The 56,279-nt window shown below is 45.1% G+C and carries 64 protein-coding genes (2 of these 64 running past the window's edge); 45 read left to right on the top strand and 19 right to left on the bottom strand.

What is annotated here, in order from left to right:
- Together JQX68_RS16615 and JQX68_RS16610 are read right to left on the bottom strand one after the other, a co-directional pair.
- Nucleotides 1-761, bottom strand: the 5' portion of a protein-coding gene (locus JQX68_RS16615) for an ABC transporter ATP-binding protein (protein ID WP_237711709.1). 241 nt of this gene lie to the left of the window's left edge; the window shows 761 of its 1,002 coding nt (coding positions 1-761); it begins with the start codon at nt 759-761; its stop codon lies off the left edge, out of view.
- Nucleotides 719-979, bottom strand: coding sequence for a winged helix-turn-helix domain-containing protein (locus tag JQX68_RS16610; protein ID WP_231560771.1), 261 nt, complete (start codon nt 977-979; stop codon nt 719-721). The genes JQX68_RS16615 and JQX68_RS16610 overlap by 43 nt, the downstream gene beginning before the upstream one ends.
- 294 nt (nt 980-1,273) lie before the next feature.
- Between JQX68_RS16610 and JQX68_RS16605 the strand changes: the two genes are divergently transcribed.
- The 12 genes from JQX68_RS16605 to JQX68_RS16550 all read left to right on the top strand — a co-directional run bounded on the left by JQX68_RS16605 (nt 1,274) and on the right by JQX68_RS16550 (nt 11,382).
- Nucleotides 1,274-2,584 carry a YcaO-like family protein gene (locus tag JQX68_RS16605; RefSeq protein WP_014665275.1) on the top strand — a complete coding sequence of 437 codons (1,311 nt, stop codon included), beginning with the start codon at nt 1,274-1,276 and terminating at the stop codon, nt 2,582-2,584.
- 20 nt (nt 2,585-2,604) lie between these two features.
- Nucleotides 2,605-3,270, top strand: a complete 666-nt coding sequence (locus tag JQX68_RS16600; protein WP_069150252.1) for a TOMM precursor leader peptide-binding protein — start codon at nt 2,605-2,607, stop codon at nt 3,268-3,270.
- Nucleotides 3,267-4,991: a nitroreductase family protein gene (locus tag JQX68_RS16595; RefSeq protein WP_147772496.1), complete on the top strand. Its 1,725-nt coding sequence runs from the start codon at nt 3,267-3,269 to the stop codon at nt 4,989-4,991. Before JQX68_RS16600 ends, JQX68_RS16595 begins: the two co-directional genes overlap by 4 nt.
- Before the next feature lie 5 nt (nt 4,992-4,996).
- The gene (locus JQX68_RS16590; RefSeq protein ID WP_237711708.1) at nt 4,997-5,722 is read left to right on the top strand and encodes a nitroreductase family protein; all 726 of its coding nucleotides are present in this window, start codon (nt 4,997-4,999) and stop codon (nt 5,720-5,722) included.
- 40 nt (nt 5,723-5,762) lie between these two features.
- The gene (locus JQX68_RS16585; protein WP_014665271.1) at nt 5,763-5,933 is read left to right on the top strand and encodes a thiocillin family RiPP; all 171 of its coding nucleotides are present in this window, start codon (nt 5,763-5,765) and stop codon (nt 5,931-5,933) included.
- 42 nt (nt 5,934-5,975) lie between these two features.
- Nucleotides 5,976-6,134: a thiocillin family RiPP gene (locus JQX68_RS16580; RefSeq protein WP_014665270.1), complete on the top strand. Its 159-nt coding sequence runs from the start codon at nt 5,976-5,978 to the stop codon at nt 6,132-6,134.
- A gap of 16 nt (nt 6,135-6,150) precedes the next feature.
- Nucleotides 6,151-6,318, top strand: a complete 168-nt coding sequence (locus tag JQX68_RS16575; RefSeq protein ID WP_014665269.1) for a thiocillin family RiPP — start codon at nt 6,151-6,153, stop codon at nt 6,316-6,318.
- A gap of 18 nt (nt 6,319-6,336) precedes the next feature.
- A complete protein-coding gene (locus tag JQX68_RS16570) occupies nt 6,337-6,504 on the top strand; it encodes a thiocillin family RiPP (RefSeq protein ID WP_014665268.1) in 168 nt (55 codons plus the stop codon).
- Between the two features lie 37 nt (nt 6,505-6,541).
- The gene (locus JQX68_RS16565) at nt 6,542-6,715 is read left to right on the top strand and encodes a thiocillin family RiPP (protein ID WP_014665267.1); all 174 of its coding nucleotides are present in this window, start codon (nt 6,542-6,544) and stop codon (nt 6,713-6,715) included.
- A 114-nt stretch (nt 6,716-6,829) separates the two neighbouring features.
- Nucleotides 6,830-7,954, top strand: coding sequence for a PqqD family peptide modification chaperone (locus JQX68_RS16560; protein ID WP_103030955.1), 1,125 nt, complete (start codon nt 6,830-6,832; stop codon nt 7,952-7,954).
- 6 nt (nt 7,955-7,960) lie between these two features.
- Entirely contained in the window at nt 7,961-10,501 is a 2,541-nt protein-coding gene (locus JQX68_RS16555; protein WP_147772495.1) for a lantibiotic dehydratase, read from the top strand.
- A complete protein-coding gene (locus tag JQX68_RS16550; protein ID WP_103030953.1) occupies nt 10,498-11,382 on the top strand; it encodes a thiopeptide-type bacteriocin biosynthesis protein in 885 nt (294 codons plus the stop codon). Before JQX68_RS16555 ends, JQX68_RS16550 begins: the two co-directional genes overlap by 4 nt.
- Nucleotides 11,383-11,416: 34 nt before the next feature.
- On the opposite strand, the gene JQX68_RS16545 is transcribed toward JQX68_RS16550, so the two are convergent.
- From JQX68_RS16545 to pucR, 8 genes are all read right to left on the bottom strand, one after another.
- Entirely contained in the window at nt 11,417-12,052 is a 636-nt protein-coding gene (locus JQX68_RS16545) for a hypothetical protein (protein WP_014665263.1), read from the bottom strand.
- A gap of 4 nt (nt 12,053-12,056) precedes the next feature.
- Nucleotides 12,057-12,347, bottom strand: a complete 291-nt coding sequence (locus JQX68_RS16540) for a hypothetical protein (RefSeq protein ID WP_014665262.1) — start codon at nt 12,345-12,347, stop codon at nt 12,057-12,059.
- Nucleotides 12,344-12,892 carry an RNA polymerase sigma factor gene (locus tag JQX68_RS16535; RefSeq protein WP_040081921.1) on the bottom strand — a complete coding sequence of 183 codons (549 nt, stop codon included), beginning with the start codon at nt 12,890-12,892 and terminating at the stop codon, nt 12,344-12,346. The genes JQX68_RS16540 and JQX68_RS16535 overlap by 4 nt, the downstream gene beginning before the upstream one ends.
- Nucleotides 12,893-13,067: 175 nt before the next feature.
- Complete coding sequence (gene uraH, locus JQX68_RS16530) at nt 13,068-13,412, bottom strand: hydroxyisourate hydrolase (protein WP_014665259.1); 345 nt, start codon at nt 13,410-13,412, stop codon at nt 13,068-13,070.
- Nucleotides 13,412-14,896 carry a factor-independent urate hydroxylase gene (gene pucL, locus JQX68_RS16525; RefSeq protein WP_147772494.1) on the bottom strand — a complete coding sequence of 495 codons (1,485 nt, stop codon included), beginning with the start codon at nt 14,894-14,896 and terminating at the stop codon, nt 13,412-13,414. The genes uraH and pucL overlap by 1 nt, the downstream gene beginning before the upstream one ends.
- A 12-nt stretch (nt 14,897-14,908) precedes the next feature.
- On the bottom strand, nt 14,909-16,201 hold the full coding sequence (pucK, locus tag JQX68_RS16520) for a uric acid permease PucK (protein WP_147772493.1): 1,293 nt from the start codon (nt 16,199-16,201) through the stop codon (nt 14,909-14,911).
- Nucleotides 16,202-16,206: 5 nt separating this feature from the next.
- Nucleotides 16,207-17,556, bottom strand: a complete 1,350-nt coding sequence (gene pucJ, locus JQX68_RS16515) for a uric acid permease PucJ (protein WP_147772799.1) — start codon at nt 17,554-17,556, stop codon at nt 16,207-16,209.
- A 144-nt stretch (nt 17,557-17,700) separates the two neighbouring features.
- Entirely contained in the window at nt 17,701-19,296 is a 1,596-nt protein-coding gene (pucR, locus tag JQX68_RS16510; RefSeq protein ID WP_014665255.1) for a purine catabolism transcriptional regulator PucR, read from the bottom strand.
- Nucleotides 19,297-19,470: 174 nt separating this feature from the next.
- Between pucR and JQX68_RS16505 the strand changes: the two genes are divergently transcribed.
- From JQX68_RS16505 to yunB, 7 genes are all read left to right on the top strand, one after another.
- A complete protein-coding gene (locus JQX68_RS16505) occupies nt 19,471-20,811 on the top strand; it encodes an allantoinase (RefSeq protein ID WP_205440347.1) in 1,341 nt (446 codons plus the stop codon).
- 96 nt (nt 20,812-20,907) lie between these two features.
- The gene (locus tag JQX68_RS16500) at nt 20,908-21,255 is read left to right on the top strand and encodes a YunG family protein (RefSeq protein ID WP_040081928.1); all 348 of its coding nucleotides are present in this window, start codon (nt 20,908-20,910) and stop codon (nt 21,253-21,255) included.
- Nucleotides 21,256-21,292: 37 nt separating this feature from the next.
- Complete coding sequence (locus JQX68_RS16495; protein WP_205440649.1) at nt 21,293-22,159, top strand: DUF72 domain-containing protein; 867 nt, start codon at nt 21,293-21,295, stop codon at nt 22,157-22,159.
- Nucleotides 22,159-22,980, top strand: a complete 822-nt coding sequence (locus JQX68_RS16490) for a sulfite exporter TauE/SafE family protein (RefSeq protein WP_014665251.1) — start codon at nt 22,159-22,161, stop codon at nt 22,978-22,980. Before JQX68_RS16495 ends, JQX68_RS16490 begins: the two co-directional genes overlap by 1 nt.
- Nucleotides 22,981-22,999: 19 nt before the next feature.
- Nucleotides 23,000-24,388, top strand: coding sequence for a bifunctional metallophosphatase/5'-nucleotidase (locus JQX68_RS16485; RefSeq protein WP_014665250.1), 1,389 nt, complete (start codon nt 23,000-23,002; stop codon nt 24,386-24,388).
- A gap of 64 nt (nt 24,389-24,452) precedes the next feature.
- Nucleotides 24,453-24,758: a YunC family protein gene (locus JQX68_RS16480; RefSeq protein WP_014665249.1), complete on the top strand. Its 306-nt coding sequence runs from the start codon at nt 24,453-24,455 to the stop codon at nt 24,756-24,758.
- A gap of 72 nt (nt 24,759-24,830) precedes the next feature.
- A complete protein-coding gene (gene yunB / locus JQX68_RS16475; RefSeq protein WP_147772491.1) occupies nt 24,831-25,598 on the top strand; it encodes a sporulation protein YunB in 768 nt (255 codons plus the stop codon).
- Nucleotides 25,599-25,625: 27 nt separating this feature from the next.
- On the opposite strand, the gene lytH is transcribed toward yunB, so the two are convergent.
- Nucleotides 25,626-26,606, bottom strand: coding sequence for an L-Ala--D-Glu endopeptidase (gene lytH, locus JQX68_RS16470; protein ID WP_134975161.1), 981 nt, complete (start codon nt 26,604-26,606; stop codon nt 25,626-25,628).
- A gap of 234 nt (nt 26,607-26,840) precedes the next feature.
- On the opposite strand from lytH, the gene lipA reads away from it, so the two are divergent.
- Entirely contained in the window at nt 26,841-27,737 is an 897-nt protein-coding gene (gene lipA / locus JQX68_RS16465; protein WP_003222888.1) for a lipoyl synthase, read from the top strand.
- Between the two features lie 15 nt (nt 27,738-27,752).
- Here lipA and JQX68_RS16460 read toward each other — a convergent pair whose 3' ends face one another.
- A complete protein-coding gene (locus JQX68_RS16460; RefSeq protein WP_040081931.1) occupies nt 27,753-28,385 on the bottom strand; it encodes a YhcN/YlaJ family sporulation lipoprotein in 633 nt (210 codons plus the stop codon).
- Between the two features lie 113 nt (nt 28,386-28,498).
- Between JQX68_RS16460 and JQX68_RS16455 the strand changes: the two genes are divergently transcribed.
- From JQX68_RS16455 to nucF, 3 genes are read left to right on the top strand one after another with little or no spacing between them, the layout of a single operon-like run.
- Nucleotides 28,499-28,774: a YutD family protein gene (locus tag JQX68_RS16455; RefSeq protein ID WP_003228682.1), complete on the top strand. Its 276-nt coding sequence runs from the start codon at nt 28,499-28,501 to the stop codon at nt 28,772-28,774.
- A gap of 23 nt (nt 28,775-28,797) precedes the next feature.
- The gene (locus JQX68_RS16450) at nt 28,798-29,232 is read left to right on the top strand and encodes a DUF86 domain-containing protein (RefSeq protein WP_014665245.1); all 435 of its coding nucleotides are present in this window, start codon (nt 28,798-28,800) and stop codon (nt 29,230-29,232) included.
- A 28-nt stretch (nt 29,233-29,260) separates the two neighbouring features.
- Nucleotides 29,261-30,031 (top strand): 5' nucleotidase NucF, encoded by a 771-nt coding sequence (gene nucF / locus JQX68_RS16445; protein ID WP_205440346.1) that lies wholly within the window; start codon nt 29,261-29,263, stop codon nt 30,029-30,031.
- 26 nt (nt 30,032-30,057) lie between these two features.
- On the opposite strand, the gene JQX68_RS16440 is transcribed toward nucF, so the two are convergent.
- Nucleotides 30,058-30,558, bottom strand: coding sequence for a phosphatidylglycerophosphatase A family protein (locus tag JQX68_RS16440; RefSeq protein WP_003243814.1), 501 nt, complete (start codon nt 30,556-30,558; stop codon nt 30,058-30,060).
- 152 nt (nt 30,559-30,710) lie between these two features.
- Between JQX68_RS16440 and cotNH the strand changes: the two genes are divergently transcribed.
- The 5 genes from cotNH (at nt 30,711) to JQX68_RS16415 (ending at nt 37,298) form a co-directional block, all read left to right on the top strand.
- Nucleotides 30,711-31,730 (top strand): spore coat-associated protein CotNH, encoded by a 1,020-nt coding sequence (gene cotNH / locus JQX68_RS16435; protein WP_147772489.1) that lies wholly within the window; start codon nt 30,711-30,713, stop codon nt 31,728-31,730.
- Nucleotides 31,731-31,930: 200 nt separating this feature from the next.
- Nucleotides 31,931-33,232 (top strand): homoserine dehydrogenase, encoded by a 1,302-nt coding sequence (locus JQX68_RS16430; RefSeq protein ID WP_069840266.1) that lies wholly within the window; start codon nt 31,931-31,933, stop codon nt 33,230-33,232.
- Nucleotides 33,232-34,290 (top strand): threonine synthase, encoded by a 1,059-nt coding sequence (thrC, locus tag JQX68_RS16425; protein WP_103032348.1) that lies wholly within the window; start codon nt 33,232-33,234, stop codon nt 34,288-34,290. The genes JQX68_RS16430 and thrC overlap by 1 nt, the downstream gene beginning before the upstream one ends.
- Nucleotides 34,287-35,216, top strand: a complete 930-nt coding sequence (gene thrB / locus JQX68_RS16420) for a homoserine kinase (RefSeq protein ID WP_014665240.1) — start codon at nt 34,287-34,289, stop codon at nt 35,214-35,216. The genes thrC and thrB overlap by 4 nt, the downstream gene beginning before the upstream one ends.
- Before the next feature lie 108 nt (nt 35,217-35,324).
- Nucleotides 35,325-37,298: a S9 family peptidase gene (locus JQX68_RS16415; RefSeq protein ID WP_147772488.1), complete on the top strand. Its 1,974-nt coding sequence runs from the start codon at nt 35,325-35,327 to the stop codon at nt 37,296-37,298.
- A 42-nt stretch (nt 37,299-37,340) separates the two neighbouring features.
- On the opposite strand, the gene JQX68_RS16410 is transcribed toward JQX68_RS16415, so the two are convergent.
- The gene (locus JQX68_RS16410; protein ID WP_172640843.1) at nt 37,341-37,676 is read right to left on the bottom strand and encodes a NifU family protein; all 336 of its coding nucleotides are present in this window, start codon (nt 37,674-37,676) and stop codon (nt 37,341-37,343) included.
- A gap of 97 nt (nt 37,677-37,773) precedes the next feature.
- Between JQX68_RS16410 and JQX68_RS16405 the strand changes: the two genes are divergently transcribed.
- On the top strand, nt 37,774-38,100 hold the full coding sequence (locus JQX68_RS16405; RefSeq protein WP_040081940.1) for a YuzD family protein: 327 nt from the start codon (nt 37,774-37,776) through the stop codon (nt 38,098-38,100).
- Between the two features lie 223 nt (nt 38,101-38,323).
- Here JQX68_RS16405 and JQX68_RS16400 read toward each other — a convergent pair whose 3' ends face one another.
- Complete coding sequence (locus tag JQX68_RS16400) at nt 38,324-39,391, bottom strand: NAD(P)/FAD-dependent oxidoreductase (protein WP_014665237.1); 1,068 nt, start codon at nt 39,389-39,391, stop codon at nt 38,324-38,326.
- A gap of 262 nt (nt 39,392-39,653) precedes the next feature.
- Between JQX68_RS16400 and JQX68_RS16395 the strand changes: the two genes are divergently transcribed.
- The 6 genes from JQX68_RS16395 to JQX68_RS16370 all read left to right on the top strand — a co-directional run bounded on the left by JQX68_RS16395 (nt 39,654) and on the right by JQX68_RS16370 (nt 44,140).
- Nucleotides 39,654-39,890 (top strand): YuzB family protein, encoded by a 237-nt coding sequence (locus tag JQX68_RS16395; protein ID WP_003222913.1) that lies wholly within the window; start codon nt 39,654-39,656, stop codon nt 39,888-39,890.
- A 136-nt stretch (nt 39,891-40,026) separates the two neighbouring features.
- The gene (locus JQX68_RS16390) at nt 40,027-41,241 is read left to right on the top strand and encodes a NupC/NupG family nucleoside CNT transporter (protein WP_147772487.1); all 1,215 of its coding nucleotides are present in this window, start codon (nt 40,027-40,029) and stop codon (nt 41,239-41,241) included.
- A 121-nt stretch (nt 41,242-41,362) separates the two neighbouring features.
- On the top strand, nt 41,363-42,217 hold the full coding sequence (gene dapF / locus JQX68_RS16385) for a diaminopimelate epimerase (protein ID WP_014665235.1): 855 nt from the start codon (nt 41,363-41,365) through the stop codon (nt 42,215-42,217).
- A 77-nt stretch (nt 42,218-42,294) separates the two neighbouring features.
- Nucleotides 42,295-42,657, top strand: coding sequence for a HesB/IscA family protein (locus JQX68_RS16380; protein WP_003244166.1), 363 nt, complete (start codon nt 42,295-42,297; stop codon nt 42,655-42,657).
- A gap of 317 nt (nt 42,658-42,974) precedes the next feature.
- Nucleotides 42,975-43,517 carry a spermidine/spermine N(1)-acetyltransferase gene (gene paiA, locus JQX68_RS16375; protein ID WP_069150236.1) on the top strand — a complete coding sequence of 181 codons (543 nt, stop codon included), beginning with the start codon at nt 42,975-42,977 and terminating at the stop codon, nt 43,515-43,517.
- A complete protein-coding gene (locus JQX68_RS16370) occupies nt 43,517-44,140 on the top strand; it encodes an FMN-binding negative transcriptional regulator (protein WP_147772486.1) in 624 nt (207 codons plus the stop codon). Before paiA ends, JQX68_RS16370 begins: the two co-directional genes overlap by 1 nt.
- Nucleotides 44,141-44,211: 71 nt before the next feature.
- Here JQX68_RS16370 and guaC read toward each other — a convergent pair whose 3' ends face one another.
- Nucleotides 44,212-45,192 carry a GMP reductase gene (gene guaC, locus JQX68_RS16365; protein WP_069840260.1) on the bottom strand — a complete coding sequence of 327 codons (981 nt, stop codon included), beginning with the start codon at nt 45,190-45,192 and terminating at the stop codon, nt 44,212-44,214.
- A gap of 278 nt (nt 45,193-45,470) precedes the next feature.
- Between guaC and JQX68_RS16360 the strand changes: the two genes are divergently transcribed.
- Nucleotides 45,471-45,611 carry a hypothetical protein gene (locus JQX68_RS16360; protein WP_003228723.1) on the top strand — a complete coding sequence of 47 codons (141 nt, stop codon included), beginning with the start codon at nt 45,471-45,473 and terminating at the stop codon, nt 45,609-45,611.
- Nucleotides 45,612-45,650: 39 nt separating this feature from the next.
- Here the strand turns inward: JQX68_RS16360 and yumC are convergent, their stop codons facing one another.
- Nucleotides 45,651-46,649 (bottom strand): ferredoxin--NADP reductase 2, encoded by a 999-nt coding sequence (gene yumC, locus JQX68_RS16355; protein WP_003220618.1) that lies wholly within the window; start codon nt 46,647-46,649, stop codon nt 45,651-45,653.
- A gap of 330 nt (nt 46,650-46,979) precedes the next feature.
- On the opposite strand from yumC, the gene JQX68_RS16350 reads away from it, so the two are divergent.
- The 4 genes from JQX68_RS16350 (at nt 46,980) to spsC (ending at nt 49,649) form a co-directional block, all read left to right on the top strand.
- Nucleotides 46,980-48,200: an NAD(P)/FAD-dependent oxidoreductase gene (locus JQX68_RS16350; RefSeq protein ID WP_147772485.1), complete on the top strand. Its 1,221-nt coding sequence runs from the start codon at nt 46,980-46,982 to the stop codon at nt 48,198-48,200.
- Nucleotides 48,201-48,372: 172 nt separating this feature from the next.
- Nucleotides 48,373-48,516, top strand: coding sequence for a YuiA family protein (locus JQX68_RS16345; RefSeq protein WP_015714640.1), 144 nt, complete (start codon nt 48,373-48,375; stop codon nt 48,514-48,516).
- Between the two features lie 53 nt (nt 48,517-48,569).
- The gene (locus tag JQX68_RS16340; RefSeq protein WP_014665226.1) at nt 48,570-48,890 is read left to right on the top strand and encodes a YuiB family protein; all 321 of its coding nucleotides are present in this window, start codon (nt 48,570-48,572) and stop codon (nt 48,888-48,890) included.
- A gap of 102 nt (nt 48,891-48,992) precedes the next feature.
- The gene (gene spsC, locus JQX68_RS16335; RefSeq protein ID WP_080488032.1) at nt 48,993-49,649 is read left to right on the top strand and encodes a stationary phase survival protein SpsC; all 657 of its coding nucleotides are present in this window, start codon (nt 48,993-48,995) and stop codon (nt 49,647-49,649) included.
- Nucleotides 49,650-49,678: 29 nt separating this feature from the next.
- On the opposite strand, the gene JQX68_RS16330 is transcribed toward spsC, so the two are convergent.
- Complete coding sequence (locus JQX68_RS16330) at nt 49,679-50,155, bottom strand: divergent PAP2 family protein (protein ID WP_014665224.1); 477 nt, start codon at nt 50,153-50,155, stop codon at nt 49,679-49,681.
- A gap of 157 nt (nt 50,156-50,312) precedes the next feature.
- Between JQX68_RS16330 and JQX68_RS16325 the strand changes: the two genes are divergently transcribed.
- Nucleotides 50,313-51,815, top strand: coding sequence for a leucyl aminopeptidase (locus tag JQX68_RS16325; protein ID WP_014665223.1), 1,503 nt, complete (start codon nt 50,313-50,315; stop codon nt 51,813-51,815).
- A 143-nt stretch (nt 51,816-51,958) separates the two neighbouring features.
- A complete protein-coding gene (locus JQX68_RS16320) occupies nt 51,959-53,287 on the top strand; it encodes a Na+/H+ antiporter family protein (protein WP_136653705.1) in 1,329 nt (442 codons plus the stop codon).
- A gap of 71 nt (nt 53,288-53,358) precedes the next feature.
- Here JQX68_RS16320 and JQX68_RS16315 read toward each other — a convergent pair whose 3' ends face one another.
- Nucleotides 53,359-53,961, bottom strand: coding sequence for a biotin transporter BioY (locus tag JQX68_RS16315; protein WP_040081953.1), 603 nt, complete (start codon nt 53,959-53,961; stop codon nt 53,359-53,361).
- Between the two features lie 100 nt (nt 53,962-54,061).
- Between JQX68_RS16315 and JQX68_RS16310 the strand changes: the two genes are divergently transcribed.
- From JQX68_RS16310 to JQX68_RS16300, 3 genes are all read left to right on the top strand, one after another.
- Nucleotides 54,062-54,658 (top strand): sulfite oxidase-like oxidoreductase, encoded by a 597-nt coding sequence (locus JQX68_RS16310; RefSeq protein ID WP_014665221.1) that lies wholly within the window; start codon nt 54,062-54,064, stop codon nt 54,656-54,658.
- 212 nt (nt 54,659-54,870) lie between these two features.
- Nucleotides 54,871-55,740 carry a ferri-bacillibactin esterase BesA gene (gene besA / locus JQX68_RS16305; protein WP_147772484.1) on the top strand — a complete coding sequence of 290 codons (870 nt, stop codon included), beginning with the start codon at nt 54,871-54,873 and terminating at the stop codon, nt 55,738-55,740.
- Between the two features lie 192 nt (nt 55,741-55,932).
- Nucleotides 55,933-56,279, top strand: the start of a protein-coding gene (locus JQX68_RS16300; protein WP_147772483.1) for a 2,3-dihydro-2,3-dihydroxybenzoate dehydrogenase. The gene runs 439 nt beyond the window's last position; the window shows 347 of its 786 coding nt (coding positions 1-347); it begins with the start codon at nt 55,933-55,935; its stop codon lies off the right edge, out of view.

Raw genomic sequence — 56,279 nt, 5'->3', positions numbered from 1 at the left:
GTGTACTTTAGGAACAAGCGCTGCTGAGGACAATGGGTTTGTATTAAATCTACCGGCGTTCCGAGGGCGGCAAACTTCCCGTTATTTAAAATAGCAGTACGGTCGCATTGTGTATAGGCCTCTTCCATTGAGTGTGTTGTTAAGAAAACACTTTTCCCATTTTCCTTAAGGGATTGGATAATATCCCAGATTTGCCGGCGTGAATGAGGATCTAAAGAGGCGGTCGGTTCATCTAAAAACAAAATATCAGGATCAGATATAAGTGCAATGCTGATCAGCAGCCTTTTCCTTTGCCCCCCTGATAGTTTGCGAGTGGGTTTGTTCATCATGTCTTCTAAACCTACCAGCTTTAATATTTCTTCAGGAGATCTTGATTTATTATATAAGGAAGAAAATAATTTCAAAGTTTCTCCTACTTTCAAATAAGGAAATAGAGTGGTTTCTTGAGGCTGAACCCCAATAAATGGACGGATTTTTTCAGGCTGTTTCAATGGGTTGTAACCCATCACTGAAACTTCGCCGCCGCTTGGTTTGCGCAATCCGATGATAGATTCTAAGATTGTTGTTTTCCCCGCTCCGTTCGGACCTAAAAGCCCAAAAACTTCCCCTTTTCTCAAATCAAAAGAAATTCCCTTTATGACTTGATGATCCTCGTAAGACTTATTTAGATTTTGCACGGTGATAGGTAAGCTGGACTTCATGTAACTGTCACACTCCTTTAATGTTTTGGATAGAGAATGTAGCCTTCTTTTCTCAGGCATAAGATATGCCTGGGACGTTTTACATCTTTCTCGATTAGTCGCCTCAGCCGATTAATATATACATACAATGCATTCTTTGTAGCGAACCCTTCCTCTCCCCACGCATATTTTATGAGTTTGGCTTTGGATACTGGTCTGCCGTTATTGACAGCTAAACAATGAAGCAAACGAAATTGAATTCTGGAAAGGGGAATAGTGGAATTTTCATTCACCAGCATTTCACGTTCAGAGTCTAATAACCAATCGCCAATTAGAAGCATTTCTCTTTTTGTGTAATTAATCTGAATCTCCTCCTTTAGATAAGACAACTGAGACGTATGATTTCATTAGCATATACGGGAACAAAGACAATTCAGTTCAGATGAAAATGACAAAACTTATAAAATTAGGAAAAAAGTATTATTAATCTTAACGTATATTAAGGTTTTCGACATAGATCCAGATTGATATATCTAATATAATAAATTCATAGCATAGAATTTACGTTTTTTTGAAAAAATGGAGGTGCGTGAATGGCTCATTCGTTGGAAAAACTAGTACAGCCTTTAGGAGGATTTATAAACAGAGTATCTTCCCTCCCGACCTATCCTGGTGAACCTGATTTCCCAATTCAAGTTGCATCTACGGGAGATATTTCTCAGTCTCTGTCCCATATATCAAGCTTAAATCCGGGGAAGTCGTTGACGGGAGATATGGATGGTGCAGGAGGATCACTTCACGAAAAAGATAGTCGAATTAAAGCGATTGCTGAAGCATTAGAACGATATTCCAGCTGTGTGTATAGTGAGGAACAGTTTATTTGGGCAACAGCTGAGGAATTAGGGTCGAAAGCTTTAGATTTAAAAAAAATTCCCATCTGCTCAGAAACTGAACGATCTCATCCCCGCTGCCCGGTAAATAAACCATTATTAGATTCTCCGTTGAGGTGGGTAAAGGGCATGTCTCTTCACACACAAGAAGAGACATGGATTCCAGCCATCATGACCTATTTGCATTTGCCGGCTATGAGCCAAGGTGAGCGCTTTTGGCTTCCGATTTCGACCGGCTGTGCTGCACATACCTCTTATGAACAAGCTCTTGTAAATGCGATATGTGAAGTCATTGAAAGGGACGCGATCTCTTTAACTTGGTATCAAGAACTTCCTCTTCCTCACATCATCTTTGATAAAAAGCCAGATCAAGAAATGACTGAATTTTTAAATAAAACATTCGAGAATGGAAATATCAAGCAATATCTGTTCGATGGTACAACGGACTTAGGCATTCCAACCATTTATTCCTTGCAGCTGACACCCGATAATAAAAAACTGGCTGCCTTGATTATGTGTGCGACTGATTTAAATCCTCATAAAGCAATAAACAAAGTTATGAGGGAAGCCGCTTCTTCACGCATCGCCATGATGGCAGAGCGCCCTGCGCCGCAAGATATAGATGATTTCTACAATGTGTTCCACGGCGCGACCTATATGGGGAAAGCTGAAAGGCTGCATGCCTATGATTTTCTAGTACATTCGCCGAATCAATCCAATCTTTCAGAATTACCAAACCTTGAGCAAGAAAATGCGGGAGAAAATTTAAAATTTCTTTTAAATCGTCTTGAGGAAAAGGGACTTGAGGCATTTGCAGTTGATCTGACAACCGATGAAGCCATTCATGCTGATATGCGCGTGGTTCGTGTCATTATACCCGGCCTTCAGCCTTTGTCCTTCAGTTACCGCTGCCGTTTTTTAGGGCACCAGCGTCTTTATGAAGCAACAAAAGCGATGGGTTATCCGGTGAAAACGGAGAGCGAAATTAATGCTTGGCCTCAGCCGTTTGCTTAATAAGGAAGGAGATTTTATAAATGAAACCCATTCATATCATGACAACAGGAGACTTTGGCAGGGAAGTCGCACAGCAGCTTTCTAAAAAAATCGATCATATTGTGATTACGCCATTAAACGAGCCGCTCTACTTATTGCCGTCAGACCGTTTTCCATCTGCTCGATTGCATATCTTTGCCTCTTGGAAATCATCTTCTTTTATTTCAAAACAGCTCGACCAGCTTTGTTTTAAATGGAATGAACCGTGGCTTCCCATTACTATGGATCATCCGTATATCAGAATAGGCCCGCTTGTTATACCTGGTGAAGGGACATGCTACCATTGTTTTGAATCTCGTTATTTACAGCATTCACCGGTTCCTCAGTATGTCAAAAAAATAGATGCATATTATCATAGCCATCCAGACGCGGGACCAAAGGGATTTTTACGCAGCTTTGCCGGCTGGTCAGCCGTTTTCGCTTCGACAATTATAAAATCAATTGACGAGAATGAGCAATCACAATCTGGGCGAGTTTGGCAATTAAACATGCTGACAAGAGAATCCTTCAGTTCACAAACCATGTCAGTGCATGGCTGCCCGAGATGTGGATTAAAACGCTCTGAAGAAAACCGCAGCGTGGCACAGTTATCTGAAGACCTTCAATCATTGTTAAGTCATAGAAGAGGGGAAGTGCTTACGAAATGAAACCTGCATCAGTCATGTCAGCTGAGCAAGTTGGCCATGCGGCTTACTTTGACCCGAATTTTCGATTGCCTAAAAAGCCGCGCTTAATCGCAAGTCTTCAAATGATTCCGGATCAAGATTCTATGTTATTTCATGGAACAGAACATTTGCAGGTGCTGAAAGGAAATGCTGTTACGCGCTTTTTGCCAAATCTAATACCATTTCTCAATGGTTCGTATACCATTAAAGATATTATGGCGGAGTTTGACCAATATTCTCCAAGAGACATCAGCAACATTCTTTCTTTATTGTTCATGCGCGGTTTGCTTGATGATGCGGAAGGTGATGAAGGGATAGATACAAGCTGTTTTGAGCCTGATGTTTACCAATTTTTTCAGCGAAGTACTGATTCGACAAGAGTAAACAGAAGTGCGGCAGAAGGATTACATAAATTGAAAACTGCTGAGATTCTGCTATTGACTGATTCAGAGCATGGCAAGATCCTTCATGAGGAACTTGTATATATGGGAGGAGAAAATGTTGTAACAGCACGGCTCTCAGATGAAGTGAACATCGATCATGCCGACCTTGTGATTGTCTTCTGCACCAATCCTTTGAACCACAAACAATTAAGGTCATTGGATCATATCTGCCATGAAAAGAATATTCCATGGATACTCACACGAGCAGCAGGAAATGTCGGTGTTCTGGGGCCATATTTTGAAAAAAATGAAACAGCCACTTATCGAGACTATCAAATAACAGTTGAATCAGAAGATGGCCAAGGCAAACCAAGCCTTGAACATATTGAAATGTGGGAATATTATTCTGCGGTTGAAATTGTTTATTTCATTACGAGGCTTGCTCCTTCTGCAACCGGAACAGAGTATCTCACATTCCGATTCGATAATTGGACGTGCACCAGCAAAAAGGTCCATCCAAGACCGGACGGCAGTTGCTGCACCGGCGACTCCGAGAATGAGCTTCATCCTGTATTGCAGTTTGAAAATGCAATCGCCTTTCCATCAAAACATTTGATTAACCCTAAAAGTCATCAAGTCCATTACAACCCAAAAAACTTGTTACTAACAAATGAAGCAAAAAGCTATCCGAGTGCTGCCTTATATGAGCTGCCGACCGAAGAGCTTTTGCCGCAGCCAAAAGGCGGTTTCCTGAAAAACAGAATACAGCCTATGTCTGGAAGAGAGGAATTGAATCTGGAAGCGTTAACTCGCTTATGTTTGACTAGCGGTGGGTTAAGAGACGCAGACAGCGGCCAGGCAACTGGAAAAGTGCAGAGGTGGGCGCCAACCGGGGGCAACTTGGGATCTTGCCAGATTTACATTCTTGCCCTGTCAGTAAACGGACTAGCTCCTAACTGCTACTTTTACCAGTACTTGGATCACTCATTGGCAAAAGTCGGTCCATCATTAACAATAGGAGAAATCAAGAAGAAAATAACTGATATAACAGGACTAAAAGAAGACAATCTTCCAAAGGCGCTTGTTCTCTTGACAGGGGCTTATGAAAGAGTTGCCAGCAAATACAATGGTTTTGCTTATAAAGTCATTCATTTAGATGGAGGGGTCGCTCTATCACAAATGCAAGCTGTATCTGCAGGTCTCGGGATAAAAGTAAATATGATTGATCAGTGGAATGAGCAAGCGCTTTTATCCTGTTTTGGAATCGATCCTAAAAAAGAACCGGTAATAGCTTTAGCCGGATTAGATGACGGATGGTGATGACAATGGCTTCTTTTGAACCATTTCAGCTGATAGACAAATTAATCGAAGAAACGAAAACCTTTCATCTTGACTGCGAAATCGATCGTGCCGTAGAGGGACAGCAACAAGAGAACTTGAATACAAGGGAATCATGTCTGTTGCCGGAAAAACAATATGAAGGCAAAGAACTTTTTCACATATTGAAAGAGCGTACCGCCACTCGATTTTATGATCAGCATGCAATTGATTTGAGTGATTTGGGGACTATTTTAGCGACGGTCAAAGAAGAAGATAACAGAAATTGGGCGCGCCAGATCGGCCAGGGAATTGATATTACGGTTTCTGTTATCGCGTGGCGTGTCCAAAATCTGCGGTGTCCATTCTTCTATGATTATTGTGCCGAAACGCATTCTTTAAAGCCTATGGGCGAGATACCGGAACAAGAAAAAGCGGATGATTGGTTTCTCCAAAAAGAATTTGTGTATGCTCCTGCCATTATTATTATTAATGGGACAATGAATCAGGCGGTAAAGCAGTACGGCGGACACGGCTACAGGCATTTGATGGTGCGCGGCGGCGCAGCGGCTCAAAATGCTTGGCTTTCTGCGTTAACACTTGGACTTCAGGGAACGATTTTTGCTGGCGCCCTTCCTAGACCGCTAAGGGAATACACGCCTATTGACGGCCGGCATCGGACTCAACTGTGCGCGTTCTCATTTGGAAAACCGCTATCTTTTTCTGAAAAATAAACCTTCTTCAAAGCACATAACTTGAAAGGAGGTGATAAAGATGGAAGAGAAAAAAGTTGAATTGGAATTATTTGCAGAAGAGCTTGAAACGCAAATGGATTTTACAATGGGGCCATTGTCGACTTGGGCTTCAGCCACAACTGTTGGCTCAGCTTCGTGCCCTGGAAGCACAGCGGGGACGGCATCAACGGCATCATCACTTTCTGGATAATAATACATTCATTATTTAAATCCAATAAAAGGAGGTTTACTAATGAAAGAGAAAAAAGAGTGTGAACTGGAACTTTATGCTGAAGAAATGACAGAAATCCAATCATTATCTGGTTTCACTACATCAGCAACATTCGGTACAGTTGGGTGTGCGGGTTCATCGGCTTCTACGGCCGGCACGATCTCATCATACGGCGGATAATAAGGGGGAATGAAAAATGGAAAAGGATAAAACTCTTGAATTGGAGCTTTTTGCAGAAGAACTGCCGGAGCAAGTTGATTTAGCAACGATTGCGGCATCTTTCAGTTCTACGTCATCAGTCAGTACGGCTTCATGTCCGGGAACAACAGCAGCTTCAGCCGGCACGATCAGCTGCTACGGTTGATTCAAATAGGAGATGTGTATGTTGAAGGTTAACTGCGAGCAAACAGAAAAACTGGAACTCTTTGCAGAGGAGCTGCCGGCCCAAGTGGACATGTCGTCTATTGTCTCGACGATGTCGACAGGAGCTTCCTATGCATCGTGGACGACGTTTGTCTCCACAATAGCTACCATTTCAACGGTAAATTAGGATGTTATCAACCTAAAAAACATGAGGCGGTGACATTATGTCTGAAAAGGATACTACTATTAAAACATTGGAATTATACGCTGAAGAGCTGCCGGCCCAAGTGGATTTGGCGACTGTTGCAGGAACAGCTAGCACTGCTTCCTCTTTTACAACAGCTTCATGTCCGGCAACTACAGCGTCAACTGCTGGCACAGCAAGCAGCTACGGGTGATCAGCCCTTATTTAGACAAGTAAGGCAAGTGCCTGTTGCGAGCAGGCGCATGTCTTACTTTCCTTTATCTATTATACCGTATTTGTATGTTAATAAAAGGAGTTTAATGATGCCATGAACAACGGTCAAGTTCAATACCAGTACGATGAAGAACTATTGGTCAATCCCCTCTATTTAGGTGAAGGAGTCGAGTTGTTAATAGGCGCCAATGAAGAACCCATGTTGTTTGACAAACAGAATGGGAAATATATCAGGCTTTCAAAAGTTGGCTTGGAGATTTTTCACTTAATGGATGGTTCAAACACGGGCCAGGATATAGTGAATCAACTAGAAAAAAATTATGCAAATTACGGTAACTTTCCTGAAATTGTCTATATGTTTTTTTCATCTTTAAGAAAAGCCAATGTCTTAAATATAAAACCGCTGCCTGAACATCAGATGAAGCAGGCAATTCGCCGCGCAGCTGATAAACCGATGCTTCGATTACCATTGGCGAAGTCTCTCAATAAATCAACAGAAACCCTGCTTCATCTTTACCATTCTATTCCCAATATGCTTCAAAAAATAACCTTTTATATTCTGTTTTTTTGTGCCATTTCTTCCTTTATTATGCTCAATGTGACAGGAGGATGGCAGATCGAATGGTCTTCCATTCATTGGATTTTTTTGGTTTGTGTCATTGCTTTTCATTTGATTATTCATGAAATGGCTCACGCCTTAGTAACGAAAGCTTACGGTATCACCATACGGGAAGCGGGTGTCGCTCTGCTCTATTATTTTATTCCAGTTGCGTACGTTGACCGGACAGACACCTACCGGCTCAAAAGCAAGAAAAGCAGAATTCATATCGCGCTAGCCGGGCCGTATTCAGATTTGTTAGCTTGCGGTTTGTGGGCAGCCGTCTCAATGTTGGCTCCTCAAGGCACTATAAGCGAGACAGCGCACCTTATTTCATTTTTGCAAATCCTTTTTGTTCTTAGCAATTTGAATTTACTGCTTCCTACTGATGGATATCACGCGGTAGAGGCTGCTGCAGGGGAGTTATCACTGAGAAAAAGAGCCTTAACATATTTGCTGCATGTAAGCACGTTTAGAAAGCCTCCTGCTTACTTACAGCATGTGGCGAAAAATAGAAAAATCATTTACGTTACCTACAGTTTAGTCTCACTTACTTATCTTTTCTGTTTGCTATCGGCATTTTTCTTTCTTTTACGAAATGCATTTGGATATATGGGGTGATGTATCATGAAAGGGCATGTAGCGCCTTTTGTTATGCTGAGGGCTGCCGGGGGCAGTATCGATAGCTTGGCATGTGTTGATGTAAAACAGACATCTGAAAATATAGAAAAGATTTTGAATTTGGAAACAGAAATTGAAGTAATGAAGGAGCCTCTAAGCGACATTTTCTTTCATCTGATTTCCTGTCTCAACGATGATGAAACGAACTTTCTTCGTTTTCTTTTAAAAGTAAAACGAGATATCTTTAACAGCCGTCCTTTTCAAATTGATGATAAAAATAGAAGTGAACTGCAGAAACGATTGACTGTTTCTGATTATAAATTATTTAACCGCTGGTATATGGCCGTTCACGACAGACAAAGGTATATGGAAGATACCAAACTAATTTTTGAGAAAGAGATTGAAGAGGCTGGCCAACATTTAGCGAATGAAATGGAAAATGAAGAATGGCAAAAAGGATTGGCGCTGGCAAATCCGAAATATCTATCCGCTTATAACAAGAAAAAGGCTAAACTATGGAGGCCCCACAAACAATACGCACGCACCAGTATGTCTTATTTAGGAAGAATAACGATGAAAACAAGCCCATTCAGTACGTTTACCAAGATTGGCTTGACCTCTTTTTCAGCTGATAACACGCCTCCTGATACAAATAATCAAAAAACGAACTTTTGCAGCATTTCTAAGTCAATATGCAGTGAACTTATTTTTGAGATGGCGCAGCATAACGAATTATCCCAGTACTTGTACTACGAAAAAAATCAAACCCTCCACACTGATAAAAAGAACAATATGCGGCTGCTGAAAAGCTCTTACACCATTTTAAACGGGTTTGCATGGCGTGAAGATAAGATGGTGTCAGAAGAAATTTCGTCAGAAGAACAATTGAAGGTGATCAAATCTCTCCGTTCAGGGAGTTATGCGGAGATACAGGAATTGCTGAAAAATACTTCTTTTACAATACCTGACTTGTCAGCTGAACAATGGATCAAGCCGGTACTTCCTTTTTCAAGAAAAACAGAAAAGCCTTTGCTCAGTTTATATCATTTCTTACAGCCGATACAAACCCAAAAAGCAAGAAGGATAGCAAGAATTGTGAAATGGATGAACCATTGTGTAGAGGAGCTTGCGAAAAGCGGGCCCAAGCAAAGACTGCGCTATCATCAGTTCATTTACAGACTGTCAAAACGTGCATTCAGTGAGCTTACGGATAAAATACCGAAAAGTGTAGTAACTGAAAAGCTTGTTTACGAAAATGTGAAATGGATAGAAGATCACCCGCCGTTAGGCCAGCAGGTCAAACGTGATTTAGAACAGCTTTCTGGACAGTTGAGAAAGCATCAATTCCGGACCCATCTCTATGATTTGTTGTGTGAGCACTTCATAGAGATGTATGGGGAAGGAGGCATATGCCATGACATTCAGGAGTTTTTGTATCAGTTTGAAATGAGGAAAGATAGGCCCCGGCTGATTAAAAATGCCTTGCGGAAAGATAAAAAGACAGCTGTAAATCTGGAGGAGTCCAGAGTGTTTGCCCCGTGCAGCGGCAGCTCAGTTCCCCCAAGTGCGGTTGTGTTTTATCAATTAGCAGCAAATAATGGCAGTAAAGACATTTCCAATGGTGACTACCAGCTTGTTATCAACCAGATCAGTTCCGGTCTGGGGCTGGTACTCCGCTTTCAATCAATGTTTAATGAGGATCAGAGAAATTTAAGCAGTCTTACAAAGCGATGGATTCATGTGATGAACCCTCACTCAGATATCGTTCATTTTCCGATGATCTCAGATTTCAGCAATTTGCAAACTGATCCAGGTATTACAGCACAATCCTTAAGGTGGCTTGGTGAAAATCCAACAGCAGATCAAAATGATCTTTTGTTAAAGGATCTGTTATTGGTGCATGATCCGCGCGGTACGCTGGCATTTGTAAACAAAGAGGGGCGCCCTGTTGCTCCTATGTATTTTGGTGCTGTGCCACAGCACATGATGCATGGGCCTGTCTCATATTTATTTACCATTATGAACCCATGGATTAATGCTTACCAAACCAATTGGGTGACATCACCACTATTTCCTAAATCACCTCCGCCGGAAAAAGTAGAATTTCATCCTCGTATGCAGGAGGGGAGGATTGTACAAAGGCGTGCCCGCTGGCGGATCCCGGTATTCTTATTCCCTTTAAAAGAGAATCGAGAGAGTGACTATGCATACTTTATACGAATGAAAGCATTTCAAAAGAAGTACAGCCTTCCGGATGAGGGTTTTCTCTCTGGAGAGAGAACAAGTGTGATGCTGAATCCAAAACAAAGAAAACCAATGTATCTGAATTTCAATAGCTACCATTCTATCGCAGCAGCTGTAAACACGATTGTTGAAGATGATCTTTTGTCTGTAACATTCACTGAAGGACTTCCTAATCGCCACCAGCATTGGCTGGAAAATGCTGAAGGGCGCGTAATTGCTTCTGAGTATATGTCTTTATTCCAATGGCCTGTTGAGAAAAAGCAAGAATCGGCTATAGCTAATGAGAAAGGGGTTTTTATATGAAGGAATGGGTGTTTTACAGCATTTATGTGCCGAGGGCTGAGTATTTAGAAAATATTATCATTAACATTGTAACGCCGATTGTTAAGCAGGTAAAAGACAGTGTTCAAGTACATAAGTGGTTTTTTATCAGATACATTGATATGCAAGGGCCTCATATCCGTTTGCGTTTTTTAGTAAATGAAGACGACATTGATATCGTTGAAGAGATTACGGAAGAGCATTTGAACAGCAGTCTATCTAAAGTCCTGGCTGAACCTCTTTCAGAAATGAGCCGGCTGCTGCCTGTCAAAACCGATACTAGAAATTTTGAATCCGGATTCCAACAAGAGGAATATGAGCCGGAGTATGAAAAATACGGCGGCATCCAAGGCGTTAATATAGCTGAAGACATCTTTCAGTCTTCGAGTGAATTGGTTCTTTCATTATTGAATGATCCTGGATTTAAAGATCATGACCGTTTTGATTTCGCTCTCTTTCTTATGAAAAAAACAGCGGAACAAGCTTCTTTATCAGCAGACCAAACACAGGATCTTTGGGAAAGCATGCTGCATTATTGGAGCGGAGCTGATTATACTGATGGAATAACCTATAAAACGAAGCTGAAGGAGGCTGCGGAAAAACGGATTGATGTAATAAATGTTGTCATAGAAAAAATGCACTCTAACCCTTTTGTCACCAAGTCAACGATTGGGTACCAAAAACTGCTGGAGAGTGCTTTTTCACAGATACAAGAGTCCGATAAGATTAGAACGTCTGCTTCCCATCTAGCCTTTCACTATATTCATATGATGAATAACCGTTTAGGGGTGTGGCCGATAGAAGAGGCTTATCTCGGAGCTTTGCTCGCGCAAATATCTAAAAACACAACTGATATAAAATAATAAAAAAGAACTTCAGCTGTTGGGCTGAAGTTCTTTATTTCCGCTTGTTTTTATGATAAACCGAGTTAAAAGTAAACATGAACAAAAAGTAGGCGCCTGCCAGACTTAAAAAACCAACAGGGTATTGAAGCAGCAGAAGACCTCCACCAATAAACAGGATCGTTGCTGCTAAAATAATGATCCAATATAAAGAGAATTTGTTTTTATTTTGCTGTTCTTGGGTCTTGGTAATGGCTGTTTCCTCCTTACTGATATGTTGAATACCGTATTTATAGATGTGGATCAATTGTACAAGCCGTCCTAACAATAAAATCGAGGACACGGAGATCCAGGTGAGAGAGTTAACCAAAAAAGCGAGCTGAAGTGTGTCTTGGAAAGGGGTGCCGCCCGTTTCGAATCTCACAATCAATAATACGCCTGCACCAATTAGAAATAGAATCCCTAAAAAAAAGACAAACACATTATAGCTGTCAAAACGATTCCATTCGCCTAAAAATCTGCAATGTTTTGCAATCAGCGAATATTTCCGTTTAGGGTTCTGTGGAAGTGAATGTACGCCAATTGAGTTTAAAATCTGCCGATTAAATGCAGACCCCATGACTCCACCTAGTGTACCGACAGTAAGAGCTGCCGCGCCGCTTATTAGTCCTATCACCGTACCGCTTGTCATATGATCACCTTCCTAAGAATAAGAAAAAAAGTATTTGTGCTGCTATGCTCCCGGATAAAATCGGCAAAATCGTCACCACTTGAGCAACAGAACGGAATGAGAAAAGGTCTGGAAGCTGCCAGCTAGGATAAGCTAGCCAATGGCTCAAACGGTCAAACCAAGTAATCGGTGGAGAAGGTGGTTTTAACATATGTTCTGGAAGAGACAGGCGGTTCATATCCAGGAATTCGTTCAGCTTGGGCATGTGTTCTTGTAATCCTTCAATCATGCTTTTCACTTCATCTTGCTCATTCATGAGTCCTTCAGCTCCTTTTCAATGGATTTGTTCAGCTTCTTTAGAGAATAATGAAGCTTGGATTTGACTGTTCCTTCCGGTATGTTGAGAATGTGAGAAATTTCTTTGCCTGTAAACCCTTGATAGTAGGCGAGAATCAGAATTGATCGCTCTTTGTCAGGCAGCTGTCCCAAATACTGTTGAATCAATATTTTATTTTGTATATTTTGCTCAATGGTGCTCTGGTGCTTTTCCGAATAATCGTCCAATTCCATCTGCTGCCATTTGAATTTAGAATGCTTTCGGTAATAATCAATACATAGTCTGTGAGCGATTTGATGGAGCCAGGTACGAAAGCTCGCTTTTTCGCTTTTATAGCTGCGGCATTTTACATATACCCGGATAAAAGTTTCCTGCAGAAGATCTTCAGCTGCCTGTTTTTGACGGATGTACAGAAATATAAATTGATATGTTTTTGGAGCGTGACGGGCATATAAACTGTTGTAGGCCTCCATATCCTTTTGTTTTACTTTTTCCATCAATTCTTCGTCAGAAAGAATGTCCATACCCCACCTCGAAACTTGGTTTCGTTACTATATACGGCTGCTGGCTGAAAAGAGTTCAAAAAATGAAAAAATAAAGAAGATAAGTGATGGCAATAGATGTGAGAAGAATACTGTCTTCATGATTATAACAGGAAAAAAATGAAAGTGCCCGGTCGTGAAGACCGGGCTTGACATGTTAACTCCCCCTATACACCTGATAACCAAACGGCGACAGCAAAAGCGGGATATGGTAATGCGCATCTGGATCTGCAATGTGAAAACGGACGGTGACGATGGTTAAAAACGGCTGATCGGCTGCGTTCGTGTTTTTACTCGCAAAATAGTCTCCTGCATGAAATTCCATCACATATTCTCCGAACATCAACTCTTCATCAGCCAGCAGAGGGATATCGACTTTTCCGTCCTTGTTAGTGTATATCTCTTTCATTATACTTTCGCCCAGCCGCTTCAATTCAATTTTGACGTTCGCCGCCGGTTTGCCGCAGGTTAAATCTAAAATATGGGTGGTCAGCTTTCCCATCAGGCTTTCAGGCTCCCTACGGTTTCAGCAGCTTTCTGTTTTTCTTTCTCGGCGTCTTCTCTTGTCACGGTAAAGCGCTGGAAGCCGAATGGCGGGCGCGGTTCGGTGTAGACTTTTCCTTTTGAACCCGGGATTTCTTCGACAACTGTATCCCATGTGTGATTTTGAGATTGGAAGCTGACATCAGTGAGCTGCGGGAACCTCACTAATATTCTGCAGCCGATGTGATAGATTAAGTGTTGGATTGAAGGGGTTTCGAGCTCGTGAAAAACGGTGCTCGCCAAGTCGCGGACTTGTTCAGCCGCGACGTAGCGGGCTGGGTCAGAAGCATATGCGTCATTGGTGTTTTCATACTGCCAGCTGATGTTTAAATAGACAAACAGGGGGCGGTTGCCGTCTTCGGGAAGAGTCGTATATTCGTCCCGGATGAAGCCGGCGAAGGAGTTGCCGCTCACCTTAACGAGCTGAAGATCCATGATTTCGCTGTATTGTTCTGTAATCGTGATGGTATTCCCGCTGCGTTCGGCTTTCAGCACAGAGCGGCTTCGTTCATTGCGTGATCTTCTGAAGACAAGGCGGCTTGCGGTGAGCTCTTTCTCCTCGTATGCAGGCATTGCTTCAAACGGGATATCTTCGCCAGTCAGAGTAATCGTGTCCATATGAGAATAGGTATCTAAAAATCGGTGAGCTACATAGTGTAGGAATCCCTCGGTTGTCGTTCCTTCATAGGATGCGAGATGGCGCTGGATAAAGTTTTTCATTGAATCCGTCGCCACGACGAGAGTGTTGTCTCCGTCTGTAAATGATGGCAGGAAGGCGTCTCCGCCAATTTCGCAAGTCACATCAACGCCGACAACGGTATTGTCTCTCCCGGTAAAAGATGATTCGGGGATTTGCTTCACTCCAGTGAGCGGTTTTAAAAACGTTCGGTATGCAAATACATTTCCTTTGCCATAAGACATGGTTCTTTTCATTTGTGTCTCTCCTTTTTCAGTGATGATGTCAGCCAGGCGAAAGCGGGCGATTCGGTAAATTTCTATAAGGGCCTGCTGGAACTCCGATTCCCGTTCGTTCTCAAGCCTTTCCAGCAGGGCTTGGTGAATGTCCTGTTTCGCCTTTCCCTTCACCGCTAAAATAAAAGGAAAGCCGAAGCGATCATAATAGTGTTCGTTCAGCTTGAGAAACTCCTCGTATTCCTGCTGTTCCAGTTTGCTGAGCCCTGCGTTCTGTTGCTCTTTTATCGACTCACTGCTCATTGTTTTCTTTGTTCCGAGCCGGGGGTGCTTATTGATTACATCAAGCTGTGTCTCGCGATCCGCGGCTTTTACAATACCGGTCATTTTGCGGTGAAGATCAGAAAGGGACGAAAACGGCCGTAATGCCGCGGATCTCTCCGCAATCCATGAGGAGTGTTCAAAAATAGAGCCAAGTGTGTCTGTCAGTGTTTGTGTGTCCATTTGGTTCAGGTCATCCATTGTGAGCATTGGCATCTTCCTTTACGTTTTTATGTCTGAGCCATTCGGCTGTTTGGCTTGAAAAAAAGCGTGCAGTGCTATGGCTGTCAAACTGCCGATCACGATTCCGCTTCCCGCCAAGACTGATGCGGCGCCCGAAAGTGATGAAAACAGCGCGGGAATAGTTGTAGCGCCAAGCCCCAAGCTGACGGAAGAGGCGATAATCAGCAGGTTGCCTTGTGAATCGAAGTCGACGCTGGACAGCATTTTGATCCCGTACGAAATGACCATGCCGAACATGACGATCATTGCGCCGCCGAGAACTGGGTTGGGGATCACTGTAGTCAGTGCCGCGGCTTTTGGAACAAGCCCGATCGCCATCAGCATGATTCCTGTGGTGGCGACGACGTGGACACTTTTTATCTTTGAAAGCTGTACGATGCCGACATTTTGCGAGAAGGCTGTATAGGGAAACGCGTTAAATAAGCCGCCTAGCATAATCGCAAGGCCTTCCGCCCGGTAGCCCTTTTCCAGATCCTTCTCCGACAGCTGGCGGTTTGTGATATCGGCAAGCGCAAAGTAAACACCCGTCGATTCGACGAGACTGACAAGCGCAACGAGAAGCATCGTGACAACAGCCGGCCATTCAAAGGCAGGCGGTCCGAAATAAAACAGAGATGGAACATGAAGCCAAGATGCCTCCAAGACCTCAGAGAAATTGACCTTTCCCATGAAGTATGCAGCCGCTGTTCCTGCGATCATACCGAGCAAAATCGCTATGGAACGGATAAAACCTTTAAAGAAATAAAACAGCAATAAGATAAAAGCTGTGATGCCAAACCCGAGGAGGACGTTGTCCAGTGAGCCGAATTCTTTGCTTCCTTCACCTCCGGCCAGGTTATTCATTGCCGTCGGGATCAGGCTGATGCCGATGATCATGACGACTGATCCGGTTACGGCAGGCGGAAAAAAACGGACAAGCTTTCCGAAGAAGCCTGCGGCTAAGACGACAATCAGCCCTGCGGCGATAATGGCACCATATATCGCTGGGACACCGTAAGTGCTGCCGATGGAAATCATCGGGCCGACTGCGGTAAACGTGCATCCGAGCACAACGGGAAGGCCGATGCCGAAATACCGGTTTCTCCAGAGCTGCAAAAGAGTCGCCGCCCCGCACATGAACAAATCGATCGCAATTAAATACGTCAGCTGCCCTGCATCCAGTCCGATCGCCGCTCCGACGATCAGCGGAACGAGAATGGCTCCCGCATACATGGCGAGCATGTGCTGAAGCCCCAGCATCATCAGCTGAAAGGCATTATGCTGTTTCTTCATCTTTTTTACACCTCTTTTTCTAATGCAAGTGTATGTTCTAATACCGTAAGTTCAGTTTTCTGAGCTGTTTTGTCTTTTTTGCCGCGTAAGCTGAAAAATAGATTCAAAAAGATAGCGGTCAGGCTGCCAGTGATGGTGCCGTCACTGACCAGAATCCTGATCGGAGCGGGGAATTCAGCAAAAATCCCGGGGACGGTGCTGGCTCCAATGCCGAGTGCGATTGAGCATGCGATGGTCAGGAGGTGGTATTGATTTGTGAGATCCGCTGTGCTGAGCATTTTGACGCCGGAGGCAATCACCATGCCGAACATGACGACGGTTGCGCCGCCAAGCACAGCAGCAGGAACGGCAGAAGCAAGGGCAGCAATCTTCGGAATCAGTCCGAGACAGACAAGGATAAAGCCTGCGGTAATCACGACGTTTCTCGTTTTTACTTTCGTCAGCTGCAATAAGCCGGCGTTTTGCGCAAAGGTATTATAAGGAAAGGCATTGAACAGCCCGCCGATGAGAATGGCGATTCCCTCCGCGCGATACCCTTTGACGAGGTCATTTTCAGTTAAAGGTCTGCCGCATATCTTTCCGATTGCGTAGAAAACGCCGGTTGATTCCACAATAATGACGATTCCGACGATCAGCATCGTTAAGATCGGGCCAATTTCAAACGCAGGAGCTCCGAAATAAAAAGGCTTCGGGATTTGGAAGAATGGTGCTTCTGTAACAGAAGAAAAGCTGACTTTGCCCATGATCGCTGCCGCCGCTGTACCGGCGACGATGCCGATCAGAACGGACAGTGTTCGGGCAAATCCTTTGAGAAAGCGGTTGAGGACTAAGATCAGAACAAGGACACCGACAGAGAGAAGAAGGTTTTCGAACGAACCGTATTCGGGATTGGCGTTGCCGTTTATTTTCTCGCCGCCAGCCATATTTTTCACACCTGTCGGAACTAGTGAAAGGCCGATCAATGTCACAACCGTACCTGTTACGACAGGAGGAAATAACACAGTCAGTTTGCCGAAAAAACGCGCAAACAAAAAGATGAACACACCGGCCGCGATGATAGAACCGTAAATCGCGTGAATGCCATAATTGGCGCCGATTGCAATCATCGGGGTGACGGCCACAAATGAGCTGCCAAGCATGACGGGAAGCCCGATGCCGATGTATGCTCCGCGCAAGGTTTGCAAAAGCGTCGCGACGCCGCACGTTAACAGGTCAATCGCCAATAGGTAGGACAGCTGTTCAGTTGTTACATTCAGCGCCCTGCTGACAAGCAGGGGCACCAAAATCGCACCTGCATACATGGCCAGCACATGCTGCAGGCCAAGCGTAAACACCGCAAACGATCTTTTTTTCACCATAGTCCCTCCTCGTATGTGAACTTTAGTAACATGATATCGTGCCGATTGAGGAGTGTCATTGGATACAGTAGCCGAAAAAGACAGGTGTGATTGCTGAAAGTGACGAAAAGTGATTGATTTTGTAAGAGAATGTGACAAACGTTAGCTGATCAGCCGCTGCATACGTAAGGCAAGCCGCAAACGCATCGTTGTTTCTGGATCTTTTAAGCTTTTCCCCAGCAGCTCTTCGCATTTTTCAAGCCGGTAAATGACCGTATTGCGATGAACGTACAGACGCTTGGCCGTCTCTGAAATTTGGCAGTGTGTCTCTAAATAGACGGAAAGCGTATGAAGAAGGCTTTGATCCTCCTGCTGTTTTTCAGCAAGACTCTGAAGCGTGGAGTTGTAAAATTTCTTCAAATCCTCAACCGGGAGCAAGCGCAGAAGCTCAGGCACATCTTTTGCGTGATACACCTGGATAAATGCGGTGCTTCTAGACAAATGCCCCGATTGCAGAGCATCAGAAGCTTCTGTGAACGCGTCGGGAACATCAATGAGCTTTTGGCAGATATTGCTGATGCCAAAGGACACGGTTCGTTTAAATTGAGCGCTGACCTGTGTTTGGAACTGTTCTAAAAAGCTGATCACCGAGGCGTGCATTTCACTCCAGCTGTCTGTCGCCTCGATGAGAATAATGCCGACGTTTCCTTTCATAAAGAAGTGAGGCGGAAACGGGAAGGCCGATAATTCACCTTCGAGAAATTCGAATACGCTGTCGGAAGCGAGCTGATTTTCTGTAAAGCTGATTGATTCGTCATTGCGATCGAGTTTGCCGGCAATGCACATGTATTTTTGATCCCAGCGCAGCTTGAATTCTTTCGCCCGGTTTTTGATTTCGTCATCTGAAGAAAAGGACCGCTCAATAAAATTGTTAAAAAACTCATTGCGCGCCCGCCGGCTGAACTGCTTCAGCGCATTTTCTTTCAGCAGTTCAAAGGAAATGACGTTGGCCGCTTGTTCAATCGTGAGGATCAATCCTTTGTCGCCGGCCTGCACCATGTCCGGTATCAGCAGATATCCGCAATTTTTTTCGTGATTATAAATAGGCAGGACAGAATATGTTTTCTGATCTGAGATTGTAGAGAAACAAGTGAAAAATGGCCCGGATACGGTATTCAGGGTGCCTTTCAGTTTTTCGGTTTCAACTGAAATTTGATGAGACGCTGACAGCATTTTAGCATGCTGGTCTAGAAGCAGCACGGGAAGCTGAAGGAGGTCTGACACCTTTTTGAGCAGAGATTGCAGCCCCTTGCCGCTCATAATGTGGTTTGTGAATTTTTTGTGCGCGTAAATGGCTTGCTGCAGCTCGTTAGAACGCATATCGAGAATATGGCTGAGAGTGGCATTCACAATATCGCCGAGGCGGATGTGTTCCGGAAGCTCAATGATCGGGAACGCATATGAATCGGCCAGTTCGACGATTTCCTTCGGGATATCTTCCAGATAGCGCTTTGTTTTAATGCCGAGGCCCGCGCAGCCGCGTTTTGCCATTTGCCGAATCAGTTCAGATAATTGATGCGGGTGATCCTTCAGGTGATAGGCGGTGGTGACGAGCAATTCATTTTTATGCAAAAAGTCTGCGATATCCGGAGCGTCCATCATGTTGACATGCTGAACCTCCCTTTCCCCTCCTGCTTTTCCAGCGATTAAATTGGCGTTTTCAAAAGCCGGTATTTTCATCACATCAAAAATATTCATAGCGCATTCTCCTTTTCTATAAAAACATTGGTTAAGATGAATAATTTTCAATAGGAATTCTAGCGGTTTTGCTGATGTAATACGATCATAGTAGCAGTAAACTGTTGAAAATAGAACTGGTTGTGTGACATAAACTGACATGAAAAATCGTCATCCTTACATGGGGGGATTAATATGGCTTACGATATGGTCATAAAAGGTGCAAAGGCAGTTACGCCAGATGGCGTTACAGAAGCTGATATTGCAGTTCAAAACGGTGTCATTGCCGAGATAGGTTCTGACATCGAAGCAAGCGGGACGGAAATCATCCAGGCAGACGGGACATACGTGTTTCCTGGTACGATAGACTGCCATGTTCATTTTAATGAACCGGGCAGGGAAGATTGGGAGGGATTTGAAACAGGTTCTCAAATGATGGCCGCAGGCGGCTGCACCACCTTTTTTGATATGCCGCTCAACTGCATTCCATCAACCGTGACGGCAGAGCACCTTCTCGCAAAAGCTGAGCTGGGCAGGCAAAAATCTGCCGTGGATTTTGCGCTATGGGGCGGTCTTGTGCCTGGCCATATCGAGGACATCCGCCCGATGGCTGAAGCGGGAGCGATCGGGTTTAAAGCGTTTTTATCAAAGTCAGGCACTGATGAGTTCCGCTCTGTTGATGAACGGACATTGCTTAAAGGTATGGCGGAAATTGCGGCTGCAGGAAAAATCCTCGCTCTTCACGCAGAAAGCGATGCGATCACAAGCTATTTGCAGATGGTTTTGGCCAATAAAGGAAAGGTGGATGCGGATGCGTACGCCGCCTCCCGCCCGGAGGAAGCCGAAGCTGAAGCGGTGTATCGCACGATTCAGTATGCGAGGGTGACAGGCTGTCCGGTTCATTTTGTTCATATCAGTACGGCGAAAGCGGTTCAGCTGATCAGAGAGGCGAAACAGGAAGGGCTCGATGTTTCGGTCGAAACATGCCCGCATTATGCCTTATTCAGCCATGACGATTTACGGGAAAAGGGCTCTGTCGCGAAATGCGCGCCGCCGCTCCGCTCACTGCAATCGAAGGAAGCGCTGGTCGAGGCGCTCATTGCGGGGCACATTGACATGGTTTCCTCAGACCATTCCCCTTGCCGTCCGTCTTTGAAGCGGGAGGATAATTTGTTTTTATCATGGGGCGGAATCAGCGGCGGGCAGTTTACTTTATTAGGGATGCTGGAACTGGCGCTTGAGCATCAGATTCCGTTTGAAATCATCGTTGAATGGACAGCGGCGGCACCTGCGAAACGATTCGGCCTTCAGAAAAAAGGGCGGCTTGAAGCGGGGTGTGATGCGGATTTTGTGCTCGTCAGCATGGAGCCGTACACTGTCACTAGAGAATCGATGTTTGCAAAGCATAAAATAAGCATTTACGAAGGACATACATTTCCCTGCCGTATTTCGGCCACTTACAGCAAAGGCCGGTGCGTGTACAATGATGGGGAAAAAGTCAGCGGAATTGACGGAGCGCTGGTCGTTCCTTCGTAAGCCCGGCGGATTTTACCGCCGGGTTTTTTGATTTCTGCCGTTCTTGTTTTTAAAATTTCATCAACGTGGTATCTTTTTTAAAAGGAGGCGGAGGCAGTGGAGCATGTCAAATACATACTTAAGCAATCTTGGTCTCGCCATACGAGCTCTAAATGGACGGAAGAATGCCCGTCATGCGGCCAATGCGGTGTGACGGCACTGGTGATTCAGGATCAATTCGGCGGCGCCATTCTGAAAACAAGAGTCGGTGAGAGCTGGCATTTTTATAACAGCTTCAATGGTGTGGTGTACGATTTTACGAGTGAGCAGTTTCAGGCGCCTATTGAATATCAGCATATTCCTTCCACAAGAGAAGAGGCGTTTTTAGATACGAATGAGGAACAATATCAGCATTTGAGTTCTGCTTTTTCCCGCCATATGAACAGCATTTCCGAGGAAACCTGAAAACACGTGTGATAAACTGAAAGAGAGGTGAATGAGTGTGATTTATATTGGACTGACGGGATGGGGGGATCATGACAGCATCTATCCGCCGAAGACGACCAGCCAGAAAAAATTGCAGGCCTATTCCTCCCATTTTCCGATCGTGGAATTAGACGCGAGCTTTTACGCGATTCAGCCGGCTCGCAATAATGAAAAGTGGGTCAAGGAAACGCCCGAAACCTTCCAATTTATCGTGAAAGCATATCAGGGCATGACAGGGCATCAGCGCGGTGAAATTCCCTTTGACTCAAAAGAGGAGATGTTTGATGCGTTTAAGGTGTCTTTAACGCCATATTTACATAGCAACAAGCTCGCCATGGTGCTGTTTCAATTTCCGCCGTGGTTTGACTGCAAGAAGGAGAATGTCGCCTATTTGAGATGGTGCAAGCACCAAATGGGAGATATCCCTTGTGCGCTTGAATTCAGAAACCGTTCCTGGTTCTCGCCGCCGTTTTATGAGCAGACGCTTTCATTTATGAAAGCGGAAGGCTGGATTCACAGTGTTTGTGATGAACCGCAAATCGGAGAAGGCAGCGTTCCGACTGTGCTGCGCGCGACCGATGAAAACAAAACGCTCGTCAGGTTTCACGGACGCAACAAGCAGGGCTGGATGAAGCCTGACGGCGGGAAAAACTGGCGCGAGGTCAGGTACCTATACCGCTACAACCAACAGGAGTTGGAGGATTGGAAAAAGCACCTGAATGAATTGCAGCAGCAATGTAAGGATATTTTTGTCCTGTTCAACAATAATTCCGGCGGTGACGCCGCGGATAACGGCAAGCAGATGCTTGAACTGCTTGATATCGAGTACAGCGGACTTGCTCCGAGACAGCTCGATTTATTTTTGAAAAGAGGTTTTTACTGATGTCGTTTGTGATTTTGGTCGTCCTGGGATTAATCGCAGGTACGGTAGGAAGTCTGATCGGGCTTGGCGGCGGAATTGTCATTGTGCCGTCTTTGATGTTTTTAAGCACAGTGACGCCGCTGTTTCAGGATGTGACGCCGCAGGTTGCGATTGGAACTTCGCTTTTGGTCATTATTTTTACGGGTCTTTCTTCAACTTTGGCTTATATTAAATATAAAATCGTTGATTATAAGAGCGGGCTCATTTTCTTTATCGGTTCAGGTCCCGGCAGCATAATCGGGGCTTATGTGTCAAAGCTGTTCAATTCAAACTCATTTTCCGTTTGGTTTGGCATTTTTATGATTCTGATTTCATTATCCTTAATGCTGAAAGCGAAAGCCCGGCCCATTAACAAAGCGCACAAAGGGATTATCCGGACATTTCAGGATGATGCCGGTGAGCCTTATACGTACTCATATCAGGCCCCTGTCGGTATTGCCATTGCCTTTGTTGTCGGTTTTTTAGGCGGGCTTTTCGGAATAGGCGGCGGATCACTGATGGTTCCGGCGATGATGCTGTTATTTTTGTTTCCGCCGAAGGTTGCGGTCGCAACATCCATGTTTATTATTTTCCTGTCTTCTATGACAGGGTCTGTTTCACATATTATTTCCGGGCACGTCAATTGGCTGTACGCCCTCGCGCTTGTGCCCGGCGCTTGGTTCGGCGGAAAGCTTGGCGCCGCCATCAACAGAAAAATGCAGACGAAAACGATCGTTATGATCATGCGGATCGTATTGATTTTGATCGGCTGCCAGCTCATTTATGAAGGCATTTTCAGCTGAACGATTAGGGAGAGATATTATGAAGGAGAAGCTCCGCTTATATCATACAAATGATTTGCACAGCCATTTTGAAAACTGGCCGAAAATTGTAGATTATATCGAGCAGAAAAGAAAAGAGCATCAATCAGACAGCGAAGAGACGCTCGTATTTGATATTGGCGATCATCTTGATCGTTTTCAATTCGTGACAGAGGCGACATTCGGAAAAGCCAATGTCGATCTCTTAAACCGCCTTCACATTGATGGAGCGGCGATCGGCAATAACGAAGGGATTACGCTTCCGCATGAAGAGCTTGCTGCTTTATATGATCATGCTGAATTTCCTGTTATCGTCTCCAACCTGTTTGATAAAAACGGAAACCGTCCGTCCTGGGCGGTGCCTTACCATATCAAATCATTGAAAAACGGTATGTCCATTGCTTTCTTAGGCGTAACTGTGCCGTATTATCCCGTTTATGACAAGCTGGGGTGGACAGTAACGGATGCCCTTGATAGCGTAAAGGAAACCATTCAGGAAGTGAAAGGGCAGGCGGATATCATCGTCCTGCTGTCGCATTTAGGCATTCTTGATGATCAAGCAGTGGCTGAAGCGGTACCTGAGATTGATGTCATTCTCGAATCGCACACCCATCATTTGCTTGAAGACGGACAAGTGGTGAACGGGGTATTGCTTGCCAGTGCTGAGAAATACGGGCATTATGTCGGCTGTGTAGAAATCACGGTGGACAGTGTACAGCGAAGCATCATCAGCAAAACAGCGTCTGTGCAGAACATGGCGGAATGGATAGGAGAATCCGCAGAAACAAAAGCGTTTCTTAATGAAAAAGAACGTGAAGCTGAGGAGAAGCTCTCCGATGCCGTTGCGGAGCTTGCCCAAGATGCTGAGGTGAAGTGGTTTGAAGAATCAGAGCTGCCGTTGCTTTTGGCGTACGCGTTAAAAGAATGGTGCGAGACGGACATCAGTATGGTGAATTCAGGTGTCATTCTCGGTCCGCTGAAAGCAGGCCCTGTGACGAAACTGGATCTGCACCGCATCTGTCCGCATCCGATCAACCCGGTGGCTGTCCGCCTGACGGGTGAAGAACTGAAGGAAACCATTGTCCATGCCGCTTCCGAACAAATGGAACAGCTCCGGATCAAAGGACTTGGCTTCCGCGGAGAAGTGATGGGGAAAATGGTGTATGCCGGCGTTGAGGTAGAAACGAAACGGCTCGATGACGGGATCACGCATGTCACCCGCATCACGCTGAACGGGGAAGATATTGAAAAACATAAACAATACTCCGTTGCGGTGCTTGATATGTTTACGCTCGGCAAACTGTTTCCATTGATTCGCGACGCGGCAGAAAAAGAATACTTTATGCCGGAATTTTTGCGGGATCTGCTCGCTTGGAAGCTCGCGCAATAAGGCTGTCAGCCCACAACAAGCTGTGCCCTTCATCATAAAATGATGAATGAAGGGAGTGGTTGACGTGGTAAATCTGACACCGATCATGATAGAAGGACAGCCTTTTACAGCTGTGACAGTAAAGCTTCCCAAAACGAATTTTATGGCCGTCACCAATGATCACGGATACATTATGTGCGGCGCGCTTGATGTGGCGCTGCTGAATGAGAAATTAAAGGAGCGCGGCATCGTGGCGGGGCGCGCAGTTGGTGTCCGCACCATTGACCAGCTGTTAGACGCACCTTTAGAATCCGTCACGTACGCCGCGGAAGATCTTGGCATTCAAGTCGGCATGAGCGGCAGAGAAGCGCTTTTAAAAATGGTGAAATAAAATAAATTGGCCCCGGCTATTACTATGTCCCCTCTTACAAGCATACATTGTGATATGTAAGGGGGGATTTTCTTGCCAAGATATCGCGGCCCTTTTCGCAAGAGAGGACCTTTGCCTTTCCGTTACGTGATGCTCCTGTCAGTTGTCTTTTTTATCCTGTCAACAACGGTCAGCCTTTGGATGATCAATGGCTCGATCAAACCTGTTTTAATGGACATCGGCGAGATGGAAACGAAGCGTATCGCGACAGAGGTGATCCAGGATTCGATTGAGGACTATATGTCTGACAGTGAAAATATGAAAGATATGTTTCAAATGAATTCTGATGAAAATGGAAACTTAACGACAATCGATTTTAATACACAGGTTGTAAACAGTGTAAAAACAAAAGTGACAAAGCAGCTTCAGGCTCATCTGAAAGAGATGGAAACCCATACCGGACATAGCGGCGCCAGTGAAAACATTATGATCAACATTCCGCTGGGACAGGTAACCGGCAACAGCCTTCTTGGAAACCTCGGGCCAAAAATCCCGGTCCGGTTCAATTTAATCGGTGACGCTTTTACAGATGTCAAAACCAAAATCAAGCCGTATGGCATAAATAACGCACTTATTGATATCAGCATCTTTGTCGAAATTAAAGTGAAGGTCATCATTCCATTTGCCAGCAAAACCGCTGTCGTCACAAATAATGTTCCTGTATCGATTAAAGCAGTGCAGGGCGAGGTGCCGCAGTTTTATAATGGAAGCGGCGGCTCGGGTGTCACGCCTTCTGTCCAGCTTCCGAGCAGCAAAGAAGAAGACGGTGCCGAATCAAAAAAAGAAAAAAGCAGCAAATAAGCCGCCTGTCGAAGAGGCGGCTTTTTGTTACTTCTTTTTTTTGTATTCATATCGCTCCCACGCTCTCAAATGCGGGTATGGATCAAATGACCATTCGGTTTTTCCGTTATCTTTGTACATGCCATAGTGCAGATGCGGCGGGAACTTCCCGGCGGTTCCCGGAGGGCCGTATCCGGAGCTTCCGACTGATCCGATCACTTGGCCGGGCTCAACGATTTGTCCAGTTTTAATCCCTTTGGCAAACCCATTGAGGTGGGCAAAATAATGATACGTATTGTTAATGTCCCTGATGCCGATTCTCCATCCTCCGAAGCGGTTCCAGCCCTTCATTTCGACAACGCCGTAACATGTGGATTTGACAGGAAGGCCGTAATGGGCAAAGATATCCGTACCTTCATGAATCCGTCTTCCTCCGAAGCCGCGGGCATCTCCCCACGTGCTTCGATAGCTGTAATCGGTTCTGATCGGAAGCGGGAATGCATGCTCGCCCAGGTCAATATGGCCGTAGGCTTTAAAAAGCTTCATGAATTCAGATATGATCCCCACTGTCTGATCGCGCCGGTAATAATGCCAAAGCCCAATGCGGATGTTGTCCTCATCTGTGCCGTACGACAGCAAGTATTGGCTGAACGTATACAAAATATCTTCATCGTTGCTGACCTCTGCTTTCCCGTCTCCATCGCCATCCATTCCGATTCCGTCAAACACTTTAATGCTTAACGGCGCATCATCTTTCGGATTTGGGTTTTCAGGCCCGCTCCAGATGTCATCGGGTATATGGATGCTGATGATTCCCGCCTTGTCGGGCAGATCTTTCCGGTTGCTCCGCACATTTTCCTCGTATTGATCAACAGCGGCGAGCGCATACCAAGGGATCTGCGTCACAGCCTCGATTTTATGATATAATTCCATCCGTTTCGACAGCACTGGATCTGAAAGCTTTTTTCCAGACGCAGAAGGCTCAAAGGCAAACAAAAGGAGAAGAAGAGCGGATAACAAAACTTTCACAAAATAATCTCCTTTCATATTGAATACACATAGTTTGCAGCAACCCGGCTTAAAAATGTCAGTAATCATCTTCCCTTGTCGAGAAATTTTTCCTATGTTAAAGTGTCTAAAGAAAAGACTTTCTTTAGTTAGAAAAACATTATTTTTGTTGCAGAAATAAAACCTGCACCTTTCTCGTTTTCAGAATGTTTCGTGTCAGAAATTGAGTATATTGGATATTGGAGATGATGGGAATTGGCAAAGAAAGACGAACACCTCAGAAAGCCCGAATGGCTCAAAATCAAATTAAATACAAATGAAAACTATACAGGGCTCAAAAAACTCATGCGGGAAAACAACCTGCATACCGTATGCGAAGAAGCAAAATGCCCGAATATTCATGAATGCTGGGCGGTCAGACGTACAGCGACATTTATGATTTTAGGTTCTGTTTGCACAAGAGCATGCCGTTTCTGCGCTGTCAAAACAGGACTTCCAACTGAGCTTGACCTGCAAGAGCCGGAACGCGTAGCGGATTCAGTCGCGCTTATGAATCTGAAGCACGCGGTCATTACGGCTGTGGCGCGTGACGATCAGAAAGACGGCGGGGCAGGCATTTTCGCGGAAACCGTCCGTGCAATCCGCAGAAAAAGCCCGTTCACAACAATTGAGGTGCTACCGTCTGATATGGGCGGAAACTACGATAACCTAAAAACCTTGATGGATACACGCCCAGACATCCTGAATCACAATATCGAAACGGTTCGCCGCCTGACGCCAAGAGTCCGCGCGCGTGCGACGTACGATCGTTCATTGGAATTTTTGCGCCGTGCGAAGGAAATGCAGCCTGACATTCCGACGAAATCAAGTATTATGATCGGACTCGGCGAAACCAAAGAAGAGATTATTGAAGTCATGGACGACCTCTTGGCGAACAACGTGGATATTATGGCAATCGGCCAATATCTGCAGCCGACGAAAAAACACTTGAAAGTCCAAAAATACTATCACCCTGATGAATTTGCAGAATTAAAGGAAATCGCGATGCAAAAAGGCTTCAGCCATTGCGAAGCCGGTCCGCTTGTCCGCTCTTCTTACCATGCGGATGAACAGGTAAACGAAGCATCTAAAAAGCGTCAAGCACAAGCGTAATGCCAAAACGCCAGATCATCTGGCGTTTTTGTCATTCCTATCGATTTTCATGTCCTGGTGTGTTTCTCCGTTGGCATTTTCATTCTCTGAGACGGGGCTTCCCTGCGGGGAGGTTTTCATTTCTTGAATCGTCCCCGACATGATCTCTCTGATATCTCTGGAACCAGAGCCGAGATTGCTGTAATTTTCGATGGACTGCATATGGTTTGGATTATCGGAAATATACACATGATAGTATCGCGGTATGACAGAAGCCGCTGTTTTTTTGACCTGATCGGCGGTCAGCTCCCGGTTTTTAGAATCGGTTTTGTATACGACAAGCGCTTCTCGGTCAGTCACCAATGTCGCAGCATCTTGAATATGGGGGAGCTGAACCGTTAAACTTGATATCATGTGAGCGGTTTCTTCCCGGTTCATCACCGGCGTTTTCTGCTGTTCGCCGTCAAATTGTTCTTTTTGATAGCGGACATAGCCAAATTGTTCGTTCTCATCATGCCTGTTAAAAGCCTCGTTGCGATCCGACACATGAATGGGTTTGGTTTGATTCTGTGTCTGATTGCGGACATTCTCGGCATTATCCAATCCTGCGCCTCCGCATCCGGATAAAAGTCCGGTCAGCAGGCAGAGGCTGATGGCAGTTCGTTTCATTTATCAATCCCTCCTCATGTGTAGGGTAGCCAAATCGCATGATTTATTCTTTAGCAATTGATGGGGACGAGGCAATGAATTATGATAGGAATGAGTGAAAAAGAGGTGAAATCATGATTCTTATTCAAAATGCCGAATTTGAATTGGTGCACAATTTCAAAGACGGCTTCAACGAAGAGGCTTTTAAAGCCCGCTACTCCGATATATTAAATAAATACGATTATATTGTGGGAGACTGGGGATACGGTCAGCTTAGGCTCAAGGGCTTCTTTGACGACCAGAATCAAAAGGCAACCTTCGAAACGAAAATCAGCACATTAGATGAATATATTTACGAATACTGCAATTTCGGCTGTGCGTATTTTGTCTTGAAACGGATCAGAAAATAAATATACACAAAGGGGATGCTGTCATGTATTTTGTTGACAGAAACAAAATAGAGAAAACACTGGGGTTCTTCGAGCACCAGCTGGCGCTATTTAACTCACAAACAGACTGGCAGACTGAATTCGGGGGACTGGCGCTTCAGCGTATAGGCCATCTGTTAATCGAATGCATTCTTGATACAGGCAATGACATGATTGACGGTTTTATTATGCGGGACCCGGGCAGCTATGATGACATTATGGATATACTTGTTGATGAAAAAGTTGTCACGGAAAAAGAGGGAACTGAGCTCAAGAAATTGATCGCCTACCGCAAAACATTGGTTCAACAGTACCTGCTCGCTGACAGCGGCGAGCTTTACAGGCTGATCAAGGCGCATCAAGCAGCCCTTCAAGACTTCCCGAAACGGATCAGAAGCTATTTGGAAACAGAGCTAGGACCTGTTTCCGCGTTTAAATAACAACTGGAAAGCTACAGGAGTGTTGGAAATGAAAACATATAAAGGGTATTTAATTGATTTAGACGGAACGATGTACAATGGCACGGAAAAAATCGAGGAAGCGTGTGAATTTGTCAGAACGCTGAAAGATCGCGGCGTTCCTTATCTTTTCGTGACAAACAACTCTTCGCGCACACCGAAGCAGGTGGCAGACAAGCTCATGTCTTTTGATATTCCGGCAACAGAAGAGCAGGTTTTCACGACAAGCATGGCTACTGCCCAGCATATTGCCCAGCAGAAAAAAGACGCGTCTGTATATGTGATTGGGGAGGAAGGAATCCGCCAGGCGATTGAAGAAAACGGCCTGACATTTGGCGGAGAAAACGCGGACTTTGTCGTTGTTGGTATCGACCGTTCCATTACATACGAAAAATTTGCTGTCGGCTGCCTGGCAATCAGAAATGGCGCCCGCTTTATTTCCACTAACGGAGATATTGCGATCCCGACTGAAAGAGGGCTTCTGCCTGGAAACGGCTCACTGACATCTGTGTTAACCGTTTCTACAGGTGTACAGCCTGTATTTATCGGCAAGCCGGAGTCAATCATTATGGAGCAGGCGATGCGCGTTCTCGGCACAGGAGTGTCTGAAACACTCATGGTCGGCGACAACTACGCGACTGATATTATGGCCGGCATTAACGCGGGTATGGATACGCTGCTCGTTCACACGGGCGTAACGAAAAGAGAGCATATGACAGACGAAATGGAAAAACCGACTCACGCCATTGACTCTCTGACTGAATGGATTCCATACATTTGAAAAAAGGGCGCCCCAAAAGGGTGCCCTTATTCTGTGTGCCGCGCGCGGTGTGCGAGCCTGCTTGAGGCCGCGGCGGAAATCGCCCCGACGATGTCATCCAGAAAGGTGTGGCATTCGCCGGTTGATTTATCATTTAATCGTTTAAGGATTCCGGGTTTTTCTTTGTCGATGTAACCGTAGTTCGTAAACCCGATCGATCCGTAAATGTTTACAATGGAAAATGCCAGAACTTCATCTACTCCATATAGGCTTTCATCTATTTCCAGCATCGTTTGCAGCGGTTCAGACAGTTTTTTCTGCTCAGCAAGAACATCCAATTCAATGCCCGTTAAAATCGCGTTTTGCACCTCGCGTTTTGCGAGAACACGATTGACGTTCAGCGTGCATTCATCAATGGTTAAATCCGGATGATATTTTTTCTGCAGAAAAAAGACAAGCTCGGCAATATCTGATACCTCTACGCCGCGCTCCTTCATCCGTGCTCTTGCTTTAGCTTCCATCTGACTGAATTGTTCGTTTTCTGACATCAGCTTCACCCAATCTTTTTTACTAGTTTATACAAAATGTTTGAGAAGTTTACGACTTTTTCTTGCGCCTTGTTCGGATTAAAATATGTATTCATAATTCCGGCTCTGTATGACTACGATGTGATGAGCCCTAATTCAACAGGCAGGTGATCATGGTGAAAGGTACAATAAAAGAAAAATACGGCATTCACATCAGGCAGCTCTCCGTGTACCAGCACACATATCAATGCTTTCAGACGCCTAATTCATTCTTTCTGATAGTCCCCGTTTCCCAATTCTCAGATACAGAGCTGGCGGAGCTTTATTACATGAGTCAGTATTTACAAGAACAAAGTGACCCATACGTTTCGGTTTTTATCTTTACAAAAGAAGGCGAGCTGACATTTGAACATGAAGAAAAAACGTACGCTCTGCTGAAGGCGGCCCCCCCTTATTCAAACAGGGCGTTCTCCATTGGAGCGGAGCTGGCGGAATTTCACCGAAAAGGCCGAGGGTATCCGTATGAGGTGAAGGCAGCCGGAAGAATCGGCCAGTGGAAGGATCTGTGGGGAAAACGCATTGATCAGCTGGAGGTGTTTTGGCAGCGAAAGGTTCATAGCCCTCCTCACGAGCCATTCGATAAAAAAATGATCGAGTCATTTCCATATTATTTAGGACTGTCAGAAAACGCGATCCAATATTTAGTGGACACGGAGCTGGATGACAAGCCCCAAGCCGCTGATTCAGGAACGATATGCCATCAGCGGATGGAAAGGCATACATGGTCACCCGAATCACTGATCAGAATTCCGGCGGATTGGGTGTTTGACCACGCTTCCCGTGATATGGCTGAATATATGAGACATACGTTTTTGCACCACAGACAAGATTTTCAACAGCAGGGCTTTCTCTTTTTGCAGGAATACGAGCAAGTCACACCGCTGTCTTCGTTTTCGAAACGCCTTTTATACAGCCGCCTGCTTTTTCCGCTTCATTATTTTGAAATTGTGGAAAGCTATTACATGTCTTCAGAATCAGAAAAGCATTATTTTGAAGAACAGCTTGACTTTATTCTTAATGACTGTAAGCGTTATGAACAATTTCTCAATACAGCGCAGGAATTCATGAATATGAGGGCGCAGAAGCTGTTTGTTCCCCGCGTCAGCTGGCTCGGCAAAGGCAGCTCAGGGTGAGGAGAAAATCTGACAAAAATAATTAGAAAATAAAGAATCTTGTCATATCAATGTGTTAAGCGTTTACATTCGAAAAATTCAGCCTATCGCTGTCTTGTCAAAACAGAAGCGGGCTTATATAATGTTTGTAACTTATATGTCTGTGTTGAGTTAACAATTGTCTTTTTCAAGAGGACAATCAAAAGAAAGGTGGAGTTTTTTTGAAAGCGATTCGTGTAGGGCTTTTAGGTTTAGGTACCGTGGGAAGCGGTGTCGTTAAAATTATTCAAGATCATCAGGATAAGCTTATGCATCAGGTCGGCTGTCCGGTTACGATAAAAAAAGTGCTTGTAAAAGATATTGAGAAAAAGAGAGAAGTAGATTTGCCGAAAGAAGTGCTCACGAAAGAAGTATATGATGTCATTGATGATCCGGATGTTGATGTCATCATCGAGGTGATCGGCGGAGTTGAGCAGACAAAACAATATTTGGTCGACGCGCTGAGATCGAAAAAGCATGTTGTCACAGCAAACAAGGACTTAATGGCTGTGTACGGCTCCGAGCTGCTGGCTGAAGCGAAGGAAAATGGGTGCGATATCTACTTTGAAGCCAGTGTTGCCGGCGGGATTCCGATTCTGCGCACGTTAGAGGAAGGCCTCTCATCAGACCGGATTACAAAAATGATGGGAATTGTGAACGGCACAACGAACTTTATCTTAACAAAAATGATCAAAGAAAAAAGCCCTTACGAGGAAGTGCTCAAGGAAGCCCAGGATCTCGGTTTTGCCGAAGCTGATCCGACTTCAGACGTGGAAGGGCTTGACGCCGCACGGAAAATGGCGATATTGGCGCGCCTCGGCTTCTCGATGAACGTGGATTTGGAAGACGTTAAGGTAAAGGGGATCTCCCAGATTACAGACGAGGACATCAGCTTCAGCAAACGTCTCGGCTATACAATGAAGCTGATCGGGATTGCCCAGCGTGACGGCAGCAAAATCGAAGTCAGCGTACAGCCGACACTGCTTCCTGACCACCATCCGCTTTCTGCTGTTCATAATGAGTTTAACGCCGTTTATGTATACGGCGAGGCTGTCGGTGAGACGATGTTCTACGGACCGGGAGCCGGAAGCATGCCGACAGCGACCTCCGTTGTTTCTGACCTTGTCGCTGTCATGAAAAATATGCGCCTCGGCGTAACCGGCAATAGCTTTGTCGGGCCGCAATATGAGAAAAACATGAAATCGCCGTCTGACATTTACGCACAGCAGTTTTTAAGAATTCATGTAAAAGATGAGGTTGGTTCATTCTCGAAAATTACGTCTGTGTTCTCAGAACGGGGCGTGAGCTTTGAGAAAATTCTTCAGCTGCCAATTAAAGGCCATGATGAGTTAGCAGAAATCGTAATTGTCACACACCATACATCAGAAGCTGATTTCAGTGATATCCTGCAAAATCTAAATGATTTGGAAGTCGTTCAAGAAGTCAAAAGCACATATCGTGTAGAAGGGAACGGTTGGAGCTAATGTGGAAAGGACTTATCCATCAATATAAAGAATTTTTACCTGTAACAGATCAAACACCGGCGCTTACTTTACATGAAGGAAACACGCCTCTTATTCACCTGCCGAAGCTGTCTGAGCAGCTCGGAATTGAGCTTCATGTCAAAACGGAGGGCGTCAATCCTACTGGATCATTTAAAGATCGCGGAATGGTTATGGCTGTGGCGAAGGCAAAAGAAGAAGGCAATGACACAATTATGTGCGCGTCAACAGGTAACACTTCCGCTGCTGCGGCAGCCTATGCAGCCCGCGCTAACATGAAATGCATCGTCATTATCCCGAACGGAAAAATTGCGTTTGGAAAACTCGCTCAAGCAGTCATGTACGGAGCCGAGATTATCGCAATTGACGGAAACTTTGACGACGCGCTTAAAATTGTCCGTTCCATCTGTGAGAAATCACCGATTGCCCTTGTCAACTCAGTCAACCCTTACCGCATTGAAGGCCAAAAAACTGCTGCCTTCGAAGTGTGCGAACAGCTGGGGGAAGCGCCGGATGTGTTAGCGATCCCAGTTGGAAACGCGGGAAATATCACTGCGTACTGGAAAGGCTTCAAGGAATATCATGAGAAAAACGGCACAGGCCTTCCAAAAATGCGCGGCTTTGAAGCGGAGGGCGCTGCGGCAATTGTGCGCAATGAAGTGATTGAAAATCCGGAAACAATAGCGACGGCCATTCGGATTGGAAACCCGGCAAGCTGGGACAAAGCGGTAAAGGCAGCCGAGGAATCCAATGGGAAAATTGACGAAGTCACTGATGATGAAATCCTTCACGCCTATCAGCTGATTGCCCGTGAAGAAGGCGTGTTTGCAGAACCAGGTTCTTGCGCGTCTATCGCAGGAGTGCTGAAACAAGTGAAATCCGGGGAAATTCCGAAAGGCAGCAAGGTCGTGGCTGTGTTAACAGGAAACGGACTGAAAGATCCGAACACAGCGGTCGACATTTCAGAAATCAAGCCCGTCACATTGCCGACTGATGAAGAAAGCATCCTTGAATATATAAAAGGAGCGGCCCGTGTATGAACGAAGCCGACATGCTGTTCTCTGTCACTGTTCCCGGAAGCACGGCTAACCTGGGCCCCGGCTTTGATTCAGTCGGAATGGCGCTTAGCAGATATTTGAAGCTGACCGTCTTTGAAAGCGACAAATGGTCATTTGAAGCTGAAACAGAAACAGTCGCCGGAATTCCGGCGGGTACAGATAACCTGATCTATCAAGTGGCTAAACGGACCGCAGATTTATACGGAAAAGAAATGCCCCCTGTCCATGTGAAGGTGTGGAGCGACATCCCTCTTGCACGCGGCCTTGGCAGCAGCGCCGCGGCGATTGTAGCGGCCATTGAACTGGCTGATGAATTATGCGGCCTAAAGCTGTCTGAAGCGGACAAGCTGCATGTAGCCAGTTTAGAAGAAGGACACCCGGACAATGCTGGAGCGTCTCTCGTTGGCGGACTTGTGATCGGCCTTCATGAGGATGACGAGACCCAAATGATCCGCGTCCCGGATGCCGACATTGACGTTGTCGTTGTCATTCCTTTTTACGAAGTGCTGACAAGAGACGCAAGAGACGTGCTTCCGAAGGAGTTTCCATATGCCGACGCCGTAAAAGCAAGTGCTGTCAGCAATATGCTCATTGCTGCGATCATGTCCAAGGATTGGCCACTCGTCGGGAAAATGATGAAAAAGGATATATTTCACCAGCCGTACCGGGCGATGCTAGTGCCTGAGCTGTCTAAAGTAGAACACGTCGCCGAGATGAAGGGCGCATATGGAACGGCTCTCAGCGGGGCAGGCCCGACGATTCTCGTCATGACCGAAAAAGGAAAGGGAGAAGAGCTGAAGGAACAGCTCGCGCTTCATTTCCCTCATTGTGAAGTGGACGCTTTGACCGTTCCGAAAGAGGGAAGTATAATAGAGCGAAACCCTTTATATCAAGTAAAAAGTGTATAAATCATGCCAAGCGTCCCTCAGTCTCAGCTGAGGGCGCTTTTTTTGCTGGAGATAAAGGAGTTTTTATTTAGGAAAACGAAATACATGTAAAAAGGAGGAGATATGAATATGAAAAAGCTGATAACCGCAGAAGACATCACAGAGATTGTCTCTGTGACAGATCCTCAATACGCCCCAGACGGCACCCGTGCCGCATTTGTGAAGTCGCAAGTAAACCAAGAGAAAGATTCGTATACATCAAATATATGGGTCTATGAAACAAAAACAGGCGGGTCTGTTCCTTGGACACATGAAGAAAAGCGAAGCACCGACCCAAGATGGTCTCCGGACGGGCGCACGCTTGCTTTTATTTCTGATCGTGAAGGGGATGCAGCACAGCTGTATATCATGAGCACTGAAGGCGGAGAAGCAAGAAAACTGACTGATATCCCATATGGCGTGTCAAAGCCGCTATGGTCCCCAGACGGTGAATCGATTCTTGTCACTGTCAATTTGGGAGAGGGAGAAAGTGCTAATGATCAAGAAAAATTGGAGCAGGACAGCTATGAACCTGTTGAAGTTCATGGTCTCTCCTATAAACGGGACGGCAAAGGGCTGACGAGAGGTGCGTATGCCCAGCTTGTGCTTGTCAGCGTCAAGTCTGGCGAGATGAAGGAGCTGACAAATCACAAAGCCGACCATGGCGATCCTGCTTTTTCTCCTGACGGAAAATGGCTTGTTTTCTCAGCTAATTTAACTGAAACGGATGATGCCAGCAAGCCACATGATGTTTACATGATGTCACTGGCGTCTGGTGATCTAAAGCAGGTTACACCTCATCGCGGCTCATTCGGATCGAGTTCATTTTCACCAGACGGAAGGTATCTTGCTTTGCTTGGAAATGAAAAGGAATATAAGAATGCAACGCTCTCAAAGGCGTGGCTCTATGATATCGAACAAGGCCGCATCACATGTCTGACTGAGATGCTGGACGTTCATTTAGCGGATGCGCTGATTGGAGATTCATTGATCGGAGGTGCCGAACAGCGTCCGATTTGGACGAAAGACTGCCAAGGGTTTTATGTTATCGGCACAGATCAAGGAAGCACGGGAATCTATTATATTTCGATTGAAGGCCTTGTGTATCCGATTCGTCTGGAAAAGGAGTACATCAATAGCTTCTCTCTTTCACCTGATGAACAGCACTTTATGGCCAGTGTGACAAAGCCGGACAGACCGAGTGAGCTTTACAGTATCCCGCTTGGACAGGAAGAAAAACAGCTGACTGGCGTGAATGACAAGTTTGTCAGTGAACATGCGATTTCAATGCCTGAAGAGATTCAATATGTCACAGAAGACGGCGTGACGGTGAACGGCTGGCTGATGAAGCCTGCACAAATGGAAGCTGAAACAGCATATCCACTTATTCTCAACATACACGGTGGTCCTCATATGATGTACGGGCATACATATTTTCATGAGTTTCAAGTGCTGGCGGCGAAGGGATACGCGGTCGTCTATATCAATCCGAGGGGAAGCCACGGCTACGGTCAGGAATTTGTGAATGCAGTCAGAGGAGATTATGGGGGAAAGGATTATGACGATGTGATGCAGGCTGTGGATGAGGCTATCAAACGAGATCCGCAGATTGATCCTAAGCGGCTCGGCGTCACGGGCGGAAGCTACGGAGGTTTTATGACCAACTGGATCGTCGGGCAGACGAACCGCTTTAAAGCTGCCGTCACCCAGCGTTCGATTTCAAATTGGATCAGCTTTCACGGCGTCAGTGATATCGGCTATTTCTTTACAGACTGGCAGCTTGAGCATGACATGTTTGAGGACACAGAAAAGCTCTGGGACCGGTCTCCTTTAAAATACGCAGCAAACGTTAAGACACCGCTTTTGATTCTGCATAGCGAGCGGGATGACCGGTGCCCGATCGAGCAGGCGGAGCAGCTGTTTATCGCTCTGAAAAAAATGGGCAAGGAAACGATGCTTGTCCGTTTTCCGAAAGCGTCGCACAATTTGTCACGCACCGGACACCCAAGACAGCGGATCAAGCGCCTGAATTATATCAGCTCATGGTTTGACCAATATCTCTAATAAAAAAAGCCAGGCTGATCAAATATCAGCCTGGCTGCTTGATTAAAAGACTTGTTCTACTTCAACGACACCCGGCACTTCTTCTAGAAGAGCGCGCTCAATTCCGGCTTTCAGCGTAATTGTTGAACTTGGGCAGCTGCCGCATGCGCCTAGAAGACGAAGCTTAACAATACCTTCATCTACGTCTACAAGCTCACAGTCACCGCCGTCACGAAGTAAAAACGGACGAAGTTTGTCCAGTACTTCCTGCACCTGTTCTTTCATTTCAACTTCAGTCATGACATTCGCTCCTTTCATCGTCATAAAACCATTATATTCAGTGTAACAATAAAAATCTATTGTTTGGTTTGCAAAGTTGCTTTCCCTATTATAGCACATTCAGACTTCAACACAAAAACGGTTTTTTTCTATAAAAACGCCCTTTGGCTCTGTATACTTAAAGAAAGGACTTACCTAGGAGAAGGGGGCATTTGCAGTGATGAAACCAATCATGCTCAGCGTGTACGGGGCAGAAACCGTTTGTGCGAGCTGTGTCAATATGCCGACAGCCAAGGATACATACGAGTGGCTTGAGGCTGCGCTGAAAAGAAAATATCCGAATCAGCCTTTTGAGATGCAATACATTGATATTCATGAGCCGCCTGACAATGAACAGGCGAAAGAGCTTGCGGAAAAAATCAGAAATGACGAGTATTTTTATCCGCTTGTACTCGTAGAAGACAAAATTGTCGGTGAAGGCAATCCAAAATTAAAAGATGTTTATGAGGAAATGGAGAAGCATGGGTATATAGAAAACCGCTGACTTGATCAGCGGTTCCAGCGTGTGGACAAACCCTCGCATTCGTTGTCAAGCCTGTGCGTTGGTGCTCACGAATGAAAACATTCGCTCCGCTCCAATGCTCGCCTTTCATAGACTTCAAGGGTTTTCAAACACGCTGAAAAGATGAAAACGGCTAAAACTAAAACCGTTTTAGCCGTTTGTAATCATTTAAACCGCTGACCTAATCAGCGGTTCTTCTCTATCATTAACCGTTATGGTGTTTGTACATCCACAGCAAGCCGGATTTTAGCATACGCGGAACACGGCCGATCAGCGGACGGTCAGCAACAAGCCCGAAGCCGGCTTTTTTTCCAAGTGAACCGAGGACGCCTTTCAGCTTAAACTGCGGCATTGATTCAGGCAGGGCTTCTCCATTCCAGCGTTTTTGCAAGATTTGGACAATCTGCTCTGCTTGAGCCTCTGCCAGCTGGGCGCTCGGTGCATGAGGAAGGCTGGCGCAATCGCCAACAACATACAGATGTTCATCACCTGGAAGATTGTGATGAGGCGTTAATACAATACGCCCTTGTGCGTCCTTCTCCACATCTAAGTCTCTGACAACTTTGTTTGGCTGTATGCCGGCAGTCCACACGATGGCGTCTGCAGAAATCGGATCATCGTGGTTATACACAACGCCTTCTTCTACTTTTGTGATATTTGCCCTGTTAATAATGCGGACACCGTGCTCTTCGAACCATTTTTGCACATATTTGCTCAAACGCTCGGGAAAGCTTGATAAAATGAGATTACCGCGGTCGAACAAAATAATGTTCAGGTCATCACGGCTTTCTCTCAATTCACTTGCAAGCTCAACACCGCTTAAGCCCGCTCCGACAATGGCGACGGTGGCATTAGCGCTCAGGTTATTCAGCTTTTGGTAGGTTTCACGGGACTGATCGATGGTTTGAATGCTGTAGGTGAATTCAGGCGCTCCCGGCACGTTGTGATATTTATCCTCACAGCCGAGCCCGATGACGGCGTCATCGTAAGAAATCGGTTCACGATCTTGGAACAGCACTTGTTTTTGTGCAATATCAATTGATGTGATATCACCGTATTGGACATCCAGGCGAGGGTGCTCTGGGAATGACACTCTGATATGGTGGTCAGAAATTGTGCCTGCGGCAAGGGCATAATATTCTGTTTTCAAGCAGTGATAAGGATTTCTGTCAATTAACGTGATTGAAACATCATCAGGCAGCTGGTTTGGCAATAAGCGATGAAGAACACGCATGTTCCCGTAACCTCCGCCGATCAAGACCAATTTTTTCATTTGAATTCCCCTTTAATCCGAAGAGTATGATAGACACATTGAAGAAAATACGAACTATGTAAAATAACATCTAGAATTATATCGAATTTGATCTAAAATCACAATAATAGTTTCAAAATAACCTACAATTTAGCCTGAAAGCGCAAATTAGTAAAACGTTATACAAGAAATGATATGTTACGATAATAAATCTTGAACAGTCCGTTGTCTTTGACGAATCGTAAAAAATTCGCGATAATGGATGTATGTGAGGTGAAACCGCATGAATCCAATGATTGAATTTTGTGTCAGCAATCTGGCTCACGGCTCTCAGGAAGCTAGGGCGATTTTAGAGAAGGATCCCAACCTGGATGTCCTTGAATACGGCTGCTTAAGCTACTGCGGGACATGTATGGAATCGCTTTTCGCTCTGGTAAACGGAGAAGTCGTCATGGGTGAAACGCCTGCTGAGCTTGTTGAGAATATATATACCTTTATTGAAGAAAATCCAATGTTTTAAAGAAAAGGGCCTGGACAGGCCCTTTTTTATTTTGTCGTACAAAAGAACTAAAAAAATGTGTAGACATCAAAAAATATTATTGTTATCGTATAAAAGATATTTTTTTAAATAAAATTTAAGAGGTGTACGAGTATTCATGAATGTTCTGTGGGGACTGCTGGGCGCAGTTGCGATCATTGCTATCGCGTTTTTATTTTCAGAAAAGAAAAGCAATATTAAGATAAGAACCGTCATCGTTGGTTTATGCACACAGGTGGCGTTTGGATACATCGTGTTGAAATGGGAAGCGGGACGCGCTGTTTTTTTATGGTTTTCAAGCCGTGTACAGCTTCTGATTGACTATGCGAATGAAGGCATCAGTTTTATTTTTGGACCGCTTTTAAAGGTCGGCGACAGTCCGGCATTTGCATTAAGTGTACTGCCCGTTATCATTTTCTTCTCAGCACTGATTGCAGTTTTATATCATTTGAAAATCATGCAGCTCGTTTTCCGTGTCATTGGCGGCGGATTGTCGAAGCTCCTTGGAACAAGCAAAACGGAATCTCTGGCTGCTGCTGCCAATATTTTTGTAGGACAATCAGAATCTCCGTTAGTGATCAAGCCCCTGATTGCCGGGCTGACGCGCTCTGAGTTGTTTACGATTATGACGAGCGGACTATCGGCTGTTGCGGGATCTACCTTGTTTGGGTACGCGCTTCTTGGTATTCCGATTGAATACTTGCTGGCGGCCAGCTTTATGGCTGCTCCAGCTGGACTTGTGTTTGGTAAATTGATTATACCCGAAACGGAAAAAACGCAAACCGTAAATAGCGATTTTAAAATGGATGAAGGCGAAGGCGCAGCCAATGTCATTGACGCAGCTGCAAAGGGAGCGTCAACAGGACTGCAAATTGCGTTAAATGTTGGGGCGATGCTGCTAGCGTTCGTTGCGTTAATCGCTGTAGTAAACGGTATTCTCGGCGGGGCTTTCGGCTTGTTCGGCTTAAAAGGCGTCACATTAGAATCCATTCTCGGCTATGTGTTTTCTCCTATCGCCTTTTTGATTGGCGTGCCTTGGCATGAAGCATTGCGGGCTGGAAGCTATATCGGCCAGAAATTGGTGCTGAATGAGTTTGTCGCTTATTCTAATTTCGGTCCGCACATCGGCGAGTTTTCTAAGAAAACGGCTACCATTATCAGTTTTGCGTTATGCGGATTCGCGAATTTTTCCTCAATTGCGATTATGCTTGGTACGCTTGGCGGATTAGCGCCCAGCCGCCGTTCGGATATCGCACGTCTCGGCTTGAAGGCTGTTCTTGCGGGAACATTAGCCAATCTGCTCAGCGCAGCTATTGCCGGCATGTTTATATAAACAATAAAAGCTCCTTGCGTCAGTGCAAGGAGCTTTTATGTATGAAAAACGGGGGATAATTGTATTGTGTCCGTTTATAATAGCTTTTATACTAAGAAAAAGAAAAAAGTTGGAGGCACCTATGAACTCATTTCGATTTACCAAAATGCACGGCCTGGGAAACAATTATATTTATGTGAATCAATTTGAAGAACAGCTTCCTGAAGAAAAACTGTCAGAGATTGCAATTCAGGTTTCTTCTGTTTATACAGGGATCGGTTCTGACGGAATGATCCTGATATGCCCATCAGATCAAGCGCCTGTTAAAATGCGGATTTTTAATAATGACGGGTCTGAAGGGAAAAACTGCGGCAACGGCCTGCGCTGCGTCGCAAAATACGCATATGAGCATAAGCTGGTTGAGGAAACATCTTTTCTGATTGAAACCCTCTCCGGGCTTGTGAAAGCGGAGGTTCAAGTTGAAAATGGAAAAGTGAATGTGGTCACTGTCGATATGGGCGAACCGCGCTTATCAAAATCTGAACTCCCGATGCTTGACGGCGGGGAAGAGCACACAATCAATGAAACCATGGCATTTGGTGAAGTTGAGCTAACAGGCACTGCCGTTTCAATGGGAAATCCGCATATCGTTTTTCCAATCGCTGACATCGAACAGGCACCTTTAACGACACTGGGACCGGTGATTGAGAAAGACCCGAGATTTCCGGAAGGCGTCAATGTGGAATTCGTCGAAACCGTGAATGAACAAGAACTGCATTTCCGCGTCTGGGAACGGGGATCAGGCATTACACAGGCATGCGGGACAGGGGCATGTGCAGCGGCTGTCGCATCTGTGTTGAACGGCGTATCAAAACGAAATCAAGACATCACGGTGCATTTAGCAGGCGGTGATTTGGTGATAAACTGGAAAGATAACGGCCATGTGATGATGACAGGGCCTGCCGAAACCGTTTGTGAGGGTGTCTATTTCTTGTAAAACACCTTGTTTGAGAATTGGGACGATCATGTTTATAATAAAAGACAGCAACGGTTTTTAAAAGGAGGTTCACAATGATGAGCAACCCGGTAACAATTACAGAAGCAGCAGCTTTGCATATAAAAGATATGATGAAAGAGCATGAGGAAGAAAACGCGTTTCTGCGCGTAGGCGTCAAAGGCGGCGGCTGCAGCGGGCTTTCTTACGGCATGGGCTTTGAGCATGAAAAGAGTGAATCAGACAGTGTGTTTGACCAGCACGGCATTACTGTTCTAGTTGACAAAGAAAGCCTCGACATCATGAACGGCACCGTGATTGATTATAAGCAATCCATGCTCGGCGGCGGCTTCACCATCGACAATCCAAACGCCATCGCTTCATGCGGCTGCGGTTCTTCGTTCAGAACAGCAACGAATGCAGGCAAGCCTGAAGAGTGCTAAGCACTAAAAACGGATAGCGATTATTACTGACGCTTTTCTTAGCGATAAATTATCGTTAAGGGAGGCGTTTTTATTATGCTCTGCATTTTAAAAATGAAGCAGAGGTCCGAGTGTTTCGGACAGAGAAATGCTGTATTGTCGTTATTTTGTATTTTGTTGTAAATACAGCGAAGTTACGCTATATTTAATACATAGTATTTTATTGCAATTGCAACAAAAATAACATTGAGGAGTTGATGATGGAGAAGATTTTTGGTGGAATGGTAACAAGGTCAGTATCTGTTCCGTGATTTTATATAAAGGAGCTAAGTCCGAACATGAGTGTAAACATTAAAAAATGCAGCCGGGAAGATTTACAAATACTCCAACAATTGAGTATCGAAACATTCAACGACACTTTTAAAGATCAGAATTCACCTGAAAATATGAAAGCCTATTTAGAAAGAGCATTTAACACGAAGCAGTTGGAAAAGGAATTATCCAATATGTCTTCAGAATTCTTTTTTGTTTACTTTGATCATGAAGTCGCTGGATATGTAAAGGTCAACATCGATGATGCGCAGTCTGAAGAAATGGGCGCTGAATCACTTGAAATCGAGAGAATTTATATAAAGAACAACTTTCAAAAGCATGGGCTTGGCAAACATCTGCTGAATAAAGCGATAGAAATTGCGCTGGAACGTAATAAAAAGAACATTTGGCTAGGTGTATGGGAAAAAAACGAAAATGCCATTGCCTTTTATAAGAAAATGGGGTTTGTTCAGACTGGCGCCCACTCATTTTATATGGGGGATGAAGAACAAACAGACTTAATCATGACTAAAACGCTCACATCATATTTTTCAAAGGGTGGATATTGATGTATATTCCAAAATATTTTAAGGTCACAAATGCTGAAGACATTTGGAATTTTGTACAAGAAAACGCCTTTGGTACGATTGTCACAACAGAACAAGGAAAACCAATTGCCACTCATTTGCCGTTAGGATTTCATAAAAAAGGCGATCATTACTATATTACGGGGCATTTCGCTTATGGAAATCCTCAGTGGAGAACGTTTGAAGCCTGTGAAGATGTGCTTGTGATGTTTCAGGGACCGCACGCTTATATTTCTTCTTCCTGGTATTCACGCGAAAATGTTCCGACGTGGAATTATCAGGCTGTCCACATGTATGGAAAAGCAAGTATGTTAGAGAAAGATGAATTAGTAGAAGAATTAACAATGATGCTGGAGAAATACGAAAAACATCGTGATCATCCTGTTTTATGGGATAAGCTTTCTCCAAAACTCTTAGAACGTGAATTGAAAGGTATTGTTGGATTTAAGATTAAGGTGGAAGACATTCAGGCGGCATATAAATTAAGCCAGAACCGAAGTGAAACAGATTATATGAACATCATTGATCAGTTGCAACATGAAGAAAATCCAAATGCAAAACAAATGGCAGAACTGATGAAAGATACATTCAATAAGCGAATATAAACATACTTTGCTGAAGAAGTAGCAGAAAACGCCAAGTCAAGCATCGCCGCTGACTTGGCGTTTTTTTATGATTAATATTTATCCCCATTAAAAATCGAATTCTTCACAATTACATAATCCACATTGCGGATGGCGTCAAGCTTTGTTCCGCCTGCATAAGAAATAGAAGATTGAAGATCCTGCTCCATTTCAATCAGTGTATCCTTAATTGAGCCTTTATGCGCCACGTGCATTTTTTTGCCTTCGACATTTTTCTTTTCGCCTTTTTGGAATTCAGAGGCTGAGCCGAAGTACTCTTTGTAAAGCTTTCCGTCTTTTTCGATCGTTTGGCCTGGCGATTCTTCGTGTCCGGCAAATAGTGAACCGATCATGACCATCGTTGCGCCGAATCGGATTGATTTTGCGATGTCGCCATGGGTGCGGATGCCGCCATCGGCGATAATCGGTTTGCTCGCAGCTTTGGCGCACCAGCGCAGCGCCGCTAATTGCCAGCCGCCTGTGCCAAAGCCGGTTTTGATTTTCGTAATACATACTTTTCCCGGTCCGATGCCGACTTTAGTGGCATCCGCTCCCGCATTTTCAAGCTCTCTGACCGCTTCGGGCGTTCCGACATTGCCAGCAATCACAAAGCTGTCCGGCAAATGTTTTTTGAGGTGCTGAATCATTTCAATGACAGCATTTGAGTGACCGTGAGCAATGTCAATTGTCACATATTCCGGAGCCAAATTTTCTTCTGCCAGCTGGCGGACAAATTCATACTCCTCCTCTTTAACGCCCACGCTGATAGAAGAGAATAATCCGCGTGCGTTCATATCTTTAATAAAATCAATTCGTGTTTCAGGCTCAAATCGGTGCATGACATAAAAGTAGCCATTTTCGGCTAATTGAATCGCAAGCTTTTCATCTATAATCGTCTGCATATTGGCAGGGACGACGGGTAATTTAAAGGTACGTCCGCCTAAACGTACGGATGTATCACATTCTGAACGGCTATTTACAATGCATTTTGCAGGAATTAGCTGAATATCTTCGTAATCAAACACGTTTTCCATGGTTTTCACTCCTAAAAACGAATATTTAAAAGTATATTATATGAAATGTTCGCCTTATATAATGTACTCTGTTTTATTTAGGATGTCAAACAATATTATTTTCTGGCAGGTGTGGTACAAGTGCCGAAGCTTGTCATGCAGAGTGAGTTTAGGTATCATAGTTTTAACGAATGGTCTTAGAGAGCGGATCAAAACGCGAATGATATACGTTCAGCAAAGCTTGGTTGTTCAGCACCAGGCTTTCTTTATGGCATGAACATGTGAAAGGAGCGAAAAAGATGGCCCAAAACGAAGAAAAAACACCGAAGTCCCAAAAGATTCAAGACCGCATTATTATGGCAATGATCTGGGTAGTCGCAGCACTTGTGATTGCGCTGGTTGTTGGAACTGCACTGAATTATATAAATATCTTCAAATAAAAAAGGAGCTGTGTCACCTGACACAAACTCCTTTTTTTATTATTTATTTTCAAAAAGACTTGTTGAGTGAAGAGGCTGTACGCGGGCTTTCGGGTCCATGTAAGCCTTGGCGTTGTTCACTGCTGTCGGTGCCTCACCGAAGCCGCTGGCAATCAGGTTGACTTTTCCTTCGTATGTACAAATGTCACCTGCTGCAAAGAAACCTTCGATATTTGTTTCCATTGTTGATTTTACGACAATGGAATTTTTCTCGATGTCCAGGCCCCAGTTTTTGATCGGTCCAAGAGATGAAACGAAACCGTAGTTGACGATTAAGTCATCAATTTCTAAAATCTCTTTGCGGTCGCCTTTCACTTCTTCAAGCACAAGCTGTTCAATTTTGTCTTCGCCGATCAGCTCCGCAGGGACGAATGGTGTCAGGACATTAACCTTCGACGCATGAAGGTTTTCCACACTGTGCTCGTGCGCACGGAACTTGTCGCGGCGGTGAATGATCGATACTTCTTTTGCGATCGGCTCAAGCATAAGCGCCCAGTCAACCGCGGAATCTCCACCGCCAAGGATCGCAACGCGTCTGCCGGCGAATTTTTGCAGATCGTCAACGAAGTAATGGAGGTTCTTGCCTTCATACTGCTCGGCATTTTCAAGTTCCAGCTTTCTCGGTTTGAATGCGCCGTTTCCTGCAGTAATGATGACTGTTTTAGAGTAGTGGGTTTCTTCATTTGTTACAAGCTTAAACACGCCATCTGCTTGTTTTTCAACTGATTCAACCGCTTGCTCCAGACAAATGGTTTGGTCGAATTTTGCCATTTGCTCTTTTAGGTTATTGATAAGCTCTTGCGCGCGGATTTTCGGGAATCCCGCTACATCATATATATACTTTTCAGGGTATAGGGCGCTAAGCTGTCCGCCAAGCTGAGGCAGGCTTTCGATAATTTTGACGCTTGCCTGTCTCATCCCGCCGTAAAAAGCGGTGAATAAGCCGACCGGTCCCCCGCCTATAATTGTAATATCATAAACCTTTGTATCCTCTCGCATACGAAAATTGCCTCCTAAATGAAAATTGTTATTAATTATACCATATTGCCGTTCGAATTGACGAGTCAGAGAAAAAATCGTAAGGATACAACGCGCCCATCCATTCTTGAAAATATTTCCGCCGGCCGCTACGATAATAACCAAATGAAATGATCTTTTTCTGAATGTTTCTTGAGCCAGCCGGATAAACATGGTAGTAGTGCTATGGGTGAGGACTTCACAAAAAACTTTTCAATATATTTCATAAAATCCCGCCAATAAGCTGAAGCTAACACAAATGATGATTTTATTATGGGTCTAACAAAAGCAAAAAAAGAGAAGGTGGATGTGATGGCATTGAATAAGCCCAAAATCGTGATTTTAGGTGCAGGATATGGCGGATTGATGACGGTGACAAGGCTGACGAAGTATGTCGGGCCGAATGATGCTGACATTACGCTTGTAAATAAACACAATTATCATTATGAAACGACATGGATGCATGAAGCGAGCGCGGGTACGCTCCACCATGACCGCTGCCGTTATCAGATAAAAAATGTAATCAACCAGTCGCGGGTCAATTTTGTACAGGATACCGTAAAGGCAATCAAAATAGATGAGAAAAAAGTTGTGCTTGCGAATGGAGAACTGCAGTACGATTATTTAGTCATCGGGCTCGGCGCCGTGCCTGAAACATTCGGCATTAAAGGTTTGAAAGAATATGCGTTTCCGATCGCCAACATCAACACGTCGCGCCTGCTGCGGGAACATATTGAGCTGCAGTTTGCGACTTACAATACGGAAGCGGAAAAAAGACCGGACAGGTTAACGATCGTTGTTGGCGGCGCCGGATTTACGGGTATTGAATTTCTTGGCGAGCTGGCGGCTCGCGTGCCGGAGCTCTGTAAGGAGTATGACGTTGACAGAAGCCTTGTCCGCATCGTTTGTGTGGAAGCAGCGCCGACCGTTTTGCCGGGCTTTGATCCGGAACTTGTTGACTATGCCGTACATTATCTTGAGGAAAACGGAATTGAGTTCAAGATCGGCACGGCTGTACAAGAATGTACACCAGAAGGAGTCAGAGTCGGCAAAAAAGATGAGGAACCAGAGCAGATCAAATCGCAAACTGTTGTATGGGCGGCAGGTGTCCGCGGCCATCCGATTGTGGAGGAAGCTGGTTTTGAAAATATGCGCGGCCGGGTGAAAGTCAACCCTGATCTTCGCGCCCCGGGACATGACAATGTCTTTATTCTCGGTGACAGCTCGCTGTTTATGAATAAAGATACAGAGCGTCCGTATCCGCCAACTGCGCAAATTGCCATGCAGCAGGGCGTAACAGTCGCTAAAAACCTTGGCAGGCTTATTAAAGGCGGAGAGCTTGAGGAATTCAAGCCGGACATTAAGGGGACAGTGGCTTCTCTTGGCGAGCATAACGCGGTTGGGGTTGTTTATGGCAGAAAGCTGAAAGGCACGCCGGCTTCGTTTATGAAAAAAGTCATTGATAACCGCTCATTGTTTATGATTGGCGGACTCGGACTGACACTGAAAAAAGGCAAGTTCAAGTTTTTCTAAAAACCCGCGGAAGCGGGTTTTCTTTATTAAAAAACGCCAAAATAAAAAGAGAAAGAGAGGAAAACAAGTATGTTTCCGCTTACATGAAAAAATTTGTCACATGATCTGACTTTATTGTTGACAGCCTGATATGTTATATTATCAGAAAATTAAGAAAAAGGGTGATGATCAGATGAAAACTGCAACGACAACCGCTTCACATGCATGCCCATTTTGCTCAGGAAAAGGATATTTTCAATTGATTCTCGGCGGTTCAGAGACTTGTCCTTCTTGCCAGGGGACAGGAAAAGACAGTCATTCATTTTCCAGACGTTGACTTTATTTCCGCCCCCGCGTTACACTAAAAGCAACGCAGGGGGGTGGAATAGGTTGATTAGTCTGCCAGTCGTAATCATCTCAATTGTTTTGTTTTTTGTTTTGTTTTTTGGAATCGGTTTCTTATTAAACATGCTGCTGAGAATGTCTTGGATTATGGCTGTGATTTATCCGGTTGTATGCCTTTTCATTATCAGTAAAGAAAAGCTGGTCAGCTATGTCCAGTCACCGGGAGAATCCTTTGCCAGCCTGTTTCATCGTGTCTTATCATTAGCGGCTGCCGATGTGCTGATTTTAGCCAGCGGTTTGGCCGGCGCCATTGTGTCAGGGATAGCGATCAATATGCTCAGAAAAAGAGGATATCAAATGTTTTAACTGCCGCTTTCTTCTATAGAAAGCTTTTTTTGTATGTTCGCTCATTCATCATTTTGAATAATGCTCTCTCCGCTTGGGAACAATGATTCGGAGGAGAGGTGAATGATGTTGAATATGATCAGACGTTTGCTGATGACCTGTTTATTTCTGCTTGCATTTGGCACGACATTTTTATCAGTGTCAGGAATTGAAGCGAAGGACTTGTCAAAATGGGTGCAGGAACATCAAGAAAAGCACTTGAAGCATGCAGGACTGACATTAAAAGCATTGCAGCAGAAACAAACACAAACGACGTCCGCGGCTAAGGATAAAACAAAGCCGTTAGAAGAAGCATTTGACTGGGATGAGTATCCGGTCCAAAGAGTAACAGCAACTGGTTATACTGCAGGAGCTGAGTCGACGGGAAAAAATCCCGGTGATCCATTATACGGGCTTACATATTCAGGCGTGAAAGTGAAACGGGATCTGTATTCCACGGTTGCTGCCGACCCGTCGGTTTTCCCGATCGGCACGATTTTATTCATTCCGAATTACGGTCTCGGAGTTGTAGCGGACACCGGATCGGCTATTAAGGGAAACCGCCTTGATTTGTACTTTGAAACCGTCAAAGATGTATACAATGAATGGGGCAAAAAAACCCTTGATGTATATGTGATTAAAAAGGGAACGGGAAAGATTACCGAGGATGAGCTTGAGAAGCTCAATGAAACAAAATCTTTGCAAGTGTTCAGAAATCAATATAAAACGGTGAAAGAATAAAAACGCTCCAGCGAAAGCAGGAGCGTTTTTTACATGAAAAAGTAAGCGAGTGCTAATGTCAGTAAAATACCTGTTAGGCCTCCGAAAAAGACTTCGATCGGCTGATGTCCGAGAAGCTCTTTCAGCTTTTTTTGTTTTTCTTTTTCTTCAGCTTTAGGGAAGTCCTTTGCTTCATTAACAAAACGGTTAAAATCAATGACAAGCTTATTAATGACTGTTGCCTGCTCACCGGCGTGACGTCTGACGCCAGTTGCGTCAAACATGGTGATGACGGCGAAAATGGCAGAAACCGCAAAGAGTGAGGAGCCTAATCCATGCTCCAAGGCTACGCCTGTAGAAAGCGCAGTGACCGCTGCGGAGTGAGAGCTCGGCATGCCGCCTGTGCTTGTGACCAGCGACCAGTCCAGTTTTCTGGACACGATATACTGTATGGGCACTTTGATGACCTGAGCAAAAATAATTGCGGCCAGGCTTGATAATAAAGGAAAATTCGTTAAAAGTTCCATCGGCGACATCCTTTCTATTTGAAAAATCCTTCGTGTTTCAAAAGAAAAAAGCAAGTCTTAGACTGTTGTTTGATAAAATAAGTGTAGTGGAAAGAATGTTTTTCCTATTATACCATTGTTCATTACAAATACCCATTACGTTAGGAGTGTAAGCCTCATGTTTTATGCGGTACAGCAATTAGAGCATACAGAAACCCTTGTGGTCGGGCTTTTTCAAAAAAGCCAGCTGACAGGAAAAGCGTTGGAAATTGATGGAATGCTCGAAGGCCATCTGACACAGCTTTTAAAAGATGGTGATGTCTCTGCGAAACCGAATCAAGTATCAAAAGTATTCCCCCCAGCTTCTGCGGGTATGAAACGAATTTATTTCGTTGGTCTGGGAAGAAAAGCAAATTTTACGTTTGAACAGGCGAAGGAGCGTTTTGCTCATGTTTTTCAGGCTATTCATAAAGACCGAAAACAAGAAGCAGCTGTCCTGCTTGATACGTTTATTTCGGAAGATGTGCCTCCAGCCGATGCCGCTCATGCATTAGCTGAGAGCTGCCTGCTTGCTTCCTATGAGGTACAGGATTATAAGCACAAATCAAATGAGCCTGACAAACAAATTGAAACCGTATATGCTGTCACAGATGAAGATACACAGGAAGTGCAGGCGGGGCTTCGCGTCGGCCAGGCATACGGACAAGGGACAAATTCGGCTAGAACGCTTGTGAATATGCCAGGAAACATGCTGACCGCGACTGACCTCGCTTCATATGCAGAAGAGCTTGCGGCAAAATATGATTTTGAGTGTGAGATATTGGAGAAATCAGAGATGGAAGAGCTCGGTATGGGCGGAATACTTGCGGTAAACCAAGGCTCTGCCGAACCGCCGAAAATGATTGTGCTGAAATATCAGGGCAAAAAGGAATGGGAAGATGTCGTCGGACTTGTCGGGAAAGGGATTACATTTGACACAGGCGGCTACTCCATTAAAACGAAATCTGGAATTGTCGGCATGAAATCAGATATGGGGGGAGCTGCTGCGGTTCTCGGCGCTATGGAAACGATCGGAGAGCTTCGTCCCGAGCAAAACGTGCTGGCCGTTATTCCGTCAACCGATAATATGATCTCTGGCGGGGCGATGAAGCCTGATGACGTGATCGTATCTTTAAGCGGAAAAACAATTGAAATCCTCAATACAGATGCTGAAGGAAGGCTCGTGCTTGCAGATGGCATTACATATGCGAAACAGCATGGTGCATCAGTTCTTGTTGATGTGGCTACGCTTACCGGCGGCGTCGTTGTGGCATTAGGAACAGAAACAACCGGCGCAATGACAAATGATCAAAGCTTTTACCAGCAGGTAGCTGATGCCGCACAAGAGTGCGGCGAGGCGATCTGGCAGCTGCCGATAACAGAGAAGGATAAAAAGCGCGTAAAAAGCAGCCAAATGGCGGATCTCAGTAACTCGCCGGGGCGTGAAGGACATGCGATTATGGCAGGAACGTTTCTTGGAGAATTTGCTGAGTCAACACCTTGGGTTCATCTTGATATTGCGGGCACAGCGACTGCCAATAAAGCGACCTGCTTTGGACCATCCGGTGCAACCGGTGTTATGGCAAGAACATTGGCTACACTTGCGGAGCGATTTGCATTGGAAGAAGAGAAAAGCGAATAATGTTGAATCCCTGCTGCATCTTGCGGCGGGGATTTTTTCTTCCAAAATCTTTAGTTGACTAAAGTGGATCGGTTATGATACGATACGTTCGTACTTTATTTATCTACTACATTAGCAAACTAAAGGATTTTTGGAGGGGTATCATGAATGCAGTCGTCATCGCAGTCCTGCTTATGCTTGTATTAAGCCTGCTGCGTGTCAATATTGTTATCGCATTAATTATAGGCGCCTTAGCCGGCGGGTTAACAGGCGGGCTCGGTCTTGGCGAAACGGTTAAAGCTTTCACAGACGGTCTCGGCGGAAATGCCACCGTTGCAGTCAGCTACGCCATGCTTGGCGCGTTTGCCGCCGCTTTGACGAAAACGGGTCTTCCGGACGCAATGGTGGAAGCCTCCGTTAAATTAATCGGAAATAAAGAAGATTCTCGCAAAAAAGCGCTGTCTAAGGTGCTGATTGTGCTGATTATTTTAATTGTATCTTGTTTTTCTCAAAACGTCGTTCCGGTTCACATCGCTTTTATTCCGGTGCTGATTCCGCCGCTTTTGAAAATCTTTAATGAACTTGAAATGGACCGCCGTCTGATTGCGTGTGTGATCACTTTTGGTTTAACGGCGCCTTATATTGTGCTGCCGGTTGGTTTCGGGCAAATCTTCCAGGGAATGCTCAAGGATAATATGGCAGATGCCGGATTAAACGTATCTCTCGGTGATATTCCTTATGCGTTAATGATTCCGGTTGCAGGTATGGTTGTAGGTCTGATTTTATCAATCATCGTATTCCGTAAACCGAAAACATATGAAACAAAAGAAATATCTGGTGCGAGCTCTTCTCCATATACGAAAAAAAGTCTGGCTATCGCGGTGCTTGCCATCGTTGTGTCACTCGGCGTCCAGCTTTACTTATCTCAGACTTTGGGAGTAGAAGGGATGATTATGGGGGCGCTGGCAGGCCTGATTATTCTGTTTGTCAGCGGTGTGATGAAGCGTGATGAAGCGGACTCGCTGATTACTGACGGAATGGTCTTAATGGCCTTTATCGGCTTTGTCATGCTTGTTGCAGCCGGGTTTTCAAACGTATTAACGAAAACCGGAGATGTCGAGTCACTGGTTAAAACAGCAGCTGGCATCATGGGGCACAGTCAGTTAGTGGGTGCATTGCTGATGCTCATTGTCGGCTTGTTCATTACAATGGGAATCGGATCTTCTTTTGCGACGATTCCTGTTATCACAACGATCTTTGTGCCTCTTTGCCTGCAGCTTGGATTCAGCCCGATGGCAACGGTTGCGATAATCGGGGCAGCTGCTGCGCTTGGCGATGCCGGTTCACCTGCCAGCGACAGTACGCTTGGACCGACTTCAGGTTTAAGTGCGGACGGCCAGCATCACCACATTTGGGACACTTGTGTGCCGACTTTTGTATTTTATAATATCCCGCTTATTATCTTTGGATGGATTGCAGCGCTTGTTTTATAAGGAAAAAGGCTCCCCTTTACTGGGGAGCCTTTTCTCGTTATCATAAAAAAACCGTTCCAATAGAACGGTTTTTACGTGGACGATATGTGATTTCTGTTAAAGCCGGTTGCTTTATGAATAGACCGGTAGATCCCTGGTGCGATAAACGCCAGTATGACAGCCAGCGCCGTGTCTTTTACCATAAACCAAGTCATAAAGCCCCAAGCTGTGCCGTAGCTTACCGGCGTATGAATCCACAGCTTCAGTGCAAGATACATATAGGTGGTGCCGATGATATACATGATTGCCGTTCCGATAAGTGAAGCAATGAGAAATCGAATTTTGCTTGGCTGAATTTTTCGTTCTAAAAACCATCCCGCTGCAAATGCTGCCGGGATGTATGAGATAATAAACCCGCCGCTTTTCCCTGCAAACGGTGCGAAGCCTGCAGAAAATTGAGCAAACACAGGCGCTCCGGCCAATCCGACAAGTGCATATACAATCATGGCAATCGCTGCTCGTTTGCTGCCGAGAAGCAAGGCTGCCAAGAGACAGAAAAACGGCTGCATCGAAAGCGGAATGCCGGCAACTTGTAAAAAGGGTGCTACTGAGGTAAGGTTGGCTCCGACAGCCATAAGTGCGGCGAACATGCCGATCAGCGCCATATCGGCCGCGCGAAGTTTACGTTGTTTCATAGTTGTCCCCCTTAGGTTTACATACACAATCATAGAGTAATAAAGAACGGAAATATTGTCAACATAAATTAAAAAAGGTTAACAAAAGGGAGGGTTCCATATGTATTTTGGAAAAACAAAACAGTCCGATCAATCTGGAAGAGTGCCCCCAAATCAAAATGTCACCACTTCATTTCCTGTGCTTCATACGGGAAGTGTCCCATATTACGAAGATATGACGAGATGGAATCTTCAAGTATATGGTTTGGTTGACCAACCGATGCTGCTGAGCTTTGAAGATGTCAAAGCCTTTCCGAAGTACGAATCGAAAAATGACATTCATTGTGTCACGGGCTGGTCGAGGCTTGATAATGTGTGGCAAGGCGTGCGCGCTCGTGATATAGCGGAAAAAGCGGGTGTGAAAGAAGAAGCTGGCTACGTTATTTTACATGCGGAAGAAGGCTGGACGACCAATCTGCCGCTTGATGATTTCTTAGCGGAAACTTCCCTTCTGGCTTATGCGCATAATGGCGAGCCATTAACGCCTGAACACGGTTTCCCGCTGCGGGGTGTATTTCCGCATCTGTATTTTTGGAAAAGCGCCAAGTGGCTGCGCGGCATCCAATTTACGAAAGAAAACCATCCAGGCTTTTGGGAGCGGAATGGCTATCACATGAGAGGGGATCCATGGCAAAATCAACGATTTACATGGGATTAAGGTTCTATTTCAAACAGGACCATCCGCATCTTTATCAGGTTTTTATTTCCATATTGGTAGTCTGCAGGTACCTTATTTGATACAGGTGCCTTTTTTATTCGGGAAAAAGTTGACTTTCTTTGGAAGAAAACCTATTATTTGAGTTGTCTAGTTGATAGTGAAAATCATTATCACACATTGTGTTTAGTTTAAGGAGAGGAATGTCGTACTGCATGAAAGAGCAAACAACAGACCGGACGAAAGGCGGAACACCAAACGCATATACGATTCCTGGTACGGAAGTGCGTATGATGTCTTCTCGCATTGAAAACCGTACCTATCATATTTTTATCTCGAAACCGAATACGCCGCCGCCACCCGCTGGCTATCCTGTGATTTATCTGCTGGATGCCAATTCTGTCTTTGGAACGATGACGGAAGCCGTTCGAATACAGGGGCGCCGACCTGAAAAAACAGGGGTAATTCCTGCAGTGATCGTCGGCATTGGCTATGAGACAGCGGAGCCGTTTTCCTCAGCGCGTCACCGGGATTTTACAATGCCGACAGCCCAATCGAAGCTGCCGGAACGGCCCGACGGCAAAGAATGGCCGGAGCATGGCGGAGCAGAGAGCTTTATCAGGTTTATTGAGGAGGATCTGAAACCGGAGATAGAACGAGATTACCAGATTGACAAAAACAGACAAACAATCTTTGGCCACTCGCTTGGCGGGCTTTTCGTGCTGCAGGTGCTGTTCACTAAGCCGGAGGCGTTTCAAACCTATATTGCGGGAAGTCCGTCCATTCATTGGAATAAACCGTTTATTCTCGAGAGAGCGGATCATTTCGCCTCCCTCACTAAGAAAAACAATCAGCCTATCAATATCCTGCTTGCCGCAGGGGAATTGGAGCAGCATCATAAAAGCCGGATGAACGATAATGCGAGGGAGCTTTACGAGCGGCTGGCCGTTTTATCTGGACAAGGCATACGGGCAGAATTTTGTGAGTTTTCAGGAGAAGGGCATATTTCGGTTCTTCCTGTTTTGGTCAGCCGGGCGCTGCGTTTTGCGCTTCATCCTGACGGACCGCATCTTTCAATGGGCTGAGACATACTCAGCCTAGCTTCTAAAAAATAGTTGTCACTGAAATTATATTTGACTGTCACATGACATTTGGATATGATTATTTTTATAATTGATAATGATAATCATTATCAATAAATGGCGCTTTTCAAAGTGCGGCAGTCTTTTTCTCTGGATGTCTGTTCTGCATCTAGAGTGAAGAAAGGAATTGATGATATGAATGCAACGGATATAAAGGGCAAAATTGCTTTTATAACAGGGGCAGCCCAAGGGATAGGTGAAGCTGTTGCGCGGACGCTTGCCGGTCAAGGCGCACATATTGCGGCAGTTGATTATAATCCTGAAAAGCTGGAAAAGGTTGTGAACAGCCTCAAAGCGGATGGGCACCATGCGAAAGCTTTTCCTGCGGATGTGAGAGACAGCGCGGCGATTGACGAGATCACGGCGCGCATCGAACGCGAGATGGGGCCGATTGATATTTTGGTGAATGTAGCGGGTGTCCTTCGCCCGGGTCTCATCCATTCGCTTAGTGATGAGGAATGGGAAGCGACGTTCTCAGTGAA

This window comes from Bacillus sp. LJBS06 (assembly GCF_016924995.1).
In the GTDB taxonomy this organism is placed as follows: domain Bacteria; phylum Bacillota; class Bacilli; order Bacillales; family Bacillaceae; genus Bacillus; species Bacillus stercoris.
Note: the sequence above shows the minus strand (reverse complement) of the source record. Positions and strands in the feature narration are given on the sequence as shown.

Bases quoted from the DNA above. Each gene is read 5' to 3' on its own strand.
- JQX68_RS16610 (WP_231560771.1), bottom strand. From the start codon at position 979: ATGCTGGTGAATGAAAATTCCACTATTCCCCTTTCCAGAATTCAATTT.
- JQX68_RS16605 (WP_014665275.1), top strand. From the start codon at position 1,274: ATGGCTCATTCGTTGGAAAAACTAGTACAGCCTTTAGGAGGATTTATA.
- JQX68_RS16600 (WP_069150252.1), top strand. From the start codon at position 2,605: ATGAAACCCATTCATATCATGACAACAGGAGACTTTGGCAGGGAAGTC.
- JQX68_RS16595 (WP_147772496.1), top strand. From the start codon at position 3,267: ATGAAACCTGCATCAGTCATGTCAGCTGAGCAAGTTGGCCATGCGGCT.
- JQX68_RS16590 (WP_237711708.1), top strand. From the start codon at position 4,997: ATGGCTTCTTTTGAACCATTTCAGCTGATAGACAAATTAATCGAAGAA.
- JQX68_RS16585 (WP_014665271.1), top strand. From the start codon at position 5,763: ATGGAAGAGAAAAAAGTTGAATTGGAATTATTTGCAGAAGAGCTTGAA.
- JQX68_RS16580 (WP_014665270.1), top strand. From the start codon at position 5,976: ATGAAAGAGAAAAAAGAGTGTGAACTGGAACTTTATGCTGAAGAAATG.
- JQX68_RS16575 (WP_014665269.1), top strand. From the start codon at position 6,151: ATGGAAAAGGATAAAACTCTTGAATTGGAGCTTTTTGCAGAAGAACTG.
- JQX68_RS16570 (WP_014665268.1), top strand. From the start codon at position 6,337: ATGTTGAAGGTTAACTGCGAGCAAACAGAAAAACTGGAACTCTTTGCA.
- JQX68_RS16565 (WP_014665267.1), top strand. From the start codon at position 6,542: ATGTCTGAAAAGGATACTACTATTAAAACATTGGAATTATACGCTGAA.
- JQX68_RS16560 (WP_103030955.1), top strand. From the start codon at position 6,830: ATGAACAACGGTCAAGTTCAATACCAGTACGATGAAGAACTATTGGTC.
- JQX68_RS16555 (WP_147772495.1), top strand. From the start codon at position 7,961: ATGAAAGGGCATGTAGCGCCTTTTGTTATGCTGAGGGCTGCCGGGGGC.
- JQX68_RS16550 (WP_103030953.1), top strand. From the start codon at position 10,498: ATGAAGGAATGGGTGTTTTACAGCATTTATGTGCCGAGGGCTGAGTAT.
- JQX68_RS16545 (WP_014665263.1), bottom strand. From the start codon at position 12,052: ATGACAAGCGGTACGGTGATAGGACTAATAAGCGGCGCGGCAGCTCTT.
- JQX68_RS16540 (WP_014665262.1), bottom strand. From the start codon at position 12,347: ATGAATGAGCAAGATGAAGTGAAAAGCATGATTGAAGGATTACAAGAA.
- JQX68_RS16535 (WP_040081921.1), bottom strand. From the start codon at position 12,892: ATGGACATTCTTTCTGACGAAGAATTGATGGAAAAAGTAAAACAAAAG.
- uraH (WP_014665259.1), bottom strand. From the start codon at position 13,412: ATGGGAAAGCTGACCACCCATATTTTAGATTTAACCTGCGGCAAACCG.
- pucL (WP_147772494.1), bottom strand. From the start codon at position 14,896: ATGCTCACAATGGATGACCTGAACCAAATGGACACACAAACACTGACA.
- pucK (WP_147772493.1), bottom strand. From the start codon at position 16,201: ATGAAGAAACAGCATAATGCCTTTCAGCTGATGATGCTGGGGCTTCAG.
- pucR (WP_014665255.1), bottom strand. From the start codon at position 19,296: ATGAATATTTTTGATGTGATGAAAATACCGGCTTTTGAAAACGCCAAT.
- JQX68_RS16505 (WP_205440347.1), top strand. From the start codon at position 19,471: ATGGCTTACGATATGGTCATAAAAGGTGCAAAGGCAGTTACGCCAGAT.
- JQX68_RS16490 (WP_014665251.1), top strand. From the start codon at position 22,159: ATGTCGTTTGTGATTTTGGTCGTCCTGGGATTAATCGCAGGTACGGTA.
- JQX68_RS16485 (WP_014665250.1), top strand. From the start codon at position 23,000: ATGAAGGAGAAGCTCCGCTTATATCATACAAATGATTTGCACAGCCAT.
- JQX68_RS16460 (WP_040081931.1), bottom strand. From the start codon at position 28,385: ATGAAACGAACTGCCATCAGCCTCTGCCTGCTGACCGGACTTTTATCC.
- JQX68_RS16455 (WP_003228682.1), top strand. From the start codon at position 28,499: ATGATTCTTATTCAAAATGCCGAATTTGAATTGGTGCACAATTTCAAA.
- JQX68_RS16450 (WP_014665245.1), top strand. From the start codon at position 28,798: ATGTATTTTGTTGACAGAAACAAAATAGAGAAAACACTGGGGTTCTTC.
- nucF (WP_205440346.1), top strand. From the start codon at position 29,261: ATGAAAACATATAAAGGGTATTTAATTGATTTAGACGGAACGATGTAC.
- JQX68_RS16440 (WP_003243814.1), bottom strand. From the start codon at position 30,558: ATGTCAGAAAACGAACAATTCAGTCAGATGGAAGCTAAAGCAAGAGCA.
- cotNH (WP_147772489.1), top strand. From the start codon at position 30,711: ATGGTGAAAGGTACAATAAAAGAAAAATACGGCATTCACATCAGGCAG.
- thrC (WP_103032348.1), top strand. From the start codon at position 33,232: ATGTGGAAAGGACTTATCCATCAATATAAAGAATTTTTACCTGTAACA.
- thrB (WP_014665240.1), top strand. From the start codon at position 34,287: ATGAACGAAGCCGACATGCTGTTCTCTGTCACTGTTCCCGGAAGCACG.
- JQX68_RS16415 (WP_147772488.1), top strand. From the start codon at position 35,325: ATGAAAAAGCTGATAACCGCAGAAGACATCACAGAGATTGTCTCTGTG.
- JQX68_RS16410 (WP_172640843.1), bottom strand. From the start codon at position 37,676: ATGTGCTATAATAGGGAAAGCAACTTTGCAAACCAAACAATAGATTTT.
- JQX68_RS16400 (WP_014665237.1), bottom strand. From the start codon at position 39,391: ATGAAAAAATTGGTCTTGATCGGCGGAGGTTACGGGAACATGCGTGTT.
- JQX68_RS16395 (WP_003222913.1), top strand. From the start codon at position 39,654: ATGAATCCAATGATTGAATTTTGTGTCAGCAATCTGGCTCACGGCTCT.
- JQX68_RS16390 (WP_147772487.1), top strand. From the start codon at position 40,027: ATGAATGTTCTGTGGGGACTGCTGGGCGCAGTTGCGATCATTGCTATC.
- dapF (WP_014665235.1), top strand. From the start codon at position 41,363: ATGAACTCATTTCGATTTACCAAAATGCACGGCCTGGGAAACAATTAT.
- JQX68_RS16380 (WP_003244166.1), top strand. From the start codon at position 42,295: ATGAGCAACCCGGTAACAATTACAGAAGCAGCAGCTTTGCATATAAAA.
- paiA (WP_069150236.1), top strand. From the start codon at position 42,975: ATGAGTGTAAACATTAAAAAATGCAGCCGGGAAGATTTACAAATACTC.
- JQX68_RS16370 (WP_147772486.1), top strand. From the start codon at position 43,517: ATGTATATTCCAAAATATTTTAAGGTCACAAATGCTGAAGACATTTGG.
- guaC (WP_069840260.1), bottom strand. From the start codon at position 45,192: ATGGAAAACGTGTTTGATTACGAAGATATTCAGCTAATTCCTGCAAAA.
- JQX68_RS16360 (WP_003228723.1), top strand. From the start codon at position 45,471: ATGGCCCAAAACGAAGAAAAAACACCGAAGTCCCAAAAGATTCAAGAC.
- yumC (WP_003220618.1), bottom strand. From the start codon at position 46,649: ATGCGAGAGGATACAAAGGTTTATGATATTACAATTATAGGCGGGGGA.
- JQX68_RS16350 (WP_147772485.1), top strand. From the start codon at position 46,980: ATGGCATTGAATAAGCCCAAAATCGTGATTTTAGGTGCAGGATATGGC.
- JQX68_RS16345 (WP_015714640.1), top strand. From the start codon at position 48,373: ATGAAAACTGCAACGACAACCGCTTCACATGCATGCCCATTTTGCTCA.
- spsC (WP_080488032.1), top strand. From the start codon at position 48,993: ATGATGTTGAATATGATCAGACGTTTGCTGATGACCTGTTTATTTCTG.
- JQX68_RS16330 (WP_014665224.1), bottom strand. From the start codon at position 50,155: ATGGAACTTTTAACGAATTTTCCTTTATTATCAAGCCTGGCCGCAATT.
- JQX68_RS16325 (WP_014665223.1), top strand. From the start codon at position 50,313: ATGTTTTATGCGGTACAGCAATTAGAGCATACAGAAACCCTTGTGGTC.
- JQX68_RS16320 (WP_136653705.1), top strand. From the start codon at position 51,959: ATGAATGCAGTCGTCATCGCAGTCCTGCTTATGCTTGTATTAAGCCTG.
- JQX68_RS16315 (WP_040081953.1), bottom strand. From the start codon at position 53,961: ATGAAACAACGTAAACTTCGCGCGGCCGATATGGCGCTGATCGGCATG.
- JQX68_RS16310 (WP_014665221.1), top strand. From the start codon at position 54,062: ATGTATTTTGGAAAAACAAAACAGTCCGATCAATCTGGAAGAGTGCCC.
- besA (WP_147772484.1), top strand. From the start codon at position 54,871: ATGAAAGAGCAAACAACAGACCGGACGAAAGGCGGAACACCAAACGCA.